This window comes from Mesorhizobium sp. M2A.F.Ca.ET.046.03.2.1 (assembly GCF_003952425.1).
GTDB lineage: Bacteria > Pseudomonadota > Alphaproteobacteria > Rhizobiales > Rhizobiaceae > Mesorhizobium.
In genome coordinates this window covers 7259004-7312585 of the sequence record NZ_CP034449.1, presented here as the reverse complement: position 1 = coordinate 7312585, position 53582 = coordinate 7259004, and the positions used below count along the sequence as shown (strand labels likewise).

Annotated in this window: 60 protein-coding genes and 3 pseudogenes (1 of these 63 only partly in view); 33 read left to right on the top strand and 30 right to left on the bottom strand. The window is 65.2% G+C overall.

Annotated features, from left to right (window positions below):
* The 3 genes and pseudogenes from EJ072_RS35380 to EJ072_RS35375 form a co-directional block, all read left to right on the top strand.
* A pseudogene (locus tag EJ072_RS35380) lies at positions 1-1537 on the top strand (AI-2E family transporter); it begins 505 nt to the left of the window's first position.
* 313 nt (positions 1538-1850) lie between these two features.
* On the top strand, positions 1851-1940 hold the full coding sequence (locus tag EJ072_RS36305; RefSeq protein WP_189343172.1) for a putative RiPP precursor: 90 nt from the start codon (positions 1851-1853) through the stop codon (positions 1938-1940).
* A gap of 205 nt (positions 1941-2145) precedes the next feature.
* On the top strand, positions 2146-2499 hold the full coding sequence (locus EJ072_RS35375; RefSeq protein WP_126083375.1) for a cupin domain-containing protein: 354 nt from the start codon (positions 2146-2148) through the stop codon (positions 2497-2499).
* Positions 2500-3021: 522 nt separating this feature from the next.
* On the opposite strand, the gene EJ072_RS35370 is transcribed toward EJ072_RS35375, so the two are convergent.
* From EJ072_RS35370 to EJ072_RS35355, 4 genes are all read right to left on the bottom strand, one after another.
* A complete protein-coding gene (locus EJ072_RS35370) occupies positions 3022-3813 on the bottom strand; it encodes an acyltransferase (protein ID WP_126083374.1) in 792 nt (263 codons plus the stop codon).
* A gap of 123 nt (positions 3814-3936) precedes the next feature.
* The gene (locus EJ072_RS35365; RefSeq protein WP_126083373.1) at positions 3937-4158 is read right to left on the bottom strand and encodes an alkylphosphonate utilization protein; all 222 of its coding nucleotides are present in this window, start codon (positions 4156-4158) and stop codon (positions 3937-3939) included.
* A 474-nt stretch (positions 4159-4632) separates the two neighbouring features.
* Positions 4633-4875 (bottom strand): hypothetical protein, encoded by a 243-nt coding sequence (locus tag EJ072_RS35360; protein ID WP_108702863.1) that lies wholly within the window; start codon positions 4873-4875, stop codon positions 4633-4635.
* A gap of 87 nt (positions 4876-4962) precedes the next feature.
* Positions 4963-5193 carry a hypothetical protein gene (locus EJ072_RS35355; RefSeq protein ID WP_126083372.1) on the bottom strand — a complete coding sequence of 77 codons (231 nt, stop codon included), beginning with the start codon at positions 5191-5193 and terminating at the stop codon, positions 4963-4965.
* 89 nt (positions 5194-5282) lie between these two features.
* On the opposite strand from EJ072_RS35355, the gene EJ072_RS35350 reads away from it, so the two are divergent.
* From EJ072_RS35350 to EJ072_RS37450, 3 genes are all read left to right on the top strand, one after another.
* Entirely contained in the window at positions 5283-6212 is a 930-nt protein-coding gene (locus EJ072_RS35350) for a hypothetical protein (RefSeq protein ID WP_126083371.1), read from the top strand.
* 315 nt (positions 6213-6527) lie between these two features.
* Complete coding sequence (locus EJ072_RS35345) at positions 6528-6722, top strand: hypothetical protein (RefSeq protein WP_126083370.1); 195 nt, start codon at positions 6528-6530, stop codon at positions 6720-6722.
* A 65-nt stretch (positions 6723-6787) separates the two neighbouring features.
* Positions 6788-6910 (top strand): hypothetical protein, encoded by a 123-nt coding sequence (locus EJ072_RS37450; RefSeq protein WP_281058744.1) that lies wholly within the window; start codon positions 6788-6790, stop codon positions 6908-6910.
* A gap of 467 nt (positions 6911-7377) precedes the next feature.
* On the opposite strand, the gene EJ072_RS35340 is transcribed toward EJ072_RS37450, so the two are convergent.
* On the bottom strand, positions 7378-8286 hold the full coding sequence (locus tag EJ072_RS35340) for a LysR family transcriptional regulator (protein ID WP_126083369.1): 909 nt from the start codon (positions 8284-8286) through the stop codon (positions 7378-7380).
* Positions 8287-8420: 134 nt separating this feature from the next.
* On the opposite strand from EJ072_RS35340, the gene EJ072_RS35335 reads away from it, so the two are divergent.
* Entirely contained in the window at positions 8421-9848 is a 1428-nt protein-coding gene (locus EJ072_RS35335) for an MFS transporter (RefSeq protein ID WP_126083368.1), read from the top strand.
* 447 nt (positions 9849-10295) lie between these two features.
* On the opposite strand, the gene EJ072_RS35330 is transcribed toward EJ072_RS35335, so the two are convergent.
* Positions 10296-10535 (bottom strand): hypothetical protein, encoded by a 240-nt coding sequence (locus EJ072_RS35330; RefSeq protein WP_126083367.1) that lies wholly within the window; start codon positions 10533-10535, stop codon positions 10296-10298.
* Positions 10536-10707: 172 nt separating this feature from the next.
* Positions 10708-11106, bottom strand: a complete 399-nt coding sequence (locus EJ072_RS35325) for a low affinity iron permease family protein (RefSeq protein WP_126083366.1) — start codon at positions 11104-11106, stop codon at positions 10708-10710.
* 323 nt (positions 11107-11429) lie between these two features.
* On the opposite strand from EJ072_RS35325, the gene EJ072_RS35320 reads away from it, so the two are divergent.
* The 5 genes from EJ072_RS35320 to EJ072_RS35300 all read left to right on the top strand — a co-directional run bounded on the left by EJ072_RS35320 (position 11430) and on the right by EJ072_RS35300 (position 16465).
* A complete protein-coding gene (locus tag EJ072_RS35320) occupies positions 11430-11624 on the top strand; it encodes a hypothetical protein (RefSeq protein WP_126083365.1) in 195 nt (64 codons plus the stop codon).
* A 126-nt stretch (positions 11625-11750) separates the two neighbouring features.
* A complete protein-coding gene (locus EJ072_RS35315; protein ID WP_126083364.1) occupies positions 11751-12062 on the top strand; it encodes a hypothetical protein in 312 nt (103 codons plus the stop codon).
* A gap of 223 nt (positions 12063-12285) precedes the next feature.
* Positions 12286-13656, top strand: coding sequence for a nodulation protein NfeD (locus EJ072_RS35310; RefSeq protein ID WP_126083363.1), 1371 nt, complete (start codon positions 12286-12288; stop codon positions 13654-13656).
* Positions 13653-14411: a slipin family protein gene (locus EJ072_RS35305; protein ID WP_126083362.1), complete on the top strand. Its 759-nt coding sequence runs from the start codon at positions 13653-13655 to the stop codon at positions 14409-14411. The genes EJ072_RS35310 and EJ072_RS35305 overlap by 4 nt, the downstream gene beginning before the upstream one ends.
* A 158-nt stretch (positions 14412-14569) precedes the next feature.
* On the top strand, positions 14570-16465 hold the full coding sequence (locus EJ072_RS35300) for a diguanylate cyclase (RefSeq protein WP_126083361.1): 1896 nt from the start codon (positions 14570-14572) through the stop codon (positions 16463-16465).
* Between the two features lie 32 nt (positions 16466-16497).
* Here the strand turns inward: EJ072_RS35300 and EJ072_RS35295 are convergent, their stop codons facing one another.
* The 3 genes from EJ072_RS35295 to EJ072_RS35285 all read right to left on the bottom strand — a co-directional run bounded on the left by EJ072_RS35295 (position 16498) and on the right by EJ072_RS35285 (position 18697).
* Entirely contained in the window at positions 16498-16983 is a 486-nt protein-coding gene (locus EJ072_RS35295) for a hypothetical protein (RefSeq protein ID WP_245467120.1), read from the bottom strand.
* 268 nt (positions 16984-17251) lie between these two features.
* The gene (locus EJ072_RS35290; RefSeq protein WP_126083360.1) at positions 17252-17635 is read right to left on the bottom strand and encodes a VOC family protein; all 384 of its coding nucleotides are present in this window, start codon (positions 17633-17635) and stop codon (positions 17252-17254) included.
* A 132-nt stretch (positions 17636-17767) separates the two neighbouring features.
* Entirely contained in the window at positions 17768-18697 is a 930-nt protein-coding gene (locus EJ072_RS35285) for a LysR family transcriptional regulator (RefSeq protein ID WP_126083359.1), read from the bottom strand.
* A 96-nt stretch (positions 18698-18793) separates the two neighbouring features.
* Between EJ072_RS35285 and EJ072_RS35280 the strand changes: the two genes are divergently transcribed.
* Complete coding sequence (locus EJ072_RS35280; RefSeq protein ID WP_126083358.1) at positions 18794-19804, top strand: NAD(P)-dependent alcohol dehydrogenase; 1011 nt, start codon at positions 18794-18796, stop codon at positions 19802-19804.
* 501 nt (positions 19805-20305) lie between these two features.
* On the opposite strand, the gene EJ072_RS35275 is transcribed toward EJ072_RS35280, so the two are convergent.
* From EJ072_RS35275 to EJ072_RS35265, 3 genes and pseudogenes are all read right to left on the bottom strand, one after another.
* A complete protein-coding gene (locus EJ072_RS35275) occupies positions 20306-22600 on the bottom strand; it encodes a xanthine dehydrogenase family protein molybdopterin-binding subunit (RefSeq protein ID WP_126083357.1) in 2295 nt (764 codons plus the stop codon).
* A pseudogene (locus EJ072_RS35270) lies at positions 22597-23579 on the bottom strand (xanthine dehydrogenase family protein subunit M). Before EJ072_RS35270 ends, EJ072_RS35275 begins: the two are co-directional and overlap by 4 nt.
* A complete protein-coding gene (locus EJ072_RS35265; protein ID WP_189343171.1) occupies positions 23576-24076 on the bottom strand; it encodes a (2Fe-2S)-binding protein in 501 nt (166 codons plus the stop codon). Before EJ072_RS35265 ends, EJ072_RS35270 begins: the two are co-directional and overlap by 4 nt.
* A 478-nt stretch (positions 24077-24554) precedes the next feature.
* Between EJ072_RS35265 and EJ072_RS35255 the strand changes: the two genes are divergently transcribed.
* Positions 24555-25151 (top strand): TetR/AcrR family transcriptional regulator, encoded by a 597-nt coding sequence (locus EJ072_RS35255; protein ID WP_126083853.1) that lies wholly within the window; start codon positions 24555-24557, stop codon positions 25149-25151.
* 107 nt (positions 25152-25258) lie between these two features.
* Here the strand turns inward: EJ072_RS35255 and EJ072_RS35250 are convergent.
* Positions 25259-25573: pseudogene (locus tag EJ072_RS35250) on the bottom strand (endonuclease domain-containing protein).
* Positions 25574-25826: 253 nt separating this feature from the next.
* Between EJ072_RS35250 and EJ072_RS35245 the strand changes: the two are divergent.
* Complete coding sequence (locus EJ072_RS35245; RefSeq protein WP_126083355.1) at positions 25827-26657, top strand: aldo/keto reductase; 831 nt, start codon at positions 25827-25829, stop codon at positions 26655-26657.
* 99 nt (positions 26658-26756) lie between these two features.
* On the opposite strand, the gene EJ072_RS35240 is transcribed toward EJ072_RS35245, so the two are convergent.
* Together EJ072_RS35240 and EJ072_RS35235 are read right to left on the bottom strand one after the other, a co-directional pair.
* Complete coding sequence (locus EJ072_RS35240; RefSeq protein ID WP_126083354.1) at positions 26757-27128, bottom strand: endonuclease domain-containing protein; 372 nt, start codon at positions 27126-27128, stop codon at positions 26757-26759.
* A 147-nt stretch (positions 27129-27275) separates the two neighbouring features.
* The gene (locus EJ072_RS35235; protein ID WP_095820718.1) at positions 27276-27575 is read right to left on the bottom strand and encodes a hypothetical protein; all 300 of its coding nucleotides are present in this window, start codon (positions 27573-27575) and stop codon (positions 27276-27278) included.
* A 153-nt stretch (positions 27576-27728) separates the two neighbouring features.
* Between EJ072_RS35235 and EJ072_RS35230 the strand changes: the two genes are divergently transcribed.
* Positions 27729-28628, top strand: coding sequence for a VOC family protein (locus EJ072_RS35230; protein WP_126083353.1), 900 nt, complete (start codon positions 27729-27731; stop codon positions 28626-28628).
* A gap of 40 nt (positions 28629-28668) precedes the next feature.
* On the top strand, positions 28669-29274 hold the full coding sequence (locus EJ072_RS35225; RefSeq protein ID WP_126083352.1) for a sulfotransferase family protein: 606 nt from the start codon (positions 28669-28671) through the stop codon (positions 29272-29274).
* 134 nt (positions 29275-29408) lie between these two features.
* On the opposite strand, the gene EJ072_RS35220 is transcribed toward EJ072_RS35225, so the two are convergent.
* The 3 genes from EJ072_RS35220 to EJ072_RS35210 form a co-directional block, all read right to left on the bottom strand.
* On the bottom strand, positions 29409-31628 hold the full coding sequence (locus tag EJ072_RS35220; protein WP_126083351.1) for a diguanylate cyclase: 2220 nt from the start codon (positions 31626-31628) through the stop codon (positions 29409-29411).
* 196 nt (positions 31629-31824) lie between these two features.
* Positions 31825-32610, bottom strand: a complete 786-nt coding sequence (locus tag EJ072_RS35215) for a DUF2270 domain-containing protein (protein ID WP_126083350.1) — start codon at positions 32608-32610, stop codon at positions 31825-31827.
* 119 nt (positions 32611-32729) lie between these two features.
* A complete protein-coding gene (locus tag EJ072_RS35210) occupies positions 32730-32936 on the bottom strand; it encodes a hypothetical protein (protein WP_126061490.1) in 207 nt (68 codons plus the stop codon).
* Between the two features lie 350 nt (positions 32937-33286).
* Between EJ072_RS35210 and EJ072_RS35205 the strand changes: the two genes are divergently transcribed.
* The 3 genes from EJ072_RS35205 (at position 33287) to EJ072_RS35195 (ending at position 36567) form a co-directional block, all read left to right on the top strand.
* Positions 33287-35581: a cation:proton antiporter gene (locus EJ072_RS35205; RefSeq protein WP_189343387.1), complete on the top strand. Its 2295-nt coding sequence runs from the start codon at positions 33287-33289 to the stop codon at positions 35579-35581.
* Between the two features lie 62 nt (positions 35582-35643).
* Positions 35644-36207 carry a GNAT family N-acetyltransferase gene (locus EJ072_RS35200; RefSeq protein ID WP_126083348.1) on the top strand — a complete coding sequence of 188 codons (564 nt, stop codon included), beginning with the start codon at positions 35644-35646 and terminating at the stop codon, positions 36205-36207.
* 63 nt (positions 36208-36270) lie between these two features.
* A complete protein-coding gene (locus EJ072_RS35195) occupies positions 36271-36567 on the top strand; it encodes a DUF1330 domain-containing protein (RefSeq protein WP_126083347.1) in 297 nt (98 codons plus the stop codon).
* 24 nt (positions 36568-36591) lie between these two features.
* Here the strand turns inward: EJ072_RS35195 and EJ072_RS35190 are convergent, their stop codons facing one another.
* A complete protein-coding gene (locus tag EJ072_RS35190) occupies positions 36592-37227 on the bottom strand; it encodes an ankyrin repeat domain-containing protein (RefSeq protein ID WP_126083346.1) in 636 nt (211 codons plus the stop codon).
* A 202-nt stretch (positions 37228-37429) separates the two neighbouring features.
* Here EJ072_RS35190 and EJ072_RS35185 point away from each other — a divergent pair, with 202 nt between their 5' ends.
* Positions 37430-37942, top strand: coding sequence for a GNAT family N-acetyltransferase (locus EJ072_RS35185; protein ID WP_245467119.1), 513 nt, complete (start codon positions 37430-37432; stop codon positions 37940-37942).
* 33 nt (positions 37943-37975) lie between these two features.
* Positions 37976-38272: a DUF1330 domain-containing protein gene (locus EJ072_RS35180; protein ID WP_126083345.1), complete on the top strand. Its 297-nt coding sequence runs from the start codon at positions 37976-37978 to the stop codon at positions 38270-38272.
* A 24-nt stretch (positions 38273-38296) separates the two neighbouring features.
* On the opposite strand, the gene EJ072_RS35175 is transcribed toward EJ072_RS35180, so the two are convergent.
* The 3 genes from EJ072_RS35175 to EJ072_RS35170 all read right to left on the bottom strand — a co-directional run bounded on the left by EJ072_RS35175 (position 38297) and on the right by EJ072_RS35170 (position 40429).
* Positions 38297-38788: an ankyrin repeat domain-containing protein gene (locus tag EJ072_RS35175; RefSeq protein ID WP_281059892.1), complete on the bottom strand. Its 492-nt coding sequence runs from the start codon at positions 38786-38788 to the stop codon at positions 38297-38299.
* 45 nt (positions 38789-38833) lie between these two features.
* Positions 38834-38965, bottom strand: coding sequence for a hypothetical protein (locus EJ072_RS37445; RefSeq protein WP_281059893.1), 132 nt, complete (start codon positions 38963-38965; stop codon positions 38834-38836).
* 231 nt (positions 38966-39196) lie between these two features.
* On the bottom strand, positions 39197-40429 hold the full coding sequence (locus EJ072_RS35170) for a hypothetical protein (RefSeq protein WP_126083343.1): 1233 nt from the start codon (positions 40427-40429) through the stop codon (positions 39197-39199).
* Positions 40430-40623: 194 nt separating this feature from the next.
* Between EJ072_RS35170 and EJ072_RS35165 the strand changes: the two genes are divergently transcribed.
* Positions 40624-40968, top strand: coding sequence for a hypothetical protein (locus tag EJ072_RS35165; protein ID WP_126083342.1), 345 nt, complete (start codon positions 40624-40626; stop codon positions 40966-40968).
* Positions 40969-41054: 86 nt separating this feature from the next.
* Here EJ072_RS35165 and EJ072_RS35160 read toward each other — a convergent pair whose 3' ends face one another.
* A complete protein-coding gene (locus EJ072_RS35160; RefSeq protein ID WP_126083341.1) occupies positions 41055-42263 on the bottom strand; it encodes an MFS transporter in 1209 nt (402 codons plus the stop codon).
* A gap of 421 nt (positions 42264-42684) precedes the next feature.
* On the opposite strand from EJ072_RS35160, the gene EJ072_RS35150 reads away from it, so the two are divergent.
* On the top strand, positions 42685-43104 hold the full coding sequence (locus EJ072_RS35150) for a VOC family protein (protein WP_126083339.1): 420 nt from the start codon (positions 42685-42687) through the stop codon (positions 43102-43104).
* A gap of 114 nt (positions 43105-43218) precedes the next feature.
* Here the strand turns inward: EJ072_RS35150 and EJ072_RS35145 are convergent, their stop codons facing one another.
* Entirely contained in the window at positions 43219-44145 is a 927-nt protein-coding gene (locus tag EJ072_RS35145; protein WP_245467117.1) for a hypothetical protein, read from the bottom strand.
* 388 nt (positions 44146-44533) lie between these two features.
* Here EJ072_RS35145 and EJ072_RS37220 point away from each other — a divergent pair, with 388 nt between their 5' ends.
* A complete protein-coding gene (locus EJ072_RS37220) occupies positions 44534-44728 on the top strand; it encodes a hypothetical protein (protein ID WP_245467116.1) in 195 nt (64 codons plus the stop codon).
* 69 nt (positions 44729-44797) lie between these two features.
* On the opposite strand, the gene EJ072_RS35135 is transcribed toward EJ072_RS37220, so the two are convergent.
* Both EJ072_RS35135 and EJ072_RS35130 read right to left on the bottom strand, forming a co-directional pair.
* The gene (locus EJ072_RS35135) at positions 44798-45028 is read right to left on the bottom strand and encodes a hypothetical protein (protein ID WP_126083336.1); all 231 of its coding nucleotides are present in this window, start codon (positions 45026-45028) and stop codon (positions 44798-44800) included.
* 107 nt (positions 45029-45135) lie between these two features.
* Positions 45136-45390, bottom strand: a complete 255-nt coding sequence (locus tag EJ072_RS35130) for a DUF1127 domain-containing protein (protein ID WP_126083335.1) — start codon at positions 45388-45390, stop codon at positions 45136-45138.
* Between the two features lie 168 nt (positions 45391-45558).
* On the opposite strand from EJ072_RS35130, the gene EJ072_RS35125 reads away from it, so the two are divergent.
* Positions 45559-46983, top strand: a complete 1425-nt coding sequence (locus EJ072_RS35125) for a LuxR C-terminal-related transcriptional regulator (RefSeq protein ID WP_126083334.1) — start codon at positions 45559-45561, stop codon at positions 46981-46983.
* On the opposite strand, the gene EJ072_RS35120 is transcribed toward EJ072_RS35125, so the two are convergent.
* Complete coding sequence (locus EJ072_RS35120) at positions 46980-47573, bottom strand: DUF922 domain-containing protein (RefSeq protein WP_126083333.1); 594 nt, start codon at positions 47571-47573, stop codon at positions 46980-46982. The two genes, EJ072_RS35125 and EJ072_RS35120, sit on opposite strands and share 4 nt — an antisense overlap.
* A gap of 174 nt (positions 47574-47747) precedes the next feature.
* On the opposite strand from EJ072_RS35120, the gene EJ072_RS35115 reads away from it, so the two are divergent.
* A complete protein-coding gene (locus EJ072_RS35115) occupies positions 47748-47981 on the top strand; it encodes a hypothetical protein (protein WP_126083332.1) in 234 nt (77 codons plus the stop codon).
* 97 nt (positions 47982-48078) lie between these two features.
* Positions 48079-48282, top strand: a complete 204-nt coding sequence (locus EJ072_RS35110) for a KTSC domain-containing protein (protein WP_126061481.1) — start codon at positions 48079-48081, stop codon at positions 48280-48282.
* A 178-nt stretch (positions 48283-48460) separates the two neighbouring features.
* On the opposite strand, the gene EJ072_RS35105 is transcribed toward EJ072_RS35110, so the two are convergent.
* Positions 48461-48646 carry a DUF3606 domain-containing protein gene (locus tag EJ072_RS35105; RefSeq protein ID WP_042642958.1) on the bottom strand — a complete coding sequence of 62 codons (186 nt, stop codon included), beginning with the start codon at positions 48644-48646 and terminating at the stop codon, positions 48461-48463.
* 122 nt (positions 48647-48768) lie between these two features.
* On the opposite strand from EJ072_RS35105, the gene EJ072_RS35100 reads away from it, so the two are divergent.
* Together EJ072_RS35100 and EJ072_RS35095 are read left to right on the top strand one after the other, a co-directional pair.
* On the top strand, positions 48769-49635 hold the full coding sequence (locus EJ072_RS35100) for an RNA ligase family protein (protein ID WP_126083331.1): 867 nt from the start codon (positions 48769-48771) through the stop codon (positions 49633-49635).
* 14 nt (positions 49636-49649) lie between these two features.
* Positions 49650-49871 (top strand): hypothetical protein, encoded by a 222-nt coding sequence (locus EJ072_RS35095; protein ID WP_126083330.1) that lies wholly within the window; start codon positions 49650-49652, stop codon positions 49869-49871.
* A gap of 167 nt (positions 49872-50038) precedes the next feature.
* On the opposite strand, the gene EJ072_RS35090 is transcribed toward EJ072_RS35095, so the two are convergent.
* A complete protein-coding gene (locus EJ072_RS35090) occupies positions 50039-50398 on the bottom strand; it encodes a helix-turn-helix transcriptional regulator (RefSeq protein ID WP_126083852.1) in 360 nt (119 codons plus the stop codon).
* Positions 50399-51925: 1527 nt separating this feature from the next.
* On the opposite strand from EJ072_RS35090, the gene EJ072_RS36300 reads away from it, so the two are divergent.
* From EJ072_RS36300 to EJ072_RS37600, 3 genes are all read left to right on the top strand, one after another.
* Positions 51926-52090 carry a hypothetical protein gene (locus tag EJ072_RS36300; protein WP_189341959.1) on the top strand — a complete coding sequence of 55 codons (165 nt, stop codon included), beginning with the start codon at positions 51926-51928 and terminating at the stop codon, positions 52088-52090.
* 169 nt (positions 52091-52259) lie between these two features.
* Positions 52260-53192, top strand: coding sequence for an NAD(P)/FAD-dependent oxidoreductase (locus EJ072_RS35085; protein WP_348526262.1), 933 nt, complete (start codon positions 52260-52262; stop codon positions 53190-53192).
* Positions 53134-53355 carry a hypothetical protein gene (locus tag EJ072_RS37600; RefSeq protein WP_348526261.1) on the top strand — a complete coding sequence of 74 codons (222 nt, stop codon included), beginning with the start codon at positions 53134-53136 and terminating at the stop codon, positions 53353-53355. The genes EJ072_RS35085 and EJ072_RS37600 overlap by 59 nt, the downstream gene beginning before the upstream one ends.
* The last annotated feature ends 227 nt before the right edge of the window (positions 53356-53582 follow it).

Here is a 53582-nt window from a genome sequence, read left to right as displayed (position 1 = left end):
GGTCGTCGCGCATGAAAAGCCGCTCGAGGTGCTGCAGAACCTGATCGGCCCCGTGCTCAGCCCGCTCGGCTCCGCCGGCCTCGTCATCATCGTCGTCATTTTCATGCTGATGGAGCGCGAGGACCTGCGCGACCGCTTCATCCGGCTGGTCGGCTATGGCGACCTCCATCGTACCACGCAGGCGCTGCAGGATGCCGGCAAGCGCGTCGGCCAGTATCTGCTGATGCAACTGGTGGTCAACATCATCTACGCCGTGCCCATCACCATCGGGCTCTGGGTGCTCGGCATCCCCAACGCGCTGCTTTGGGGCCTGCTGGCGCTGGCACTGCGCTTCGTGCCCTATATCGGCCCGATCATCGGCGCGCTGCTGCCGCTGTTCCTCGCCTTGGCCGTGGCGCCCGGCTGGTCGCTGCTGTTGTGGACCGCCGCGCTGTTCGTCGTCGTGGAGCTCGTCACCGGCAATGTCATCGAGCCGTGGCTCTATGGCTCGCATACGGGCTTGTCGCCCCTGGCCATCATCGTGGCGGCGATCTTCTGGACCTGGCTGTGGGGGCCGATCGGCCTGGTGCTGTCGACGCCGCTCACCGTCTGCCTGGTGGTGCTCGGCCGGCACGTGCCGCAGTTCGAGTTCCTCGACGTCCTGTTCGGCAACGAGCCGGTGCTGGAGCCGCATGCCAGGCTCTACCAGCGGCTCCTGGCCGGCGACCCGGACGAGGCGACCGACCATGCCGAGGAGATGCTGGAGGACAAGTATCTGTTCGAATTCTACGGCAAGGTGGCGATTCCCGCGCTGCTGCTCGGCGAGCAGGACCGGGAGCGCGGCGTCATGGATGACGCGCAGCGCCGGCAGCTTGCCGACAGCGCCTTGACGCTGGTCGCCAATCTCGACGACAGCGCCCAGCAGGAGGCCGAGGAGGAAGAAAGCGAGCAGGCGGCCGCTGCCGATGAGAAGGCAGCCGACAGCAAGGCTGGCGAGAAAAACAAGGCTAGCGAGAAAAACAAGGCTAGCGAGAAAAACCCTGGCGAAGCCAAGCCTGCCGAGGTGGAGGAAGAGGAGGTCGATTTGCCCGACGGCTCGGGCATCGCAGTGCTCTGCGCCGGCGGGCGCGGCGAGCTCGACGACGCCGCCGCCGCGATGCTGGCCCAGGTGCTGGAAGTGCAGGGCGCTTCGGTGTCGAAGGCGAGCTTTACCGAACTCGAGCCATTGGCGATCCGCCGTCTCGACCTCGAAGCCATCGATGCCGTCGTGATCGGCTTCCTCAACCGCCAATCCACCCGGCACGCGCGCTTCATGGTTCGTCGGCTGAAGCGCATCAAGGCGAAACTTCGGGTCGGCATCGTTTTCTGGTCGGAAGTCGGCAATGGCGACGTCGGGGCCGCGGCAGAACTGGCTGCCACTCTAAACGCCGACTTCGTGGCCTTCGGCATGGTCGACGCGGTCACCGGAGCGCTTTCCAGAAAGACGGCCGTCACGCTGAAGGCCGGCCACCGGCGCAGACAGCCGGCGCGCCGCAAGCAGCTGCAGGCCGCGGAGTGAAGGCGGAGCGCCCGCCAGTCGCGTGGTGTCGGCATAACGGTGGGGAAAAGAAAAACTCGCCGGACCTAACCCTGATGCCCAAACCCACAGGCCCGGCGAGATTTAAACCTGATCCCTCGATCAGGACCGGCGGGAGGACACCGGCAATCTCTTCATAGCAAGACGAGTGCCAGTCCCGAAACGGGACAGTGATGCTTAACGCCGTAATCCCTGCGGAACGTCTGTTAAGTGTTGCTAATGTGCTACAGCTTATAGGCCGCGCCAGCTTTAAAGTTGCACATGCGGACCTACGAAGCCTTGAAAGGGGGGTGCCTTGAAGAAGACCTATGAGAAGCCTGTTCTGGCGAAGCGTGAAAAGCTGAGCGTTGTCACCGCAACGCCGCCATCTTCCATTCCGACCTGATCTGGCCGGAAACCGAAAAGCCCGCCATCCGGCGGGTTTTTGATTCTGGATGCAACTCGGCCGAGCTGAACCCCGCTGATCCTCAGCTGCGGACCGTTAGGCATCCGTCGCCACATCGCCTTCCGCTGTCGTATCGCCGCGTGCAACCCATGCCGCCATCGGCTATGCCGTCGCCAGCCAATTCCGGCGAACCGAGGAGCATTCGATGACCAGACCCACCATTCTCAAATTCGGCGCCGTCGAGCATGCCGATGGCGGCGACCTGCCGGGCTGGATCGCGGTCGAGGGTTCCCCCACGATGCAAACCGCCGTGCAGCACACCACCGAGGACGGCAAGGTGATGTCCGGCACCTGGCGCGCCTCGCCCGGCACCTATCATGCCACCTACACCGACTATGAATTCGTCCACATGATCGCCGGCCGCATCATCATCACGCCCGACGGCGGCGAGCCGGTCGAGGTCGGCCCCGGCGACGCCTTCGTCGTCGAGGCGGATTTCAAGGGCACCTGGAAGATCCTCGAGCCGGTGACCAAGCATTTCGTGGTTGTGGTGGGCTGAGGCGCGGCGCCGAAGCTGCTAATCTCCCCCTCGTGGGGGAGATGGCCGCAGGCCAGAGGGGGCGCATTGAGGCGCCGACGCCCCTCCGGTCGTCATCCTCGGGCTTGACCCGAGGATCCATGCCGTGACCTTCGCCGCGAAGCGCGGCGGTGCAGAATTCTGTACCCGTTGCAAAGCCTTAGCGTCACGGCATGGATCCTAGGGTCTGCGCGCGTCGCTTCGCTCCTTGCTCCGCCCTAGGATGACGAACGGGTGGGCGTCGTCGCCCTATCTTCCCACCTTCGACATCACCCTTTTCTCCACCTCCGGCTCCAGCGATTCCGCGAAGGGCGTGGCCATATGGTGCTGGTCGCGGAAGGCGAGCTTGCCGTCGAGGAAGGCGTCGCAAAGTCGGTGAGGTCGACGTAAGCAGCGTTGGGGATGCTGTCGACGATGTCGCGCTCAACCGTATGGCGTCGTTGGCCGTGTCGCCGCCGCGTCCCGCCATGATGGCTCGGCCGCGCTGGCGGCGATGATGCGCTGCTACGGATCGAGGTCGCGCACGGCAAGCCTGGCATTGCCGTGGGCGGCTGCGACGCCGGTGCCGGTCAGGAGGAGGACCGGCACCGGCGCCCGCGCCGCATTGGCCATCAGCCAGCCGTTGCGACGGATCGGGTTCTCGATGAGGTGGCAGGTAAGGGCGGACAGCGCCAGCGTCAGCGCGAGGCAATGAAGCCGTTCGATGGGCGTCAGCTCCGGCGCCAGCATGCCGGCATAGACGATGACCGGCCAATGCCACAGATGGATCGAATAGGAGAGCCTGCCGCTCCATTGCAAAGGCGGCAGCGCCAGGGCGGCATTCACCCAATTCCGCTCGGAATCGGGTGAGTAGCCGTCCCTGGCGCCGGCCGCTCCCGCCTTGAGCAGAAGGACCGCGCCGGCGACAGGCAGAAGCGCCAGAAAGCCGGGGAAGGGAGCGTCCTCGCTGAAGGTGAGATAAGCGGTCCCGATCATCGTCAGGCCGGCCAGGCTCAACGCCCGCCCCAGCAGCGGACGCGCCTGCAAAAGCCGCGCCGGCGCCATCGATGCGAGGCCGCCGGCGGCAAATTCCCAAGCGCGCAGCGGCGAGAAGTAGAAGGCCCAGGGCTGCGAAACGTTCGTCGGCCAGGCCCAGAGGATGAAGGAGACCAAGCCCGAGATGACGAAGAAGATGTCGACCCCGGCAAAGCCGCCCGGCAGCGCCGCCAGGCCGAAATGGCAGGCCACGACGCCCGCCACGGCCACCGCCCGCAACCCTTCGATATCGGGTCGGAAATCCTGCGCCGATGCTGACACGAATACGAACCTCGTTAATGCTCGTTCGTATCCCGCCTGAGGCAAAGCCTCGGCCCTATGCGCCGCTATCGCAATGCAACAAATCTAACGCAGTGCAACATAAGGGGAGATGGGATCCCGCAATCACGCCTTTTTCAGGAACTCCGTCTTCAGCACCAGGCCCTTGACCTGCTTGGTGTTGCATTCGATCTCGCCGGGATTGCCGTTGAGGCGGATGTTCTTCACCAGCGTGCCGCGCTTGATCGTCTCGGACGTGCCCTTGACCTTGAGGTCCTTGCTCAGCGTCACGGAGTCGCCATCCTTCAGCGGCGTGCCGTTGCTGTCTTTCACGATAGGGTCGGTCATGGCGGTCTTTCATCAATTGGATGGCCTGCGCCCGCCTATCGCGCCGGCAATGGCCTGGTCAAGCCGCGCGCTTTTCCCCGCGGACCGCAGCCCCTGAAGTCCGCGTAGGAGGCAGGCACTGCCGTGCCAGCGGCGCTAAGCCCCCAGCCCTCAGGATGGCTGGGTGGCTGTTGGCCGGGTCGTTCGCCCGCGCATTTCCCGCAATTGGCCTAGAAATGCAGGTCCAGCGGCTGCGGATAGGCCTGGCCCGGATCCCCGGTCTCCGGCGTCTGGCCCGCCAAAGGCACGATGCCGCCGGTTGCCGTCTGATCGAGCGGCGGCCGATGCTTGCCAGTCGTGGCGGCCTTTTTTCGGTCACCACGATTTTCGTCTTGGCCCCGGCCCCTTGCGTCAGCGCGACCGAAAGGAGAAGCGCCGTCAGCGCGGATAGGACGATCTTCATGGCCGGTTTCCGTTCCTGGCTCTGCGGCCTCCTCATGGCTTGAAGCCAGATGCGTCGAGCAGCGCGACCTGCTTGCCGTCGACATAGAAGCGTATCGCATGCGCGTCGTTGTCGATGTCGATGCGGGTGGGCGACGCTCCTTGCGTGGCGGGCGTTGCCTTGACGTATTTCGACTGGAATTCCCCCTGCGGCGCGTTGATGAACAGCAGCGCCAGCGCTATGCATCCTGAAACAAACAAGATGAAGGTGAGTGTCGAAGAAGTGGTCGAAGTCATCTGAACATTCCTTCCGGATGAGGTGGCAATACGGTTTGCTCGTCGCCGGCTTTGGCCGGGATTCGGCGTCGCTCGAAATCGAGCGTGTCACAGCTCTGCGAAGGAAGGGGATGACGTGCTCAAGCCCACATTCAGCGCGTTTTTCATGACGGTCTGCCCCTTGCCCGCAGCGAGCTTAGCGCCGGCTGCCCGGGGGCAAAGGGCGGCCATGTGGAAGGGCGTGGAATTCTGCGGAATTTCCGCGGTATAGGCCTGTGGAAGGTTGGGATGCGGACATCGGGCGCAGGACGAAAGTCCGGCGCGCAGCGTCGCGACCATGCGTATCATCACGAGTCGACGCCGTGCCCGGGGGCGGCCGCGGCCAGGCATGATTCTCGGAAGGGCATGGGGTCCGAGGGGGCGCTTCGATGGCACAACATATCGCGCAGAAGCTGCGGCTGACATCGGCCCTGCTCGGCACCGTCACCCGCAAGGATCTCGCGGCGGCGTTCCGTTCCGTCAACGCCAGGACGGCATTCGATCTCGGCCGCGCCGACAAATGGCTGCAGGGCCGGGCTCAGCCGCGCGAGCAAAGCGTCTACGACGATTGGGCGAAAGTGCTGCGCCTCGAGCAGCCCGGCGCCTGGATCGCCGAGAGCGATCTGCCGAGCTTCGCGGCCGCAATCGCCGCCCGCCACGGTATTGACGCGGCGGAGCTCGAACGCCGCGCTCGCGCTCAGTCCGCTGCCTCGCCCGGACATGACGACAAAGGCATCGGACTGGCGCTCGCCGGGACCTATGCCTGGTACTCTCACGCCTGGTCGCCCTATTATCGCGGCCAGCTCATCAGGGGCCGCCTGGCGATCGAGGCGGGGCCCGGTGCGCATGCCTTCAACGCCATATATCGCGAGACATCGCCGACCGGGCAGTTGCAGTTCTCCGGGCCGGTCACGCCGGCAAAGCGCAGCCTCTATCTGCATCTGAAGGAGGTGGGCGGCGAGGCGCAGTCCTTCCTTTGCCTGTTCCCGCATACGCAGCCGGTGAGCGTGCTCGGCGGCTATATGGTCGGCACCGCCATCTTCGCCCCGGAAGCGCAGCCCTCGCTCACCAGGATCCTGTTGGTGCGCCTGCGCGATGCGCCCGCCGCCGAACAATGGGGCCCCCTGCCGCCCGGCATCTCGATCGCCGCCGACCTGGCAAGTCTCGGCATCGTCATGGAGCACCCGGAAGCGGTCGATCGCCAGCTCGGCCATTTCCTCAGCGCCGACGGCGATGGCGGCGTCAACCAGATCCCGCCGTCCGAGTTCCGCGCCATCGTCAACGTGTTCGACCGCCATTGGCTGCAGCACGCCGGCTAATTGTCCCGTGTCATTCCCGCGCGCGCAAGCGCGATCGGTTACGTTGCAAGCAGCGGCAGAACTGGAATCCGGGACCGGCCAGGAGCGGGCGGTACACTGCATGTGCCCGCCCGTCCGGCGCCGCCGCCAAGCTGCTGAAACCCCGTCCGTCCCCAACAGCAACGGTCATGGCGTGACCAGTGCTTGCGGAGTGCCATTGGCGCGGTGCCCTGTCAACGCCGTCGCCGAGGGCTCAAGAAGCGCCTTTTTAGCCGCCTTTTTCGCGCTCGAAGCACGCTTGGCAGTCATGCTGGGGCCACGGCGAAGAGCCATGAAATGGCGGAATTCCGGGCATTTCCGATGTCCAGCATACCGCGCCGCACATATATGCGTATCCGCTTGAATAAGCTGATTTTTCGCCAGACCGACTGTCCCTTCGATCCCGACTTTTTTTGGGTGCATTTCGCAGCGCGGCATCGGGCGACCGGCAGCGGCCGATTTTCCCTTGAAGCGGCATCGGAGGCTCTGTGAGCCATTTCATGATGTTCTCATGAAATGCATGGTAGAGTATGGCGCAAGCGAAGGGGGAAGTTGCGATGGCCAATCGGTTGTTCGAGATCCTTGCCAGACGGCGCGGGTGGCTGGACCGGGTCGCGTTGGGGCTGCTTGTCTTCCTGGCGACCCTGGTCGCCGCGCTGATGGGCGGCGCCAGCGCCTAAAGCAATTCCGGCAAACGGATCGACTATTCTCTGTCCGATCGCTTTGAATTCGAAGGTCGCGGGCCTGAGCCGCACCGGCCGTGATCCACCTCTCGCCGCTCAGTCCTGCAAAAGAGGAGGTGCGCCGTAGCCGCGCAGGCCGGTTCCGTTGCAGGCCTGGCAGGAAACCCGTTGTCCGGGGCAATTGTCGCGCAACGTGCCCGAGGGACAGCATGAGCTTTTCGACGCCACCTGCTTTTCACACTCGAACACCTTGCCGGCGCCCAGGCACCGGGGGCACGCGAACTTCCTGAATTCGCCCAAGCGAGCCTCCGGCTGTTGCAAAAGCGCCCGGCAACGCGCTGACCATGCCGTGGGTTCCATGAACGGCACGGTTTTTCTTGCGCGCAGTATACGTTAGTTAAGGCTAACGTTAACGAAGTGCCTCCCGCGGCGCATCGTTGGTTCCCTCGCCGCGTCAATCCCTTTCAAGGGCCGGGATTACGCGCCCCGCCGCACACCTCCTTCACCAGCCCCCGCAGCCACCGATGCGCCGGATCGGCATCGAGCCTCGGATGCCACAACAACGAGATCGTCAGCGGGGCAAGTTTGACCGGCAGTGAAAAGGTGAACAGGCCCTCGCGCAGCGTGCCCGTATAGCGCTCCGGCACCGTGGCGATGAGGTCCGAGCCCCGCGCCAGCGCCAGCGCCTCGGCGAAGCCGCCGACCACGGTCGCGATCGTCCGCGTCAGCCCGGCGAGTTCCAGCGCGTCGTCTACCGGGCCGCGATCGAGCCCGCGCCGCGAGATCAATATGTGGCGTCCGGCCGCGAAGCGGGCGGCGGTGACGCGGCCTTCGCTTAACTCATGGCCGGCCCGCGCGACGCCGACGAAGCGGTCGCGGAACAGCGCCCGCGAGCGCACCTCCGGCCCGGTCGTGGTGCCGATCACGCCGGTCTCCAGATCGACCTCGCCCTCGCGCATCGGGCCGCTGTCCTTGTCGGGCTTGGGCACGAAGCGCAATTGCACGCCCGGCGCTTCCCGCGACGCGCGGGCCAGCAGCGCCGGGCCGAAATTCTCGACGAAGCCGTCGCTGTTGCGCAGCGTGAAGCTGCGGTTGAGCCGCGCGAGGTCGAGCCGCTCGGCGGGCCGCAGCATCGCTTCCGCCTCCTTGACCAGCCGGCCGACTTCCGCGCCGAGCTCCGCGGCGCGCGGCGTCGGCACCAGGCCTCGCCCGGCGCGCACCAGAAGCGGATCGCCGGTCGCCTCGCGCAGCCTCGCCAGCGCCCGGCTCATCGCCGAGGGGCTGAGCTTCAGCCGCCGCGCGGCCCTGGCGACGCTGCCTTCGGCAAGCAGCACATCCAGCGTGACGAGCAGGTTGAGATCGGGTCGCGACATAGGCGCAACCATAGCATGGTTGTTGCTCGGTGACATGGCGTTTCGTGCACTGATCAAGTGCAAATGCTGCGCGTTCCGCCATATCCGCTGGACGCCTATCTTCCCGGCGCATTTCACCCGACGGAGAAGACATCATGGCCGATATTGCCGAGACCCGCGCTGCGCCCGTTAGCCGTTCGACGGCGGGTGCGCTGGCCAGCCTGTCTCTGGCCATGCTCGTCTCGTCGCTCGCCACCAGCATCGCCAATGTCGCGCTGCCGACGCTGAGCGTGGTCTTCGCCGCGTCCTTTCCGGCGGTGCAATGGGTGGTGCTTGCCTATCTGCTCGCCATCACCGCGCTGATCGTCAGCGTCGGGCGCCTCGGCGATCTCGTCGGCCGCCGGCTGCTGCTGATCGCCGGCCTGGCGCTGTTCAGCGCCGCCTCGTTTGCCGCCGCGCTTGCCCCGTCGCTGGCGCTGCTGATCGCCGCGCGCGCCGTGCAGGGGCTGGGCGCGGCAGTGATGATGGCGCTGACGATAGCCATCGTCGGCGAGACGGTGCCGAAAGAGCGCACCGGCAGCGCCATGGGCCTGCTCGGCACCATGTCGGCGATCGGCACGGCGCTCGGCCCATCGCTCGGCGGCGTGCTGATCGCCGCTCTCGGCTGGCGCTCGATCTTCCTCGTCAATGCCGCGCTGGGCGGCGCCGCGCTGCTCGCCGCCTGGCGCTTCCTTCGAGCGGCGAGTATCCCGCGCCAGGCGGCGGGCGCGAAGGCCCGCTTCGATGTGCCGGGCACGCTGCTGCTCGCTGCCACGCTCAGCGCCTATGCGCTGGCGATGACCAGCGGGCGCGGCCATTTCGGCGGCCTCAACGCGGCGCTGCTCGGCGCGGCCGCGGCCGGCGCGGCGCTGTTCGCCGTCGCCGAGGCCAAGGTGGCGTCGCCCCTGGTCAAGCTCGCGCTGCTGCGCGACAGGGTGCTGGCGCCGAGCCTCGCCATGAACGCGCTGGTCTCGACAGTGATGATGGCCACCCTGGTCGTCGGCCCGTTCTTCCTGTCGCGCGCGCTGGGCCTGAGCGAAGCGGCGACCGGAGCCGTGCTGTCGATCGGCCCCGTGGTCTCGGCGGTCTGCGGCGTCATTGCCGGGCGTATCGTCGATCGGCTGGGGGCGGCCGCGATGGTCGTCGCCGGCCTGGCGCTGATGGTCGCCGGCTGCGCCGCGCTCACAGCGCTCCCGGGCCTCTTCGGCGTTGCCGGCTACGCGGCGGCGATCGCCGTGCTCACGCCGGGCTACCAGCTGTTCCAGGCCGCCAACAATACCGCCGTCATGGCCGATGTCGACAGAAGCGAGCGCGGCGTGGTGTCGGGCATGCTCAGCCTCTCGCGCAATCTCGGCCTCGTCACCGGCACGGCGGTGATGGGCGCGGTGTTCGCCTTCGCCGTGGGGACGAGCGATATCGCGGCGGCGGCCCCGGCGGCCGTCGCGCGCGGAATGGCGATGACCTTTGCGGTGGCTGCGGGGTTGGTCGTCGTCGCGGTTGCAATTGCGGTTGCCAGCGGTCGGAGGGAGCGCTGCAGCGCCTGATTTCCGGAGCCCAGTCTGCGCTGTGACACAAGGATGCGGACGCGAGGCGATGCCCGGCGGGAAGGAAAGGGAGACTCCGTTAACAAATGCAAATGTCAGAGCTGAGAAGTGTGCGCAGTCTCACTCAGGCCAACGCATGGATGGTCTATAACGTCTACACGGGCAGGGCGGGGCAGCGCTTCCGCGGACTGTCGAGTGGGCGTGGCGGGGAGGTCGAAGCGATGCATGAAACATGGTGGCAGCGGCGGGAAGCTCAGCCTCTGATTCCTGAGCGTGAACTTCGCTTTATGATGAAACTCGGGCGTGTGGAGCGCGACGAGGCGATGAGATTGCTGGGGCGATACCGTGGGGACCGCGAGGCGGTATATGCCGAGTTGAGAAGGCGCGATATGATCAGGGTACGCAACGCGCGGCCTCACTGATCACTTCATGCGGCCCCTCGGGAAGTTACAGCCCGAGCGTCCAGCCGGCCGCAGTTTCAGGTCTCCTGTTTGGCCGGAATGGCGCAACGAAGACGGCCGGCCGATGCGTGATCTCGACGAATGCGGCTGCGGCGGTCTCGACGGCATCGGCTGAATGGTCGACCCTGTCGAAGCGCTTCACCACGCGCTCATGCAGCATCGACAGCCTTGCGGCCCGGTGGAGATCGGCGCGCTTCTCGCCGTGCATGTCGAGCGGGGCGAACATAACCATCCCCAAAAACGGCGATGCCCGGCATTTTGTTCCGATCGGCCCGCGTGACAACGCTGCGCCGGGACGGCTTCCCGGAGGCTTCCGCGATCGCGTAATTTCGCCGCCGCCTGAGAGGCCTATCTTTGCCTGGCGGCGGTGCCCATTCCGCCTTCGGCCGGTGCCTCAGCTACCCCAACGAACCCCCACCCACTGCGGCGCCGGCCTCATCTCTCGCGCCGTTTAACGCCTCTGACGCCGCCAGGCGCCCGGCTTCGATCTCCAGTGCCATCAGCTTGGATTTGATCTCATGCGGCTCGGCATGTTCGAGCCCGACCACGTCGTTGCGCGTCTGCTTCAGCGCAATGACGATCTCGTCGAGCTTGGCGTGGATGGCGGCGGTGTCCCGGTAGCCCTGGATGAGGACCACCCCGGTGATGATGATGGCCGCCACGGACAGGGCATAGGTCACCACGCCTGTAAGCCCGAGCGGCACCAGCAGCGTGCAGGCGGCCATGGCGGCAAGCATCGCGTAGAAGCCGGGCGGGCGCGACAGGAAATCGGCGATGCGGAAGAGCAGGCGGTTCATCGTCCGACTATCCGAGCAGCATGCCGGCTACCAGCACGGTGAGCAGCACCGATGCCGGCACCGCCAGAAGCCAGCGCGCCTCCAGAACACTGTTGCGATCGTCGTCCATGTTCATTGCTCCTCTTGGCGGGCGCCCTGCCGCGAATTCCCCGCCGGCAAACGAGGCTGGGAAGCTTTCGTTCCCCAATCCGGCGACGGTCGCAAAGCGATGTCGGACTGAGGTCGGACGGGCGTGCGAAGAGGACCGAGCGCCGCAACCAAAGCCAGGGCTTCGCATTGGCACGCGCGCCGATTTTTCGCGCGTCGCCGATAGGGGAGCACACATGAGCCTTGATAGACCGACAGATGATTTAGACGACCAACCCTACGAGCCGGCGGCCTTCGCCAGCAAATACGGCCTGCCGCCGCGGCTCGCCAAGACGATGATCGAGGCCAACGGCCCCGAGCGGCGCGCCTGCGACGCCGCCGCCAAGACCTACCTGCGCTACATGGCGCTCCGGCGTCGGCGCGAAAGCTGAGCCTGCCGCCGGCTGTGCTTTTCCGCCTGGCGCGGTCCCATTGCGGATGCAACCCGGGCGGGAACCAAAGCGGAGGGCGGCGGTTTACCCGGCGAAGGGATGAATTCAGGAATTAGGAAAAGAGCAATGAAAACAGTGCTTCTTGCCGCCCTGGCGCTCTGTGTCGCAGCGCCCGCCTTCGCCTCCGCGGCCGAGGCCGATGTCGTCATCAGGACACATAACAGGCATCACTATCACCACCGCCCGGCGGTCGTCATCAATGACGAAGGCCACCGTCTTCACCACCGCCACCACGGCACGGTCGCCTTTTACGACAATGGCAAGCGCGCCTGGCGTCACCGCCACCACCGCCGCGACGACACCGTGATCGTCACGGGTTCGATCGGCCACCGGCACCATCACCGTCCGGTCGTGGTCGAGAGCGACTCCGACTATTGACGCAACGCGGCCGGGTTGTGCGCAGCGAAGCACGGGCCGGCCGCGTTGTTTCCCGATTTTATTCCTAGCGCAGGCCTCCCGCGGCGCCGGATCGTCCGAGTAGGGCTGGCCGCCTTGTGATCTCGCTTGAGCGGCCTTGCGAGGCAAGATGGCGCGTTGCGCCTCAACGCCCCATTGGACTTCGCGGCGACACAACCCATATTTGAGCCATGGAGCGTTGAGCGTGAGCATCGCGCGAGTGGCCTTCTTCGCCGCCGCTCTTTTGGGCGCGGCCGCCGTTTCTGCCTTCTCCTCAGCCGGGAGCGGGAAGGTTGCGTTGAGCATCGCCGTCGACGGCGCCATTGGGCCGGCAAGCACCAGGCAACTCGAGGAGGCGCTCGACACCGCCGCAAGGCGCGATGCCGCGGTCCTCATCCTTCAGCTCGATACGCCGGGCGGCCTCGTCACCTCGATGCGCGAGATGATCGCCGACATCCTAGCCTCGCCTGTGCCCGTCATCGGTTATGTCGCGCCCTCCGGCGGCCACGCGGCCAGCGCCGGCACCTACATCCTCTACGCAACCCACGTCGCGGCGATGGCGCCCGGCACCAATCTCGGCGCCGCGACGCCGGTCGAGCTCGGCGGCCTGCCGTCGCTTCCAGGCGGCGAGAAGGACAAGGACCAGAAGGACGCAACCGGGCAGCCGGCCGGCGACGCGATGATGGCCAAGGTGACCAATGACGCGGTGGCGCTCATCCGCTCGCTCGCCGAGATGCGCGGGCGCAACGGCGACTGGGGCGAGAAGGCGGTGCGCGAGGCGGCGAGCCTGTCGGCCAACGCCGCGCTGCAGGAACATGTCATCGACTTCGTTGCCCGCGACACCACCGAGCTTCTGGAGCTTGCCGACGGGCGCACCGTCGAGGTGGCCGGCAGGAAAGAGGTGCTGGCGACCAAAGGGCTGCCGGTCGAGACGCTGGAGCCTGGCTGGTTCATCCGGCTGCTGGCCGTCATCACCGACCCGAACACGGCAGTCATCCTGATGCTGGTCGGCGTTTACGGCATCGTCTTCGAGTTCACCAGCCCCGGCGCCGTGGCGCCGGGCGTCATCGGCACCATCTGCCTGGTGCTCGGGCTCTACGCGCTGAACCTCCTGCCGATCAACTATACCGGTCTCGCCCTGATGCTGCTCGGCGTCGCCTTCCTGATCGTCGAGGCCTTCAACCCAACCGTCGTGCTGGGGCTGGGCGGCGTCGCCGCCTTCCTGCTGGGCTCCGCCATGCTGCTCAAGGTCGAAGGGCCGGGCTTTGCCATGTCGTGGGCGGTGATCGGCCCGGCCGCCGCGCTGACGCTCGGCCTGGCCTTGCTCACCGGCACCTATGTCTGGGCGGCGCGCAAGAATCCGCCGCGCGTCGGCGGCGAGGCCATGCGCGGCCTTCCCGTCGAGATTCTCGACTGGCAGGGCGGCGAGGGGCATGTGCTGGCTTTGGGCGAGCGCTGGCGGGCGAAGGCAGGCGAGCCCATGCAGCCCGGCGACCGTGTCGAGGTGATCGATGTCAGCGACCTCGTGCTGACGGTGCGGCGTCGCGATGCAGGCAACAACGGAGCAATAAAATGATGGTCGGTTACGTGGCCTATCTCATCATTGCCGTGGCCGCGATCATTTTCCTGGCGGCGGCAATCCGCATCCTCAGGGAATATGAGCGCGGCGTGGTCTTCACGCTCGGCCGCTTCACCGGCGTCAAGGGCCCCGGCCTGATCATCCTCGTCCCCTTCGTCCAGCAGATGGTGCGGGTCGACCTGCGCGTGGTGGTGCAGGATGTGCCGCCGCAGGATGTCATCTCGCGCGACAATGTCTCGGTCAAGGTCAACGCCGTGCTCTATTTCCGCATCGTCGACGCCGAGCGGGCGATCATCCAGGTTGAGGATTTCATGGCCGCCACCAACCAGCTGGCGCAGACCACGCTGCGCTCGGTGCTCGGCAAGCATGAGCTCGACGAGATGCTGGCCGAGCGCGACAAGCTCAACAGCGACATCCAGGAGATACTCGACCAGCGCACCGATGCCTGGGGCATCAAGGTTTCCAATGTCGAGATCAAGCATGTCGACCTCAATGAGAGCATGATCCGCGCCATCGCCAAGCAGGCCGAGGCCGAGCGGCTGCGCCGCGCCAAGGTGATCAACGCCGACGGCGAGCAGCAGGCGGCGGCGAAGCTGGTCGAGGCCGGCCGCATGCTGGCAACCGAGCCGCAGGCCATGCAGTTGCGCTATTTCGAGGCCCTGCACGACATCGCCGGTGAGCGTTCGTCGACGGTGGTGTTCCCCCTGCCGGTGGAACTGCTCGGGCAGTTCATGAAGGCGCATGGCAAGTGAGGCCCTGACCCTGCTCCTTCCCATCGTGTGGGGGAGGGGCTTCGCCAAGGGGAAGCCGCGTTCGCGGCGCAACCGGGGAACCGCCTTGGGTGGCGGCCTTAACCCGGAAACAACTTTTCAGGTGCTTTTAATGACCCGATCGGAGGTCGGTCGGCGTCATGTGGCAACACCTTACGGCAAATCTGGCTGCGGTGGCGCTGTTCGTTTCCGGCTGGAACTACGTGCAGCCCTGGCTTGAGGGGCGCTCGCAAAAGTTCAGGCTGCTTGTCTTCGGCTGCATCATGGGCTGGGGCGCCCTGGCCTCCATGCTGTTGACCGTCGAGATTCGGCCGGGCGTCCTGCTGGATCTCAGGACGTCGCTGGTTGCGACGGCCGGCCTGTTCGCCGGCCTGCCGGGCGCATTGGTGGCCGCCGCCTTTCCGCTGGGATACCGCATCGCCATCGGCGGCCAAGGCCTCACTGCCGGACTGGTCGGCATTGCGGTGGCGTTCGCCGCCGGCGTTCTTGCCAACCGCATCATCGGGCGCCGCCAGACGCGCGTCTGGCAAGTGCTGGTGCTTGCGGTCTGCGTTGGCCTGTCCGGGCTGGTACCGATCTCGATCCTGCCGCAGACGGCCGTCCCCGTTATCGACGCGCGCCTCGTGCTGCCGCTCATCGCGCTCAATATGGCGGCAACCGCCGTGGCCGGCCTCGTCGTGCTGCACACGCAGCTTGTCACCAAGGAGCGCAATCTGCTGCGCGCCGCGGTCGCCCAGGCGCCGGACTTCTACTACGTCAAGAACACGCGCGGCCAGTTCGTCGCCGTGAACCAGTCCGTCGCCGCCTTCCACGGCTACGACCATCCGGTCCAGATGACGGGCAAGACCGACTTCGACATAGCGGACCCTGCGCGCGCCCAGACCCTCTTTGAGCTCGAGCAGCGAATGCTGGAAACGGGCGAGGGGATGGCCGATTTCGAGGAGCAGGTCCCCAATGCGAAGGGCAATCTCCGTTGGTTCTCCACCTCGAAGACGCCCGTGCGCGATGTCGAGGGCAACATCATCGGCCTCGTCGGCGTCACGCGCGACGTCACGGCGCAGAAGCAGCTCGAACAGGCATTGCTCGAAGCCAAGAACCAGCTTTCCTACGCGCTGTCGGAAATGTCGGACGGACTTGCCATGTTCGATGCCGAAGGGATGCTGATCTTCTGCAACGAGCAATACCGGGACTTCTTTCCGCTCACCGGCGACCTGCGCGTTCCCGGCACGAGACTGCGCGACATCCTCGAAGCCGTGACGGTGACCGGTGAGCAGGTGGGCATCCCCAAGGGTCACGAACGGGAGTGGATAGACAATGTAGTCGGCGCGCTGCGCACGCCGGGCGAGCAGCAGATCAAGCTTTTCGACGGCCGCTGGCTGATGTTGCGGACGAGGCCAACAGAGGCAGGCCTGGCGCTTGTGGTCGTCTCCGACATCACCGAGATCAAGAGCACCGAGGGAGAGCTGACCACGCTCAGCAACCAGCTGGCGCAGCTTGCCAACACCGATCCCCTGCTTGGCGTCGGCAACCGCCGCGCCTTCGATCAGAAGCTGGCCGGTGTCGTTGCCGAGGCAAGCCAGTCCGACCGGGAATTCGCGCTGCTGTTGATCGATGTCGACTCCTTCAAGGCCTATAACGACCGTTACGGTCACCTCGCTGGAGACGAGTGCCTGCGCCAGATCGCCGATTGCCTGCGGCAGCGTACCCGCGCCGGTGATTTCGTGGCGCGTTATGGCGGCGAGGAATTCGCCGTCATCCTGTCGGAGGCCTCGGCCGCCGGCGCGATCCGCGTGGCCAACGATTTGCGCGCCGCGGTGCGCGAGCGGGCGCTGAAACATGATCGCAGCGAGCACAAGATCGTCACCATCAGCATCGGCATCGCCATCAGCGGCCCGACCGCCCGCCACAATCCGACGAGCCTGCTTCTCCAGGCGGACAAGGCGCTCTACGCCGCCAAGGCAGGCGGACGCGATGCCACGCGGCTGGCCGAGCCGGACGTCGGTTTCCAGCCGATCCCGCTTCCACGCAAGGCCTGACCAAGCGCGGCGAGAAAGGCCTCGAACAGGCGTCAATCGGCCTCGCCGCCCGAACCCTTGCCGCACTCGGCCAGAACCTTGCCGATCGCGGCGCCTGAGCCTTTCAGCGGAAACGTTGTCGCGCCATACTTGTCGGCGCTGACCGTCACCTCGCCCTTGCCGCGCAGCAGCGAAAGCAACGGGTCGGCGGGGCCGGGGAGCTCGGTGGTGAAGTAGTTGTACATCGCCTCCAGCTCGAGCTTCTCCGTCAGGCTCTTGTCGCCGGCCTTGAAGGTGAAGGAGCCGCTGATGCCGGGCTCCAGCTGTCCGCCCGCGGCGCCGAGATCGTAGCTCAGCACCGGCTTGCCGAAACAAGCGAGCATCAGATGCGCATCGCCCTTCGGCCCGCCGCAGACCGAGGCCATCATCACGCTGCCGCCCTCGTCCTCCTCCATCCTGGCGGACCAGGAGCAGGACGCGGCATGGGCGGGCAGGGTGGTGAGCAGTGCCAGGATGAGTGTTGCCGGCCCGCGTTTCATGATCGCTCCCTCTCGTGATGCGGTGATCATATAGAGATTGGCGAAAACGGGCGAGCGCGCAATCTCCCGCCCTTTCGCTTCGTCATATATGGACGGCCCTCTTGCCCAAGAGGGGCCGTCCATACATGACGAAGGATAGGCTGGCGCTAGATCAACTTCTCCAGCGTAACCCTTCCCCTGTTGCATGGAACACCGCATGGCAATCGCCGGGGCGATGCCCACGATCGCCAGTTCCCCACGCCCTTGCCGCCACGACGTGGGTTTGCAATCACCGGGCCTTGGCCGGCTGGAAGAGTTCCACCAGATTGCCGGAAGGATCGACAAGCAGGATTTGCGAGCCGCCCGGCCCGGTCACAATTTCATTGCGGAAGCTGAGGCCCGCCGCCCGCAGCCGGCCAACCTCGGCCGCAAGATCCTCGACGATCAGGTGGATGCGGTTCCAGCCGCCTGGGCCAGGCCGCTCGCCATCCGGCATCGGCCTGCCCGCCGAACTGGTCGGACCGCTGAGGAGCAGCCGAAGCGCTCCCCTCGAGACATCCGCGAAGGCCGGCGCCTGGTTCGAAAGCTGCGTGAAGCCCAGATGTTTCGTGTACCAGGTGAGGGCCTCTTCGACATCGTTGACCATGTAGCGGACATTTACAGTCGTGGACATTAGCCTTGCCTCTTGCGTGAGCGGGTGAGCAGTTTAGCCGGCATGTCGCCAGGCTCCTAATTTTTGTTCATGGTCCCTGAATGCCTTGATCACCCGCTCAGGACTTCCGCCGACATCTCGGAGGTTGCCTTCTCATCGCCGCCAGGGCGGCTCGGGCGAAAATCGCTTGCCGATCCAGTCGGCGAAGGCGCGGGTCTTGGCGGCCTGGCCTTTGGCTGAGGGCGTGACGACATAAACCGCGCCCTCGTCGGCCAGCGTCCAGTCCTCCAGGATCGGCACCAGCCGGCCGTCGGCAATCTCGCGTCCGACCAGCCAGTCCGTGCTCATCATCAGCCCGACGCCTTGCACGGCGGCCTCGACCAGCACCTCGGCGTCGTCGCTGACCAGTGGCCCGGAAACCTCGACGCGCGCGCGCCGGCCCTCACGGTCGGTCATCTCCCAGACCGGAAAGGTCTGGAAGCCGGTGAAGCCGAGGCAGGAATGTTCGAGCAGCGCCTGCGGCGTCTGAGGCATGCCCCTTCGAGCAAGGTAGGACGGGGCGGCGCAGAGCAGCCGGCGCCGCGTCGCCACCTTGCGCGCCACCAGGCGTGAATCCTCGAGGCTGCCCAGCCGCACGGCGACGTCGAAATTCTCGGCGACGAGATCGGCGAAGCGGTTGGAGAATTCGGCCTCGATGCGCAGATCCGGGAACTCGGCGAGGAACTGCGGCAGGAACGGGGCTATCCACATGCGCCCGAACGTGCCGGGCAGCGCCAGCCTGAGCAGCCCGCGCGGCCGGCCGCCGGCATGGGCGGAGGCCGCGGCTTCGGCCTCGTCGACAGAAGCCAGGATGGCGCGCACGCGCACCAGGAACTGCGCGCCCGCCTCGGTCAGCGACACGCTGCGCGTCGTGCGGTGGAGCAGCCGCACCCCCAGCCGCTCTTCCAGCGACTGCAGCCGGCGCGACAGGATGGTCGCGTCGCGCCCGACCGTCGCCGCCGCCCGGGTGAAGGAGCGCGCCTCGGCGACGGCCGCGAAGGCGGCCATTTCGGCGAGCGCGGCGGTTTCGTGGGATTGCTGCATGATTTGCAATACTCAAATGCAAAAGACGACAATTATCGAGGCATAGCGCAGCAGATAGCTTCACTCAACCGTCAATCGGCCCCACGGAGTGAACCCATGAAAGCCATCGAACTCACCCAGCCCAGGCTCGACGCCTTCCGCGCCGCCAGCGTCGCCACGCCCGAACCGCAGCGCGGCGAGGTGCTGATCCGCCAGCGCGCGGCGAGCCTGAATTTCGTCGACGTCGCCGTGGCGAGCGGCAACTATCCCGGGCCGGTTTTCCCGCTCATACCCGTCGCCGACGGCGCCGGCGAGATCGTCGCGCTCGGCGAGGGCGTGACGGGGTTCGCCGTTGGCGACCGCGTCGTCGCCCATGCCAAGCCGCGCTGGATCGGCGGCCGGCCGCGGCCTTACGAGATGAGGGAGATGCGCGGCATCTCGCTGCCGGGTTCGCTCGCCGAATATGTTGCGCTCCCGGCCAATTCGGTCGTGCCGGTGCCGGCGCATCTCTCCTTCGAGGCGGCCTCGACGCTGCCTATCGCCGGCACTACCGCCTGGAATGCGCTCCGCGCCGCTGATGTCGGACCGGGCTCGGTGGTCGTGCTGCTCGGCACCGGCGGCGTCTCGATCTTCACGCTGCAGCTCGCCAAGGCGGCCGGCGCCACCGTGATCATCACCTCGTCCTCGGACGAGAAGCTGGAGCGGGCCAGGGCGCTGGGCGCCGATCACCTGATCAATTACCGCTCGACGCCGGACTGGGACGGCAAGGTGCTGGAGCTGACCGACGGCCTCGGCGCCGACCTCGTCGTCGAGACCGGCGGCGCCGCCACCTTCGCCCGCGCGGTCAACGCCACCGCGCCCGGCGGAACGCTGTTCACCATCGGCTTCGTCACCGGCGCCGAGGCGACGGTCAATCTGCTGCCGATCATCATCAAGGCGCTGAAAGTGCTGGGCAACAACACCGGATCGGTGTCCGACCTCAAGGACGCGGCGCGGGCCATCGGCGCCGCCGGCATCGAGCCGGTCGTCGACAAGGTGTTCTCACAGAACGAGGCGACCGAGGCCTATACCCACATGGCCGCCGGCGGCCTGCATTTCGGCAAGCTGGTGTTCGGGCTGGATTGGTAGGAAGGGCAGACGTCGGAGATTGGCGAAAGCCGTGGCGACGGCCGATCTCCCCCCTTGTGGGGGAGATGTCCGGCAGGACAGAGGGGGGCGCGAAGGAACGCCGACCTATGCCTCGTCATTCTAGGGCGAGGCAAGGAGCGAAGCGACGCGCGCAGACCCTAGAATCCATGCCGATACCTTGGTCAAGAAATGCAACGGTCCGGAATAGTCGCCGTCAGCAGCATCAACTGAGAGAAATCGCTGAAGCGCCGGTCGCGCCAACGGCACGGGTGATCGAGAAGACCAATCCAGAAGGGTGCGAGTTGCTTCACGGGATTGGCCGATGAACGTTCTGGACCGTGGTGGCTCTCAACCGTCACGGCATGGATTCTAGGGTCTGCGCGCGTCGCTTCGCTCCTTGCTTCGCCCTAGAATGACGAAGTGAAAGAGGGCGCCCCCCTCTGGCCTGCCGGCCATCTCCGCCACAGGGGGGAGATTAAGCGCTCCGTCGACGGTGATCCCCTAAATCAACTTCTCCAGCGTAATCGGCAGATCCCGCACCCGCTTCCCCGTCGCGTGGAACACCGCGTTCGCAATCGCCGGCGCGATGCCCACGATCGCCAGTTCCCCAACCCCCTTGCCGCCGAGGGCGGAGGAGTGCGGGTCGGGGATGCCGACCGAGATCGTCTGGATGTCGGGAATGTCGGCATTGGTCGGCAGCATGTAGTCGGCGAAATTGCCGTTGACGATGCGGCCGTGGCGGCGGTCGACGATGCCTTCCTCGAGCAGCGCCTGGCCGATACCCATGATGATGCCGCCCTTCCACTGGCTTTCCGCCAGCTTGGGATTGTAGAGCCGGCCCGAATCCAGCGCCGACACCACGCGCGACACGCGCACCGTGCCGAAATCCTCATCCACCCGCACCTCGACGAAATGCGCGCACCAGGAATGGCGCGACCAGTCGCCCTCTGTGTGCGGGATCGACTTGGCGATGGTCGTGTAGTTCGCGTAGCGCTCCTCAGCTGTCGTGCTGGCTGGCAGCGTATCGCCCTTGGCCTCGATCTGCTCACGGCCGACAGCAGTCATGAACTCGGCGATCGACAGCTCCGGTCCTTCGCCGCGCGGCGAGGCGATGCGGCCGTCCCGCACTTGCAGCGTGTTCGCCTGCAGCTTCTGGAACGGCGAGCGCGGATCGGAGAGCGCCAGGCCGATGAGCTCGTCCAGCGCCTGGCCGGCCGCCTTGTAGACGGCGCCGGTCATGACGCCCGCCAGGCGCGAGCCGCCGGTGACGCCCGCGCGGGCGAAGTGGGAATCCCCGAGCTTCACCGACACGCGTTCCACCGGAACGCCGAGCGTCTCGGCCGCCGTTTGCGCCAGGATCGTGTAGGTGCCCTGACCCATGTCAATGGAGGAGCTTTCGACCACGACCGAACCGTCGGCGAGGATCTTCACCACCGCCTCGCCATGCGCGCGCCGCACCGGATACGTGCCGGCGGCCATGCCCCAGCCGACGAGCTGACGGCCGTCGCGCATCGAGCGTGGCGCCGCCGAGCGCTTCGCCCAGCCGAAGGCTTCGGCGCCGGCGGCAAAGGCCTCGCGCAACTGGCGCGTCGACCACGCCTTCTTCGCGTGTGGATCCTGTTCGGCATAATTGATCAGCCGCATCTCCAGCGGATCGATGCCGAGCTCATGAGCCAGCTCGTCGATGGCGCATTCGATGCCGAAGGCGCTCGGGTTCTCGCCCGGCGCGCGCTTTGCTCCCGGCACCACCGTGTTCACCCGCACCACATTCTGCTTCGACGAGAAATTCGGCGTGGCATACATGATCGAGGTGACGGAGCCGAGCGGCTCGACCCACATGCCGTCGACCGCGGTTTCGTTGACGCCGCGATGCACGATCGACTGGATCCTGCCATCCCTATCGGCGCCGATCGCCACCGTCTGCCGTGTCGCGGCGCGGCCACCATAGGAGGTGAAATTCTGCGGGCGGTTGAGCACCAGCTTGACCGGCCGCCCCAGCATCTTGGCTGCGGCCGCCGCCACCGCGCTGTGTGCCAGCGCCAGCGCCTTCGACCCGAAACCGCCGCCGATATAGGGCGAGACCAGCCGCACATTCTCGAACGGCACGCCGAACCACTCGGCATAAGTGCGCGCCATCCCGTCAAGCCATTGGCTCGGCTCCCAGATGGTCAGCTCGTCGCCTTCCCAGCGCGCGATCAGCCCATGCGGCTCCATCGCCGCCTGGAACTCGCGCGGCGTGTTGTAGGCCGCGCAGATGCGCACCGGCGCGGCGGCGAAGGCGGCTTCAGCATCGCCCCATTCCTTGGTCATGGCGTCGATCGGGATGCCGTCGCCGGCCTTGCCGTCGCTCAAATCGACGATGGCCGGCGTCTCGTCATACCAGACCTTGACCAGCGCCGCGGCTGCGACCGCCTGCTCGAAGCTCTCGGCTACCACCGCCGCGATATGCTGGCCCGAATAGGTGACCTCGCGGGCGAGGGGGTTGTAGGTCGGCTGCGACGGCGGGTTGCCCAGCCAGTCCGATGCGCCGTTCAGTTCCATGATCGTGTCGGGCGTGAGCACCGCGAGAACGCCAGGCGCGGTCTCGGCCGCGCGGCTGTCGATGGCCGAGACCGTGCCGGCGGCGATTGTAGCGCCGACCAGCACGGCATGCGTCAGCCCTTCGAGCTGCTGCTCGAAGGCGTACTTTGCCGCGCCCGTGATCTTGGCCGGGCCGTCGACGCGCGACAGCCTTCCGCCCACCGCTTCGAGGCGCGCGCTGTCCGACGCGGCGTGCTTCATGTCATGAACGGTCATGCCGTCTCTCCCAATTTGAGGATGGCGCGCGCGATGACGCGCGGCGCCAATGCGATCTTGTAGTGGTTGGCGCCATGGTCGACGGCGCCTTCCATGGCGAGCTCGCTCGCCTCGCGGACGGTCGCTTCGTCGAGCGCCTTGCCCCTTAGCGCGTCCTCGACAGGCGGACCCGCCACGGCTTCGTCGCGACGCCGCCAAGTGCCACGCGTATGTCACGCACGGTACGGCCATCGCTTTCGAGCTCCAGCCCGACGGCGGCGCTGGCCGCGGCGAATTCATAGGACTGGCGGTCGCGCACCTTGATGTAGGTCGAGCGCCTGGCGGCGGCCGAGCCGGGGATTTCGATGGCCCTGATCACCTCGCCGGGGCGGATGTCGTGCTCCTGCTCGGCGGTGGCGCCCGGCGCAAGGAAGAAATCCTCGACCTTGAGCTTGCGTTCCCCGAGATCGACCTCGGCGTCGAAGGCGACGAGCGCCACCGCGAGATCCCCCGGATAGGTGGCGATGCAGGCTTCGCTCACGCCAAGTACCGCATGGCCGCGCGTCACGCCGCCGATCGCCGAGCAGCCGCTGCCCGGCGCGCGCTTGTTGCAGGCCGGGAAGTTGGCTGGATCACGGAAATAGGGGCAGCGCGTGCGCTGCATCAGATTGCCGCCGATGGTCGCCATGTTGCGCAACTGCGCCGACGCGGCCTGCCACAGCGCTTCCGAGACGGCCGGGAAGTGGCTCTTCACTTGCGGGTTGTCGGCGACATGGCTCATCCTGGCCAGCGCGCCGATGACGGCGCGGTCGGCGGTCACGTCGATGGCGTTGAGCCCTTCGATATGGCTGATGTCGATCACAGTCGAAGGTTCGGCGACGCCGCATTTGGCAAGGTCGATCAGCGTCGTGCCGCCGGCAAGCAGCATCGCGCCGGGCAGGGCGGCCGCATTACGGGCGGCCTCGATACTGTCGGCGCGGAAGTAGGAAAAATCTCTCATGAGCGCAGCTCCTGTGCGGCCTGGCGGACGGCGGCGACGATGTTCGGATAGGCGCCGCAGCGGCAGAGATTGCCGGCCATGTATTCGCGGATTTCCTCGTCGGAACCGGCATGGCCCTCGCGGATGCAGGCCACCGCCGACATGATCTGCCCCGGCGTGCAATAGCCGCACTGGAAGGCGTCCTGTTCGAGGAAGGCGGCCTGCACGGCGTTGAGCGTGCCGTCCTGGTCGGCCAGGCCTTCGATGGTGGTGATCTCGCGGCCTTCGACCTGGGCGGCCAACGTCAGGCAGGCGAGCACGCGCTCGCCGTCGACATGGACGGTACAGGCGCCGCACTGGCCCTGGTCGCAGCCTTTCTTGGTGCCGGTGAGGTGGAGGCGGTCGCGCAGCGCGTCGAGCAGCGTCACGCGCGGCTCGGTCTCCAGCGTATGGTCGCGGCCGTTGATGGTGAGATGGACGGAAAGCGTGGTGGGACTGATGGTGACTTGGTCATTCATGGGGCGTCGGGCTCCGATTGCTGGACGCTTGAGCGGATGGAAATGGGGCTTGGGGGGTTAGGGGCAAGGGTCGCTTGGAGGCGACCTTCGCGTTCGTCATCCTGGGGCTTGACCCGAGGATCCATGCCGTGACGTTTGCCGAAGGACGCGACGGGCCAGAATTCTGCACCGTAGCCGCGCTCGCAGGGTATGGCATGGATCCCAGGGTCTGCGCCGCGTCGCTCCGCTCCTTGCTTCGCCCTGGGATGACGAACGCACGAGCGGATTTGCCAACCACGGGCGTCGAAGAATGCCCCTGTCTCCAGCGGCCAGGCGAAGCTTTCCGTCCTTCTCTAGGTGACATAACGCTTCCCCTGGTTATATGATAAAAGCACTCCACTAAAACGGAGGAGCCTCCGTTTATTTAGCTGGGGTCTGGCCAGTCATGGTTCAACCCCCCAATATTGCGTTGGTGGAGAAAAAAGTGCCCGAGCCCGAAATGATCGCTGAAGCGACGCGCGATGCGCCGGCGCCAAAGCCGCTGCGCGCCGATGCGCAGCGCAACCGCGACAGGCTGGTCGAGGTGGCGGCGCAGATGTTTGCCAGCGACGGCGTCGACGCCTCGCTGGAGGAGATCGCCAAGCGGGCAGGGGTCGGCATCGGCACGCTCTACCGCCATTTCCCGACGCGCGAGCATCTGGTCGAGGTGGTCTACCGCCGCGAGGTGGAAGGCCTCTGCCACGCCGCTGACGAACTTGCCCACGAGCATCCGGCCGACGTCGCGCTGGAGCTCTGGATGCAGCGCTTCGTCGACTACATCGCCACCAAGCGCGGCCTCGCCACCAGCCTGCGCCTGTTGCTCACCGCCAATTCGACGCTGTTCTCCGACACGTCGGGCCGCGTCTCCGGCGCCATGCGAAGCCTGGTCCAGGCCGCCGCCGCCGCGGGAAAAATCCGCGCCGACGTTGACGCCTCCGATGTCATGCATGCGCTCGGCGGCATCTACTCCGCGCCCAATACGCCCGACTGGCGCGAGCGGTCCGGACGGCTGGTGAAGCTCTTGATGGATGGGCTGCGGTTCGGGGCGAGAGGGTAGCGCTCCTCCTTCTCGGCTGTGGGTGAAGCCGGCGGCGAAGCTGCCAATCTCCCCCTCGTGGGGGAGATGTCCGGCAGGACAGAGGGGGGCGCTGTCCCGCCAGCATCTCAAGTCGGACAAGCCAACCCAGCGGCAATAACAGTATGCTGGCAGACATTCGATGTCTCGGATGACGTCGTCGTTCCAGAACCGGAGGACCATCCAGCCATCCTGCTCCAGGCGCCTGGTTCTGGTCTCGTCAGGAATGGCGTTGTCGGCATGCTGCGATCCATCCACTTCCACGATCAGCTTCTTCTGAGGACACGCGAAGTCGACGATGTAGCCTGCGATCGGAAACTGCCTGCGAAAGCCGAGGCCCATCAGCCGGTGGCCACGGAGCTCGTTCAGAGCTTCAGTTCAGCATCGGTCATGACTTTGCGCATCGATTTCGCGTTGGCGCGATGTCGAGGTGGGACTGGTGTATGGGCATGGGTGCATCAGACCGAGGCAGGTTCACCTGCGTTTCTACTCTACGGCGCCCCCTCTGTCCTGCCGGACATCTCCCCCACGAGGGGGAGATTGGCAGCTTCGGCGTCGCGCCATCTTCTCTATGCGACTGGTATTCCTCAACCCGCGGCCTAAATAGTCGGCACCACCCGTCCCGTACACCACGCTCCCTCCCAAAAGGAATCTCCCATGCCCGAACAGCTGACATTGAACGACGGCTCGACCATCCCGCAGATCGGGCTCGGCGTGTGGCAGGTCGATCCGGACATCACCGCCAAGGTCGTGCGCTGGGGGATCGAGGCCGGCTACCGGCTGATCGACACCGCCGAGGGCTACCGCAACGAGGAAGGCGTCGGCGAGGCGATCCGCGCGGCGGGCGTGCCGAGGAACGAGCTCTTCATCACCTCCAAGCTGCGCAACGGCGCGCATCAGCGCGACGCGGCATTGCGCGCCTTCGACGACACGATGCAAAAACTCGGCATCGACCGGATCGATCTTTTCCTGATCCATTGGCCGGTGCCTACCCAAAACAAATATGTCGAGGCCTGGAAGACGCTGGTCGAGCTGCAGCAGGCCGGTCGCATCAAGTCGGTCGGCGTCTCCAACTTCAACCAGGATCATCTGGAGCGCATCATCGGCGAGACCGGCGTGACGCCCGTCGTCAACCAGATCGAGCTGCATCCGCGCTTCCAGCAGCGCGACAAGCGCGATTTCCACAAGAAGCACAACATCCATATCGAGAGCTGGAGCCCGCTGGGTAGCGGCCGGCTGCTTTCCGACCCGACACTGGAGAACCTGGCGAAGAAGCACGGCAAGTCGGTGGCGCAGGTGATCATCCGCTGGCATTTGCAGGAAGGGCTGATCGTCATCCCGAAGTCGATCCATGAGGAGCGCATCGCCGGCAATTTCGACGTCTTCGGTTTCGAGCTCGACGAGGACGATATGCAGACCATCCGTGGCCTGGATTCCGCCGACGGTCGCACCGGACCTGATCCGGCGACGGCGGCGTTTTTGTTTTAGCGCTCTGATAGAAGGGAGCCGACGCCGAAACTGCTAATCTCCCCCCCTAGTGGGGGAGATGTCCGGCAGGACAGAGGGGGGCGCTGTCCCGCCAGCCTCTCAGGTCGGATCAGCCAAATCCGCGACGATAACAATGTGCTGGCAGACATTGTCGATGTCGCGGATCACATCGTCGTTCCAGAACCGCAAGACGGTCCAGCCATCCTCTTCGAGACGTCTCGTTCTCAGCGCATCAGCCTCGGCAACGCCGCCATCGCCATGCTGCGAGCCGTCGACCTCGACAAGAAGCCTTTTCTCCGGGCAAGCGAAGTCGACGATATAGCCTGCTATCGGAAACTGCCTACGGAAACCAAGTCCCATCAACCGGTGTGCGCGAAGCTCGTTCCAGAGCTTCAGTTCGGCATCGGTCATGACGCGACGCATCGATTTTGCATTGGCCCGGTGTCGTGGCGGCAGAGGAGTATGGGTCATCGCTGGAGCCGTTTGAACCTGAGGTCTTCGCCAAGGTCTTTACTCTACGGCGCCCCCTCTGTCCTGCCGGACATCTCCCCCACTAGGGGGGAGATTGGCTGTCGCCGCTGCTTTCGCCAATCGCCAAGGGGAGAAGGGAAAGGCGCCCTAAATCCCTTCCCCATCCACCAGCGGCACGTCCTCGCCCTCCCAAGGGCTCGGCATCGAGCCTCGCCCGGCGCTTGGCAGCGGCATCCAGCATCTGAGCTCCGGCTCGGCATATTCGACCACGCGGCCGGGCGAGGAGTCCGAGGCCCGCCAGCCTTCCTCGCCGAACTGGTCGGCGCGCGACCAATAGGCCATGTCGACCTCGGCCGGTCCCTGCTCGGAGGAGCGCACCGTCACCAGGATGCGGCTGCCGTCCCGCGGCGCGCTCGCCATGTTGCGCCAGTGATCGGTGTCGTCCATGGGAGGTTCCTCCTGCTTCGTTCGGAGCTGCCGAAAAACAGCCTGCTTTGCGATAGTCGCCGCCCGCCGGGGAGGGGTCAATCCGAACTTGGCGCGAGACATAAATATCATTCGGAGCTAATATATCCATCGACCGCAATCGAGCAGACGACGATGGACGAAGGATTGCTGTCTCAGGCCACGTGTCTCGGGCCGGTCCATCTCAAGGTGACCGACATTCCGGCCGCCTTGACCGTCTGGCGCGACACTGTCGGACTGGCGCCGGCCGGCGAGGACGCCGTTCTAGCGCAGCTCGGGGCCGGCGGCCGGACGCTGATCGTGCTCCATGCGGGCGCGGAAGTCGCCCTGCCGCAGAAGTCGCGCGATCTCTTCCATGTCGCCATCCACGTCACCACCCGCCGCGACCTCGCGCATGCGGCCGCCCGCCTCAAGGCGTCGGGGTTGCGATACAGCGCCCAGGACCACCTCGTTTCGGAATCGCTCTACGTCTCTGACCCGTCCGGCAACGGCATCGAGATATGCTTCGACACGCCTGAACGCCTGCTGCGCCGCGAGGTCTCGCCCGACGGCCGCGTGTCGCTGATTGCCGTCGACGGCAGCGCGCATTCCGGGCTGGAGCCGCTGGACGTCTCTAGCCTATTGCGCGACCTCGGCAATTCCGGCCATGTCGAGCCCAGGATGGCGCAAGACGCCTTTATCGGCCACATCCATTTGCGCGCCCGCGCGCCCGAGGCGCTGATGGAATTCTATCTCGGCGTGCTCGGCTTCCGGCCGCATATCCAGTCCCGGACCTTCGGCATGTTCGACTGCGGCACCGAGCGCCGCGCGCATATGATCGCCTTCAACATCTGGGCGCGCGGCGAGCTGCGCGAACCGCCGCCCGATGCCGCCGGCCTGGACTATTTCACCGTCGAGCTCGGTTCCGCCCACGAGCTTGCCGCCGTGGCGCGCAGGCTCGAAACGGCCAATGCGCCGGCGAGAAGGGAAGGTGGCGCGATTTCGACCGCCGATCCGGAAGGCAACCGCCTGCGGCTCGTGGTCCAGGGAGGTTGACCGCAACCGCTTAAAGACGGGAGTAGTGGAGGAGGGGGAAATGTCGCTGATGGTGATTGGAACCGGCTTCGGCCGGACCGGCACGGACTCGATGCGCGAGGCGCTGACCATGCTCGGCTTCGGTCCTTGCCACCATATGTCGGAGGTCATGGGGCATGCGAAGCAGAAGCGGCTCTGGCGGGCGCTGGCCAGGGGCGAGGCGCCCGACTGGGCCCAGCTCTTCGCGGGATATAAATCCTGCGTCGACTGGCCCTCGGCCTTCTATTGGCGTGAGCTGATCGAAGCCTATCCGCAGGCGCGCGTCATCCTCACCTGGCGCTCGCCCGAAAGCTGGTGGGAGAGTTTTGAAAAAACCCTGCTGCCGGCGATCGCCGGCAGCACGGATCAGGAGTCGCTCGGCATCGCGCTCGTCGCCAACCAGGTCTTCGGCGGCCGCCCGCAGGACCGAGCACATGCCATCGCCGTCTACCGGGACAATGTCGAGGCGGTGCTGAACACCGTGCCGGCGGAACGGCTGCTGGTGCACAAGCTCGGCGACGGCTGGGCACCGCTCTGCAGCCATCTCGGCGTTCCCGTGCCGGAGGAATCCTATCCCGCCCGCAACACAACGCAGGAGTTCCGATCCGCGCTTGGCATAGTCCAGTAGACTGGAGCGACTCCAGGACAAAGTGTGTAACGTTAGGCTCGGCGACTTCGCCGTAGCCCTCCGAAATTTAGTAAAAACAAATAGATAGAGCGTTTCGGCGTTTCGTTGAAATGCTGAGAGGCGCTAGCGCGGAATCATCCCTTGACCTCGGTGCCGGCTTTCGCGGAGGGCACCAGCTGGATGGCGGGGCGCTCGCCCGGCGGGGTGCTCCTGGCGACAACCACCCTGTCGCGACCCTCGGCCTTCGCGTCATATTGCGCGTGGTCCGCGGCGTTGGTGATCTCGGCCCAGCCGGTGCCATGCTCGGGATAGGCCGCGACGCCGAACGAGGCCGTCACTGTTCCAAGCGTGCGGCCGCGATGCGCCAGATGCAGATGCTTGATCGCCTGGCGGAGCGTTTCGGCGCGCTGAGCTCCCTCCTCAAGCGAGCATCCCGGCATGACCAGGGCAAATTCCTCGCCGCCATAACGGGATACGACATCGCTGTCGCGCGCATGCTCGATTAGCGTCGCGGCAACCTGCTTCAGCACGAGGTCACCGGCCTCGTGCCCGAACGTATCGTTGAACTGTTTGAAGTGGTCGACATCGAGCATGATGACTGCCAACGGCTGGCTCGAGCGCTCCATGCGCCTCAGTTCCCGGCTGCTGGTTTCTTCGAGATAACGCCGGTTGAACAGGCCGGTGTTCGGATCGCGGATCGATTGCTGCCTAAGCGTTTCGCGAAGGCGCAGATTGGCTAGCGCCAGCGCCAGCGTGTCGACGACGCCGCGCAGGATCTGCTGCCGTTCGGTCAGCCATTGCGGCTTCTCGGCGGCATTCGGTTCGCACAGATGCATTATGCCTAGCGTCTCGCCCTGCGCCGCCAGCGGCATGCAGACGTAGCCCTTGTTGCCGTTCTCCGTGATGTGAGCGCAACGCGGCGTGAGCAAGCCCGGACCGACGACATGCTCCTGGCCGCGGCGCAGCGCCCAGCAGTCTTCCGGCGCGAATTGATTGACGCTCGAACGCACGTCGCCCCAATGCGCCATCTCCTCGACCAGGTTGCGCGAAGCGCTGGTCAGGTGGACGCTCCCGCTCAGGCCGCCGAGAAACTCGGTCATCGCCGTGCCGACAACCGAGAAGGCCTCTGGGAAGGTCACGCAGGCCTGCAGCAGTTCACCAAGCTTGACCAGGCGGGCCGTGGTTTCCGACTTCTCGTGCAGCTCGCGATTGAGGATCGCGAGTTGGTCGGCGCGTTCGTTGACGACCCCTTCGGCGCGGCGCAATTCACTGATGTCGTTGAGGGTCAGCACCAGCCCGCCGTCAGATCGGCTGAGCGGACTGCAACTGGCGATAATTGGGATCTGCGAGCCGTCCAGCCTGACCAGGCGTATCTCGCGCTGCTGCTGCCGACCGGTAGCCAGAGCCATCTCGACGGGGGACGCCCCACTGGCGAATTCGGCGCCTTTCGGATCGTGCAGTGTCAGCGCCGCGTCCCATTGCAGGCCGACGATCTTGTCGGCGCGCCGGCCGATCATCGTCGCTGCGGCGGGGTTGACGCTGGCGATGCGGCCCTCTGCATCGAGCACCGCGATGCCTTCGGCAGCTGTCTCGACGATGTCTTCGATATGCGCCCGTGCCGACGCGAGCTGGTCGGCCATCGTGTTGAAGCCATCTGCCAACTGCCCGAACTCGTCGTTGCGCCCATCGCCTATGCGCGTCATGGCGTCGCCCTGCGCCAGCGCCTGCATACCGCGCATCATGTCCTTAAGCCCTGAACCGAAACGGCTGAGCAGAACCCAGGCAAAACCCGCGGCGATCAGCATGGCGGCGGCGGTGCTGAGGCCGACGAGCCAGAGCAGACCATTGGTCCGCTGCTCGGCGGCGGTCAGCACCGGGTCATATTCCAGAAGCGCGGCGCCGACGATCGTGTCCTCGTTCTGCTCGATCGGAACGGCAAGAATGGCGTTCACTTCGTTCGGATCGACGAACCGGCGCGGAACACCGTCTTGCAGCGTGAGGCCCACCTCATTGCCCGGATCGTGATCGAATGTCTCGCCGGCGATGTGCTCCTCGTCAGCGGCATGGGCGACAATCCGCTTGCTGCTGTCGACAACGATAAAATCGCGCCGCGCGCGGCGGTGCTGCTGGTCGAGATACCGCTTTAATGCATCAGGTCGATCAAGCAGCGATGGCGCACCGTCGTAGGGTTTGAAAACGATGGTGTCGGCGAGCTCACGGGCGACATTGGTCGCTTCGTTCAGTCCCAGATATCTGGCCGCCTTCAGCTGCGTGAAGACGGCGACAGCGCCAACCAGTCCGATCAGCGCCGCCGCGCTCACCATGCTGACGATAATCAGGCTCTTAATGCGCATGGCAAGGTCCCACCGGCGACAACGCTGTCTTGTCCGTGAATCGCGGCCAGCCTCTCATCTGTCGCGTTTTATTACCAAATGCTTATCAAGCGGCTAATGATGGCGCGCCTGATGGTTGTCCCCGCACGCGATTTCACGGTGGTTTACTGGCAGGCAGGCATAGCTGAATCCGGGTAAACGTTCGGCGTTCAGCCGCTCACACATGCACGTCGCCGACCGACAGCTCGCCGTCATCGGCACGCACCAGCAAGGCGGCGGCAAGCAGCGCGAGATAGCAGACGGCCACCCCGCTTACCACGATGACGCCAGGGATGGGTCCCAGCGTCGCCACCCGGAACGTGTCGACCAGCGAGGCGCCGAAGCCGATCGGCGAGCCTTCGCGCGACAGGCTCGGCGTGGTGATCTTGAGGATCCAGGCAAGCAGCAGGATCGTGTACATGAAGATGTAGTTGCGGCGCAGCCGGCGTATCAGCGCCGCGCGCTGCGTGATCAGGAAACGCGGCGAGCGCAGGCCTTCGCCCAGGATGGCCAGCCAGTTGGAAGCGTAATCCGGCTGCGGCGAAAAGATCTGCGCGAAGTAGTAGCGCTCGAACTGCCGCACGCGGGCGCGGTAGACGTCGAAGAAACGGTAGCGCCGCGCCTCGATCCACAAAAGCAGCGTGATCAGGAGCATCGCGAACAAGAGCACGCCGTGATGCGCGCTGGGCGTCGACAGCGACACCGACAGCATCGCCGCCACCACGGTGATCGCCCAGTTGCTGGTGCGGTCGAGCCTGTCGCGCCAGCCCGCCATGCGCGCGATCTCGGCGCGGTGGAAATGCGACAGCGTGGTGGTGAATTCGGGAGAGCTGAGCTTCAGCGCCAGCGTGTCGGAAGCGCGGGGCGGTGCTGCCTTCTCGGTTGATCTTGCCGGCGCGTTCGCCTCGATGGATTTCGCGGCCCTGGCCGCGTCGGTGGATTTTGCGGCCTTCGTCTGGGACATCGTGCCATGCGCCTCCCGCCGCCATGGCCGGCCGTATCCGACTTAAACAGGCCGGCCACACCCCGTATAGCACAACGTGTGGCCGGCCCAAAATGTTCCCGCCTTTTCAGGCGGATAAGTCAGGATGCAAGCGGCGGAACGCCGCCATTCGCGCGCCGCGGAAAGGGCAGCACGTCGGCCACCGGCCTGGCATGCTGGGCCGCCGCCACCGCGTCGATCACAAGGTCGAGTGCCTGTAGCGCCGCGCGGCTCGTTTCATCATCGCCACGCAGGTAATGGCACGCCCGGTCGAGGTGCAGGTGGGCGGCGGCAAAGTCGCTTTTCATTAGCTTCTCCTTATTGCCCCGCCTTGGCCGCCAACATCGTCGAGTCGCTTTACCGCGAAGCAAAAATCGGCGCTGGCATTTGAATAGAATTGTAGGGAGCGTTTCCTCGCCCCGCAAAGCGGGGGAGAGGTGTCCGCGAAGCGGACGGAGAGGGGGTTCGTAGGGCGGAAGCCCTCCTCTTCGAACTGCTTTTGCCGGTCGAACCCGCGCTCCCCTCTCCGTCTCGGCTTCGCCGAGCCACCTCTCCCCCGCTTTGCGGGGGCGAGGAAACGCTCCCATCAGCCGTGCAACCGATCCGCGCGCCAGACCGTTAAGCCCAGGCGAGGAAATGAGGGGGCATCTTGTCCAACATGCTCAATCGGCGCCGGTCGCCGTCGGTCTGGATCGCGCTTGCAGCGGCGGCGCTCGCTTTGATGCCTGCCGTCGCCTTCGCCGCCGAGAAGACCGGCATGTCCTCGGAAGGCATCTTCGTCGCCGAGCTGATCCTGCTCCTGGTTGTCGGCCGCGGCATAGGCGAGGTGCTGGAAGCGCTGGGACAGCCGGCGGTGATGGGGCAATTGATCGGCGGCATCCTGCTCGGACCCTCGCTGCTCGGCTGGGTCTGGCCGGCGGCCGAGCGGCTGGTCTTCGCCGGCGATCCGACGCACAAATCGATGATCAACGCCGTCGCTCAGCTCGGCGTTCTGATGCTGCTTCTGCTCACCGGCATGGAGACGGATCTGAGGCTCGTGCGCCGGGTCGGCCGCGCCTGCTTTTCCATCTCGGCCGCCGGCGTTGCCGTGCCCTTCGCGCTCGGTTTCATCGCTGCCCAGTTCATGCCCGAGACACTGCTCGCCGCCGGCGGCGAGCGCATCGTCGCCGGGCTGTTCCTCGGCACTGCGCTCTCCATCTCCTCGGTCAAGATCGTCGCCATGGTGGTGCGCGACATGAACTTCATGCGCCGCGACCTCGGCCAGATCATCGTCTCCTCGGCGATCATCGAGGACACGATCGGCTGGGTGGTCGTCGCCATCACCATCGGCATCGCCACCAAGGGGCGGATCGAGATCGCCAGCCTGGCCTTCACCGTCGCCGGCGTCGCCCTCTTCATGGCGTTTTCCTTCACGCTGGGCCGCCGCATCGTCTTCGACGCCATCCGCTGGACCAACGACACCTTCCGCTCGGAATATGCGGTGGTCACCGTCATCCTCGCCATTATGGGGGTGATGGCCCTGATCACCGACCTGATCGGCGTGCACACCGTGCTCGGCGCTTTCGTTGCCGGCATATTGGTGGGTGAATCGCCGATCCTGTCTCGCCACATCGAAGGGCAGCTGCGAGGAATTATCACGGCGCTTTTCATGCCGGTGTTCTTCGGCGTCGCCGGCCTGTCGGCCGATCTCACCGTGCTGGTCGATCCGCAACTGGCGCTGCTCACCGTGGCTCTGGTGGTGATCGCCTCGATCGGCAAGTTCGGCGGCGCTTTCATCGGCGCCGAGGTGGCCGGCATGAGCCGCGCCGAAGGCATCGCGGTCGGCTGCGGCATGAACGCGCGGGGTTCCACGGAGGTCATCGTCGCCTCGATCGGCCTGTCGATGGGCGTGCTCTCGCACAACCTCTTTACCATGATCCTCACCATGGCCGTCATCACCACGCTGGCGATGCCGCCGACCTTGCGCTGGGCGCTGCGGCGCCTGCCGATCGGCGAGAAGGAGAAGAAGCGCCTGGAGCGCGAGGAGATCGATCAGCGCGGCTTCGTCGCCAATCTGGAGCGGCTTCTGGTCGTGGTCGACGAGGGCGTCGTCGGCCGCTTCGCCGCCTACCTTGCCGGCGTCATCGGCGCCGGCAAGCCGACGACGGTGCTGCATTCGAGCGGCGAGACCGATGCCGAGCCGACCGAGGGCCTGCATCTGGAGGAAATCGAGAAGGGCGCCGAGGACAGCCGCGAGGCGACAAGGGAGGGCGACGAGGAGCCGATGCGCGAAGCGCCGGTCACCCGCCGCCAGCATGAGGTGCTTTCCGCCGAGGCGGTCGCCAGCGAGGCGCGCAAGGGCTACGGCATGCTGCTTGTCGGCCTCGGCCGCGCCGTCACTGCCAAGGGCGGCTTCTCGCACCGGCTGAACGAAGTCGCCGGCGCCTTCGACGGGCCGCTCTGCCTGGTGCTGAAGCCGGCGAGCGCCGGTCGCCAGATGCCGAAACTCGATCCCGGATCGGGCAAGATACTGGTGCCGGTCAACGGCACGGCGGTTGCCCGCCGGGGCGCCGAGCTGGCGCTCGCGATAGCGGCGGTTACCGGCGCGCCGGTCAAGATGCTCTATGTCGCGCGCGGCGGCCGCGACGAGCCGCGCGACACCGTCTCGCATCGCCGCCGCGAGGCGGTTTTGAAGGACATCGTCGCGCTCGCAGACCGCTACGGCGTCGAGATCGAGACCGCCATCAGAAGCCGGGCCGCGGCCGCCGACGCCATCGCCCGCCAGGCCGGCCGCAACGTGTCGCTGATCGTCATGGGCGTATCGCGGCGGCAGGGCGAGGAACTCATCTTCGGCGAGACGACGACGGCCGTCCTGCGGCGCGGCCCGTGTCCGGTGGTGCTGATCTCCGACGAGCGGGTGCAACGCGACGAGAGTGAGCGCGAGGCCGTGCGCACGGGGGCGGGGACCGGGTGAAGGGAGAGCCCTCGCTTCAAAGTCGGCCTGGATCGGTTATCTTGCTGCGCAAGGAGGCGTTGATGAGCTTCAGCACAAAACCTCTCGACATGGCCACCTGGCCGGATTTTGCCGCGCTGGTCGAGCGGCACAATGGCGTTTGGTGCGGCTGCTGGTGCATGGCGTTCCACGCCAAGGGTTCGGGCGCGGTGGGCAATCGCGAGGCAAAGGAGGCGCGGGTGCGCGAAGGCAGCACGCATGCCGCGCTCGTCTTCGATGGTTCGGCTTGTGTCGGCTGGTGCCAGTTCGGGCCGACCGGCGAACTGCCGCGCATCAAGCACCGGCGCGCATACGAGGATGGGCAGGCGGTGTTGCCCGACTGGCGCATCACCTGCTTCTTCTCCGACAAGGCCTTTCGCGGCAAGGGCGTGGCCGCGGCAGCCCTTGCCGGCGCACTGGCCGAGATCGGTCGTCTCGGCGGTGGCACGGTGGAAAGCTATCCTGAGGACGCACAAGGGCGCACCGTCGCCGGCGCCTTCCTGCACAACGGCACGCTGGCGATGTTCGAGCGCCAAGGTTTCAGCCGCAATCGCCAGATCGGTAAGCACCGCTGGGTGGTTGAGAAGAGAGTGGCGGCGCGGGGTTGAAGCATATATATGATTATTTGCTAATATATACTGGGAAGGAACGATCAGAACGGGAGAACGACGATGGCCGCCTATCTGATTGCCGATGTCGATATCACCGACATGGCCATGTTCGACGAGTACAGACGCGAAGTCCCGGCGACCGAGGCCCGCTATGGCGGGCACTATCTGGCGCGGGGCGGTGCGACGCGGGTGCTTGAAGGCGACTGGGAGCCGCACCGTCTGGTCATTATCGAGTTTCCCGACATGGCCGCGATCACCGCGTGGTACGACTCGCCGGAGTATGAGAGGCTGAAGCAAATCCGTTTCCGCTGCGCCCACACACGCATCATCGCCCTCGAAGGAGTGGCTCCTGCCTGACGGTCCAAGGCTGACGGCTGCGGTTCACTTGCCTTCGAAGAACCTGTGGATCGCTTCGTCCAGCTGCTCGATGAGTTCGGCGTTGCGGGTGCTGCCGGCCCAGATCAGCGCGTTGAGCCGCATGTCCTTGTTGAGGAAGTTCACCTTCCTGGTCTCGAGCAGATACTGCGCAACCGCGAAGTGCCGCCCCTTGATGGCTTCGATGAGGGCGCTGTTTCGCCCTGTCTTGTCGGCCGCATTGACGTCCGCGCCATGCTCGACCAGCAGCGTGACGGCATCGAGATGCCCGTTCCGTGCCGCTTCGATCAACGCCGTGCGGCCATAATAGTCGGCGCGCGCGTCGATATCGATCTGAGGGTGTCGCACCAGCGCCTGGATGCAGTCGTAGTGACCCTTGGCCGCGGCCAGGCTCAAAGGCGTGCTCTTCCATTTGTTCCTGGAATTGACGTCGATCGCCGGCCGCGCGATCAAGGCTTCGAGCACTGCCATGCGGGCATTGTGGGCGGCAAGATGCAGCGCAGACCAGCCGCCTTCGTCGGTCTGGTTGATGTCCGCCCCCGCCGCGAGTTCGGCACGTACGGTCTCGGCGTCGCCTTTCTCGGCTGCGACCAGCAGGTCGGACCAATTTCTGGCGTCTTCGGCTTCCAAGCTTGCCGTCACTGCAATGTTCCCCGGAACATGGTTCGTACCGGCAGCAGGCCGGCAGTTATCAGTTTGCGGCTTCCCCGGCTGAAGGTTCCACAGTAACCGGCATCGGGCAAATGGATTTTCGCGCTAGCCAACGCGTGGCTCCGCTCGGCATTGATTTGAGTGGATGCTAATATAACATAGCCCCTTTCCAAAGGAGCTTGGCATTCCGCGAATGGCCGGCCAGGAGTTGCAGTACCGGACAGCGACCCGCGACGACATCGAACGGATTTCGGCGCTGATGGGGCTGGCGATCGCCGAGCTGCAAAAACCCTTCCTCGATGACGCCCAGATCGAATCCAGCCGCGCCATCATGGGCCTCGACACCCAGCTCATCGATGACGGAACCTACTTTGTCGTGACCTGCGCGGGAGCGCTCGCCGGCTGCGGTGGCTGGAGCAGGCGCTCGACCATGTACGGCGGCGACAAGACGCCCGGGCGCAGCGCGGCATTGCTCGATCCCGCCAGGGACGCCGCGCGCGTCAGGGCGATGTACACGCATCCCGATTTCGTGCGGCGCGGCGTTGGCCGCCTCATCCTGTCCCTTTGCGAGGAACGCGGAAGGAAGGCTTCCGGCGTGTCGAGCTCGGCGCGACTATGGCCGGAGAGCCGCTCTACCGGGCATGCGGCTACCAGCCGGGCAAGAGGATCTTCGACGACACCGGCGGCGCGCCGGTGCCGATCGTGATGATGTGGAAGACGATCTGAGAGGGAGAGCTCGATGGCCGCTTATCTGATTGCAGACGTCGATGTCACTGACATGGCCATGTTCGACGAGTACCGGCGGGAGGTGCCGGCAACCGAGGCTCGCTATGGCGGGCATTATCTCGCGCGCGGCGGCACGACGCGAGTGCTCGAGGGCGACTGGGAGCCGCACCGCCTGGTCATAATCGAGTTTCCCGACATGGCCGCGATCACCGCGTGGTACGACTCACCGGAGTATGAGAGGCTGAAGCAAATCCGTTTCCGCTGCGCCCACACACGCATCATCGCCCTCGAAGGGGTGGCTCCTGCCTGACGGTCCAAGGCCGACGGCTGCGGTTCACTTGCCTTCGAAGAAGCTGTGGATCGCTGCGTCCAGCTGCTCGATGAGTTCGGCGTTGCGGGCGCTGCCGGCCCAGATCAGCGCGTTGAGCCGCATGTCCTTGTTGAGGAAGTTCACCTTCCCGGTATCGAGCAGATACTGCGCAACCGCGAAGTGCCGCCCCTTGATGGCTTCGATGAGGGCGCTGTTTCGCCCTGTCTTGTCGGCCGCATTGACGTCCGCGCCATGCTCGACCAGGAGCGTGACGGCATCGAGATGCCAGTTCCCTGCCGCTTCGATCAACGCCGTGCGGCCATTGTAGTCGGCGCGCGCGTCGATATCGATCTGAGGGTGTCGCACCAGCGCCTGGATGCAGTCGTAGTGACCGCCGTCGGCTTCCAGCCTGCGGCCACTGTGATGCCCTCCGGACCACGGATCGCGCCGGCATGGAGCCGGCCATTCAGATGCGGCGTCTTGGCTCAGAGTTCCACATTCGCCATCGTCCCGCAAATGGATTTCGCGCGATGGGCCGGCCCCGCAGCTTGGGACCGCCGGTCATGCGCTCACGCCATCTGCAGCTTCAGCCGGCTGCGGCGGGAAGGCGATCGCGATGCCCGCGGCGCCGAGCCCGAGCAGAGCCGAGCCGATGGACGGCCAGTGGTAGCTGGCATAGGCGTCGTAGGTCATGCCGTCCTGCGACACGGCTCGAGCCCGATGGTGCTGATCTCCGACAAGCGGGTGAAACGCGACGAGAGCGAGCGCGAGGCCGTGCCAGCGGGCAGGCGGACGTATGGCCGTCGGAGCGGTGTCTTCAGCTTGCCGATCGCCGACGTTTGGTACGGGGCTGCGGGGCCTTTGGGGGAGGACCTTCCTGCGCCAGGGGAGGCGCCTTGACGGCAAGCTCCTGGTTCTCCAGGATCACCACGGCCGGCTCGTCTTCAGCCTCCTCGGCCCGTCGGGTTTCGCGGCGGCGGTGTTCAGGCGTCCCTGCCATGCGCGCGCCCCCGTCCAGTTCTCGATGGCCAGCCATGTCGACAGGACGAAGCTGATCGTGAGCGCGGCGATGAACCATTTCTGCGAATTGATCAGCGCCGGATCGTACCAGTGCTTGTCGAGAAGTTCCTGCGGCTCGACATAGGTGACATCGGTCGCCATGCCGGCGGCCACGATAGGCAGCGCCCAAAGCGCGGCGACGAAGCCGAATGAGGACCAGCCCAGGAACTGGCTGAACCAGAAGGCGCTTTCGGCGGGATCCTTGTCGGAAAGCGTGCGGGCCCAACGCGCCTGGCCGAGCATCATCGCGAGCATGACGATGATGACGATCGGGCCGATGTTGAGCACGCCGGCGATGCCGAGCTTAGCGCCAAGCACATCGCCGGTCTCTTCGGCGGTTTCGCCTGTCGCCAGCGTGGCGAGCTTGTCGCGCGCTATCGAGCGCGGCAGGAGCGCGATATCCTGCGGTATCTGCACGCCGTCGGACAACAGCCCGAGCTGCTTCTGCGCCCTGACGTAGAAATTGAGCCACAAGGGCGTCACATCCTGCGCCGTCGCCGCCGAACAGCCGATGCTGGCGACGAGGCTGGAGCGCCGCTGTTGCTCCCAGCTTTCCGAGCGGAAGACAAGATCGCAGAGCCCTGTCTTCGGGTCCGGCTCGCCAATCTCGACCGTCAGGTCCTTCGCGGCGATCAGGCCGTTCCAGGCCGGCATGTTTTGCGCGTCGTCCACGAACTTGGCGAATTGCGCGGGATTGAGTGTAAGCACCGTGTAGGACACTGCCGGCCAGTTGGAATTGGCGAGCCCGTTGAGCTCCAGCATCGTCAGGTCCGGGCTGGTCAGACGAATCGAGGTGGTTTGCCCATTTGCGCTGGCGGCAAGCATTTCCGGCACGAATCCCATGGCCTTCAAGGCCTCCGCCTCCGCGGCGGGCGCCTTGGCGAAGGCGGGCGCAAGCTGCGCGCGATAAACCTGCGTTGCGTTGGCCCCGATGTCGCCAATCAACTCGTCATAGAGCCGATTGAGCCGGTTCAGCCCCTCGAGCACGCGCGAATAGCGGAAAGGCGGGTGATAGGACACCGCGGTCGCGATCACCGTCGCGGCGAGCAGCAGCAGCACCCGCGAAAGCGTTTGAAGGCTGTCCAGCGTCTTTGCCATGTGGATGTCTCCGGATGGCGTGACCGGCACGACGTTAGGCCTGGCGGGATGCGGGAGCCAGACCTTCCGGCCGGATCATGCCGGTAACCTTTCGAAAGTCTAAGCGCACTTTTAAGTTGCGCATGTGAACAGCCTCACATGCCGATTGCGCTTTCCCTTCTATGCCGCATTCGGGCTGGCTTGGAGACGCACGAATGACGCTTGGCGATCTGTCCTTCTGTCTGTTCACCCTGTTCAACGGCCTGCGCGTCGTCTCTTACCTGCCGCAGATCCTGCGCGTGGCGCGCGACGAGAACGGCGCTTCGGCGATTTCCTACACGACCTGGCTGCTGTGGACGGGCGCCAACGCCACCACCGGCCTCTATGCCGGCGTCAATCTCGACGACCCGATGCTGGCCGCGATCAACTGGCTGAATGCCGTCTGCTGCGCGCTGGTTATCGTGCTGACGGCCTGGAAGCGGCGGGCGAGGGCGGTCGACACCGTGTCCGCGGATGGTTCCGCTCACACGCCGGTGATGATGGACAATCTGTCGGCCTGAACGCGCCGCCTGGTGAGTGCTCGAGCTTCAGCGGGTATCGGTTGCAGCGGCCGCCCGCTCTTCGGGCGGCCGCGTTCTTACCGGCGTCACGCCATCTGCAGCTTCTGCCGGCTCGGCTGCGGCGGGAAGGCGATGGCGATGCCGGCGGCGCCCAGCCCGATCAGCGCGGAACCGATGAACAGCCAGTGGTAGCTGGCAGTGGCGTCGTAGATCATGCCGCCGGCGAGCGGTCCGAGCGACATGCCGAGGCTGGACAGCAGCGTCGCCGCGCCAAGCACCGTGCCGATGATGCGCAGGCCGAAATATTCGCGCGCCAGCACCGCGTAGAGCGGCATCACGCCACCATAGGTGGCGCCGAAGATGACGGCCAGGAGGTAGAACTGCTCGATCCGGCCGACGGCGAGGTAGGCGGCGATCACCAGCCCCTGGATCGCGAGCCCGGCGACCAGCACCGGTTTCACGCCCAGCCGGTCGCCGAGCACGCCGTAGAGCACGCGTCCGCCAAGGCCGGCCAGGCCCTCGACGCTGTAGATCGACACGGCCGCCATCGGCGCGATACCGCAGGACATGGCATAGCTCACCATGTGGAAGATCGGGCCCGAATGAGCCGCGCAGCAGGCGAAGAAAGTGAGCCCCAGCACGATGAATTGCGGCGAGCGCAGCGCCTGGCCGACGCTCATGCCGGGACCGTCGGCGGCGGGCGCCGACGTGCCGTCGCTTGCCGCGACCGCCGCCGGCGGCTGGCGCACCAGCAAGACGGCGGGCAAAAGCAGCACCCAGGCCATGACGCCGATATCGAACATGGCGGTGCGCCAGTCATAGGCGGTGATCAGCCAACGCGCGAAGGGCGAGATGGTCATCGGCGCCACGCCCATGCCGGCCGAGACCAGCGACACGGCAAGGCTTCGGTTGGTGTCGAACCAGGCTGTGGTGAGCGCGATCATCGGCGCGAAGAAGGCGCTGGCGGCCAGGCCTACGATGATGCCGTAGCTGAGCTGGAAGACGATGAGCGAATTGGCGCGGCTCGCCACCACCAGCGACAGGCCGAGCAGCACGGCGCCCGCAAGCACCACGGGCCGCGCGCCGACCCGGTCATAGATCGCGCCCCAGGCGAAGCCACCGAGGCCCATCACAAGGAAGTTCAAGGTCATGGCGCTGGAAATGCCGGTGCGCGACCAGTTCGTGTCGAGCGACATCGGCTCCAGGAAGATCGCCAGCGAGAACATGGCGCCGAGCGCCACACAGGTCATCAGCGCGCCGGCCGCGACGATGACCCAACGATAGGAATGGTTCATGGTTCTTCTCCATGCCGTAAGGCATCCTGTTTGATGCGGCACGGTTTTTCCAGTCCACCGGGCCGCTTGCGTCCGAAGGACGCCGAAGCGGGAGCCAATCCTACAAATCCGGTTGCATTTTTTATCTGGTTTTTTGCTATCGATTATTGGACTGCTGGAAAGGCCGCGTTCCTTCGCCCCCCTCTGTCCTGCCGGACATCTCCCCCACGACGGGGGAGATTGGCAGTTCCCGTGCTGGCGCTTTTCCCCCGGCGTTGGCGATTGGCGAAAGGCCGCGTGAAGGCTGATCTCCCCCCAAGTGGGGGAGATGCCCGGTAGGGCATAGGGGGGCGCTGTCCCGCCGGCCTCTCGAACTGTCAGCAGTCTTGACCACGCACCGGGCCCTTCTAGATTGAGCCGCAGCAACCAGCAGGAGCCCCCCATGGAACTCTATCGCGGCCGGCTCATCGACCACATCCAGCTCGTGGTGCGCGACCTTGCGGCCAGCCGGCGTTTCTATGGCGCCCTGTTCGAGGTGCTGGGCATCCCGATCGGCGGCGAGGCGCAGGATTATTTCTGGGCCGACGAATTGTTCGTCTCCAGCGCCGACAGCCGCGCCGCGCTCGGCGTGCTCACCGGCCGCCATCATCTGGCTTTCCAGGCGAAGGACCGCGCCATGGTCGATGCCTTCTACCAGGCCGGGCTCGCCGCCGGCGGCAAGGACAATGGCGCGCCGGGCGAGCGCCATTACCATCCCGGCTACTATGCCTGCTTCCTGCTCGACCCCGACGGCAACAACATCGAGGCGGTCTTCCATGGCGAGGCCAGCCGAAGCGCCGCGGCGGTCGAGATCAGTTTCTAGCCGGACATGCTTAAAGCATGTCTCCCGAAAGTGGGAACCGGTTTCGGGATAAAGACATGCGTAAAATCAAAGACCTAAAGCGCATGGAGCGAATCCCAAGGATCGCGACGCGCTTTAGATGGCCGTGTCCCAGCCGGCGAGTTCGAGCCCGCGACGCAGTCGTTCGCGGTCCTCTTCGCGTTCCATGCGCATGTCCTGGACGATCTGGGCGATGGTGAGGTCTGGCTCCAGGGCGCGACCTTCGATGACGCAGGCCAGCGCCTTCCCGTGGTCGCTGGCAAATGCGTGGCATGCGGCCAGCCGCGCCCATTGCCAGGCGCTCTTGCGGGGCAGACAAGAGAAGGACGCGGCCGCTTCCTGATACCGCCCGAGCGCCAGCAGAGCTTCGCCTCGATCGTAATAGTACCAGGTCGGATGCATGGGATTGAGCTGGACGGCCTTGTCGAGCAGCGCGAGCCCAACCTCGCCGTCGCCGCGCAGCGCCCGGAAGAAGCCGGTTTGGGCGAGCGTGTCTGCATCGTAGGGATTGAGATCCAGCGCGCGGGCGAAGTGCTTCTCGACCGCGTCGTATTCGTCGCGGCCGCGATAGAGAAGCGTCAGCGCCAGCATGCGGTGGCAGCGCGCCTCGTCCGGGCTGAGCGCGATCGCATGCAGCGCCCGGTCGCGCGCCTGGTCGAGCACGGCGCGCGGCGCGTCGTTATAGCCGCCGATAATCACTTCGGCGAGGGCCAAATAGGCATGCGCCAGCCCTGATTGGGGATCGAGCTCGATCGCCTTGAGGAAATGCGCGCGAGCCGCCTGGTTGATCCCTTCGCCATAGCTGCGCAGCAATTCCTTGCCGCGCAGGAAATGCAGATAGGCTTCGACATTGGCGGCGGGCGCGGGCAGGCCGCGCCGCATCACCGCGCTTTCGATGTTGGCGACCAGCGCCGTCACGATCCGCTGCGCCACCATCGTCTGGAAAGCGAAGATATCGGCCGTGGCAAAAGTGAAGCTCTGCGACCAGACGCGCCGGCCCGATGCCGTCTCGGTCAGAACCACGCGCGCCGTATTCCGTCCCGGCGGTTTCGACGCGGCCTTCGGTGATATAGTCCGCGCCGAGCCGCTCCGCCGTCGCCCGGATGTCCTCGCGCGAATGCTCTGCCAGGGCGAAGGCGGAATGGCGCGCCAGCACGGCGACGGTCTTGAAGTATGAAAGCGCGTTGGTGATTTCCTCGACCGCGCCGTCGAACAATGCCTTGGCGGTGGCGTCGGCGGGGTCCACATCAAACGGCAGCACCGCCACCGTAGGCTCCGCCCGCGCCGCGGCCGCCGCCGGCGGCTGCGCGGCCTCGGTCTCGGGAAGCTGGAAGAGGTAGCCCCGGCGCGGCACCGTGCGGATCAGCGCCTGCGCCTCGTCGCCAATCGATTTGCGCGCGTCGCGGATCGATTGCGTGAGCGAGTCCTCGGTGACGATGATGCCCGGCCAGACGGCCTGCAACAGCTCGTCCTTGCTCAGCACCCGTCCGGGATTGCGCGTCAGGAAGGCGAGCAGTTCCAGGGTTTTTGGCCGGACGGGCACAATCTCGCCGTCGCGCCGGAGCGTACCCCGGTCAAGATCGAGAACAGCGCCGCCAATCCGTAGCGCCAAGCCCTTGCCCCATCGACACGCCTGATTGCGCGGGGTTCATTGGGAGGGCAAATCCCGGCAAGGTCAAGCCCGAAACATGCCGAGCAGGCCAAGCCACGAACGGCGGCGCGCGGCGTTCGGCTCGACGCGAGCCTCGCCAGGCGCGGTCTCGTTGGGCGGCAGCAGGTATAGCCAGGCCAGCATCTCGTTGGCCTCGCCGCAGCAGGGTCCCGCGATGCCCGCGGAAAGCATGCTCAGCGCTTCACCCCGCGACAGCGACGTCGGTGCAAATGATATGTCAGTCCTCGCATGCATGATTGACCTCCGTGGCTGGCGTCATGTGCTGCCATGAACGCCATCATCGTCCCGAGGGCGTCCGTTTGTCCTGAAACAATCCTGATTTTTCGCTGAATCCGTCCGGCCTAGCGGCGCCACAAGGGCTTGGCGAGTTCGTCGCGCACCTGGTCCATCGTCAGGCCGATATCGCCGATGAGATGCGGCGTCTCGCGCGCCCTGATCGCAAGCTCGTGACGAAACCGCGCCCGCTCGCCCCATGCCGACAGCAGGTCGAACAGGCCGGGCCGCTGCTCGGCCGCGTGGGCGTCCGTCAGCGGTTCGCTGAGATGGAGCCGCACGGCGTCACGGAATTCGGATATGGTGTCGAGCATCGTTTTCATGGTCGGCTCCCTCGTTTGAACGCTGCCCCATGGATAAGGGCATGCGGGGAGCCTGAACCTTCGCCATGCGCCGAACCATCGGCCGCATGCAGTGTTTTGGGTCCTGCATTTGTAGTATTTTGATGGTTCTACGGTTGATCGCATCTATGCCCGCTGGCAGGACAAGCCATGAACCGCATCGTGACGACCTCGGAGGCGTTGTCGGACCGCGAGCGCGCGGTGGCGGAGAGGTTCGCCGCCGGCATGACCTATCGCGAGATCGGCGAGGCGCTGTTCATCGCGCCGTCCACCGTGCGCACCCATCTCGCGGCGATCTATGAAAAGCTAGGCGTGCGCAGCAAGGTCGCGCTCGCCATGCATATCAACGCCATCGCAGCAGCGCCGGCCATGTCGCCGAACGGGCCCGAAGCTTCGCCGATGCTGGCGATATTCCCTATCGAATGCCTGAGTGCCGACGAGCAATGGCGCCGTTTTGCCGACGGCTTGTCGTCGGACATTACCGTCGATCTTGCGCGCTACGCGGACCTGCCGGTCGTTGCCTTCCACACCATGAAGGCCCTTGGCAGCAGGCCGGCCGATTTCGCCGCCGACGGCAAGGCGTTGGGTGCTGCCTATATCCTGTCTGGTCAATTGCGAGCGGACGGCCGACGGGTAAGGCTTACGATGGAACTCGCCGACGCACAGACCGGCGTCAGCCTCTGGAGCGAGCGCTTCGACCGGCCCGTGGAGGACATCTTTGCGCTGCAGGACAGCTTGACCGAAAGCGTCATCAACGTGCTCGCCGGCTGTTTCGGAACGATCGCCACGGTCGGCCGCAATGCGATCCGCCGCAAGCCGCCGGCTAGCCTGCGCGCCTACGACTGCTATCTGTTGGGCGTCGAGCAGCACAACACCTTCAGCCGCAGCGGCAACGGCGAAGCCATCAGGCTGTTTTCACGCGCGCTCGATCTTGACCCGACACTGGTCAGGGCCTGGACCGAACTTGCCTACGCCTATTCGATTGAGGCCTGCAACGGCTTCGGCGACGATCTGAACGCCTCGATCGCCAAATGGCGCTGGGCGGCCGAGAATGCCCTGCGGCTCGACGCGAGCGACAGCACTGCGCACAACTGCTTCGGCGATCTCATGGGCTGCCTCGGCGATCTGGAGGCAGCTGAAAGAGCCCACCGGCGCGCCTTCGAATGTGGTTCCAATCATGCCGACACACTGGCGCTGCTTGCCGGCAGCAAAGCGCTGGTCGCCGGCGATCCGGCCGAAGCGATCCCGCTCATCGAGCGCGCAATGCGCCTCAACCCGCTTGCCCCGCCATGGTATTTCGGCATGCAGGGGCGCGTCCTGTTCACGGCCGGCAGGTACCGGGACGCCATAGCAGCGCTGCGACGGAGCACGCCGGATTCTCCGCACATGCTGATATTTCTGATGCTCGCCCATGCGAGGGAGGGCGAGGGGGCCGAGGCGGCCGCCATCGCGAGCAGGTTGCGCACGGAATTTCCAGGCTTCTCGGTCGACGGTTTCATTGCGGGGTATCCCGTCACCAATCCCGACGCCGTGCGCGCTATCCGCGACGCGGCGAAGCTGGTGGCGATCCGTTAGCCCCCGCCCAGAAACGCCGCGATCAGCTTCAACATATTGCCGTCCCGCCCGAACTCCTTGGTGTCGAAGTCGCGGCTGCCCTGGCGCTGCGCCCTGGAGAGCTGGTCGAGATAGGCCGTCAGTTCGGCCCTGACCTTCTTGCAGCCGGGATCGTTCTCGGCGGTGAGGCCGGTGCTGAAGGCGACGATCTTGTCGACCATGTCGATGATGCCGGCGCCATGCACCTTCTCGTGCGCGATCAGCCCGGCCGCGAACCTGTCCCAGCGCGCCTGCAGGGCGGGGTCCAGCTTTCTGGCCGGCTTCGGCAACGTGTAGGTGATGATCAGCTTCGGTCGCGCCGACTTCAGCACGCAGGCGCTGCCTTGCGGCTGGTAGTCGCGCTGCCAGGTCAGCTTGAAGAACGTGTGCGCGATGACGCGACGCCCGCCGCCGGCCGCGCCGACCAGCGGGCCCTTCTCGCCGATCGACAGATAGAGCTGCTCCGCGCTTTGCCCGGAGACGGCATAGGTCTCGATACTCTCGATGGGCTTCCACTCCGCCCGCGCAGGGGAGGCAAGGAGCAAGGCGCAAAGCAGGATGGCGAATTTCATGAGGGACTCGATGGGATTCCGTGCGTTAGGTGCATAGCGGTTGTCTCGTGCGAGATCAAAGCGCGCGGGCAATCCGTCCTTTGAGGAAGGAGACTACGAGACGCCGCGCCGGAACCCGCTCCGCCCGTCATCCGTTTCCTTGGCCAATCATCCCAACCGATGGGGGAGGACAAGATGACCCGCAACGAGATCATTTCCGTGCTTGGACCGGTGGACGAGGCCGTGATCGCCGACATCGCGCTCACCGGCGCAAGCCTCGAGGAGCTGCGCGAGGCCTTCGCCTGGATCGGCGCCGACGAGGCGCTGGTGAATGAGGGCCATGCCATGCCTGGCGCCCGCGTGGCGAGACTGATCGAGATCCTCGAACCGCCGGAGGACGAGCCCGAGGCGCCGCACGCGGCGGACTAGGGCGCCGGCGCTTCATGGGGAGGCGTTATAGATCCCCATCCCTGAAACAAAAGCCGCGTTCCCGACGTTTGCGAATGCAAACTCGCAAGGTGCGCCATTGCCATCCACCTCAATCAAGAAAACAGAGTACGATCCAACCAGCAGGATCCTCTCTGTGTGGTTCGTGGCCAGCGGTAAGCGCTACGACTTTGAGGGCGTGCCGCCGGAGACTTACGCCGCGTTCCGGTCGGCCTTTGTCAAAGGCCGCTTTTTCAACGACCATATCCGCGGTCATTTCCGGTATCGCCGCGTTACCGATTAGCTGTCCAGTTCAAGCGGCTCATGCTCATCCTGGAACTGGTGCCACATAACCTGTCTGATGTCTTTGCAGTCGACGACCTGGCCGCACGTCTCGCAGCGATAGAAGTCCGAATTCCGAATGGAGCCTGGCGGGCGGTGCACCGTCACCCCTTTCGGCGGACCCAGCTCGGAAAGCCTCGTCATCCTCGAAGCTTCCTCGCCTCGCGCTCCAACGTCTTTCGGTCGTTGCCGTGCTCGCCGATCAGTTCACGCACCTGCTCGGGCGTGATGCGATGCTGTTTGGCGAAGTAGCGAACCTCGTAATCCTCATTCGCCGAAACTCGGTCGCGGTCCCTGAAATCGCGCTTGGTCTTGTCGTCTGCCATAGCCGTTCCTCCTGGTGAGAGAGAACAGAGTTCCGCACCGAATGTTCCCATTAGCTGCAGCTAACGGAACTGAAACGACCCTGCGCTATTGAATCAAACTTGAGTGATGCGTTGGGGCTCTCATGCGTAAGCCGGTTCGGCTGTCCTTCATTCGCCCGATGGAGCCTGAGCTTGTCGAGCAACCGCCAAAGGCAGACGGTTGGAGCCATGAGGTGAAATTCGACGGCTACAGATCGCAGATCATCAGGGACGATGAAGGCGTCCGTGTGTTCACAAAGTCGGGCATTGATTGGACCGCGAAGTACAAGTCGATCGCCAAGGAAGCCGAGACCCTGGAGGCAGAGAGCTTCATTATCGAAGGCGAGATGATTGTGCTCAACGAAAAAGGCCTGTCCGACTTCCATGCGCTGCGGTCGGCCATCACACAGCGGCCTCAGGCTCTCTATTTCGTCACATTCGACCTCCTGCATCTGAATGGCCATGACTTGCGCGACATGGCCCTGAAAGATCGCAGGGAGGTGCTGCAAGCGCTTATCCCGGCAGGTGGGCATATCCAGTTCTCGGAGGCTCTGCCGGGCACTGGCGACGCCGTTTACCACCTCGCGTGCGAGGCCAACCTGGAAGGCATCGTTTCGAAGCGCCTCGACAGTGTCTATCGCTCCGGCGCGACCATGAACTGGCGGAAAATCAAGTGCTACGTCGAAGCCGAAATGGACATCATTGGCGTGCAGCGTGAGGCGGGGAAGCCTGCCATGGTGCTGATGGCCGACAAGGGCCGGTACATGGGCGGTGCGTTTGTGACCTTCAAAGCCGACAAACGACAGGCTCTCTGGGATCGCGTGCAGGGCAAAGTTGGTGCTCCGCCTCCAAAGGGATTGGCAAAGCAGAAGGCGGAGTGGCTGAAGCCGGGCCTGGTCGGACGGGTGAAGTTCCTCAAGGGCGAGGAGACGTTGCGTCATGCCTCACTGAAGGATTTTCGCGAAAAGTAGGTGGAGTTACTGCGATGCCAGTTCGCCAGAAGGCGCAGGACGCCGGAATTTTCGAGCCTGCTGAATTGGAGTTCCTGGCAAGGGTGTTCGACCGGCTGAAAACTGAGGAGCAGACTGCCGATGAACGTGAGGCCCTGGCGTCCCGAATCCTCGCCAACTTCATGGCCGGCATCGAGGATGAGGAAGAGCTTGTTTCGCTGTCACGGCTGGCTCTGGGTCGCTCACACATGTCCTAAGCGGCATCACGGTCGTTGCCTCATTAGTCGCGCCAGCTGTTGCTGCCAAGCTACAGCCCTTTACATGAGATTCCATTAGAAAAGCCTTGTGCGGGGTTTCCTGGGTTTCGGGCGGACCATCCGGGGAAAGGGGCGCACAGCAGTTTGAGGGAAGATGACCCGTCGGCTTAGGTCGGCGGGTTTTTCTTTCGAGCGTCGGCTCTCATTTGAGATCGCACCTCAGATCGGTCGCGAGTCAAGGAGCGGTCTGCCATCCGTCGGCGCCACGTTCTATTGTCGGCGGTGAACTGGCCTTGCGGATCCGCTATTGAAGCGCGCCCGTCCGGCGCAAAGACAATTCCTCCAGCCTCTAAAGCTCTCCGCACAGCAAGCACACTGCTAGGTCGAGTGTTCTTTAGGCCGTTTTCGATTCCGCTGATCGTCGCTTCGCTGACGTTGGCCTTGGAAGCCAGGCGTACCCGCGACCAGTTCAAGAGGGCCCGGGCAAATCTGACCTGTTCTGCGGAGAGTTCATGTCGGCTGTCCATAACTCTGGAACATTCAATCTCGCTAAAATGTTCCAGGCCGATTTTTTGCAACGAAGCAGGTGGGCAACGAAGCTGCCAGGATTTAACATCGCGGCCGTGGTGGCGATGCGTCAGTATCGGGCCGTCCCATTTCTACCCAGGAGTGGACACCGGTCTGCGATCGAGTGTCACGGCGAAGTCGCAGACCGGCCCCCTCATCAACCTATTTGAGACAAAGCTCGCATGCGCGCTTCTGGGCGTCTCCACGCCAAGCAGAAGCAAAGAACACCACCTTCCGAGCGGGCGAGGACCGGTCGATCCAGATCCAGGAGCGCAAAATGCGCCGCCGGCCGCGATGACCGAAATCTCCAATTCACCAATCACGCGGTGACGCCGGAGCAGCGGAAGGGCTGCCCATGGGGTTCTGCCATCCAACGAACGATGCCCGCCGGGGGTACAGCGGGCATCATCTGCAAAAAAACTGACGATCAGGGGACTTCGCTCGTCAGTCAGGACCCGAAATGATCTCGCGGACTAAATGTTTCGCCGCATGGACCAATGCGAGCAAGCGAGGGACTTCAGTCTGAATGAGTTGGCGGCCGACGCCCTTCCTCCGTTGGGGGGGAAGGCGGCCTCCCTTTCCGTTTCGCCGTCCTAGAGTGTTTCACCGTTTCATGGAAACGGCGAACCCTCTATCTCTTTGTGTTGTCGCAATTCCAGGCGGAAAACCGCTCACACTTTTCCTGAAATTGCTCTAGAGCGGCCCGACAGTTCCGCGTTGGGGTAGCGTGGATGAACCGCCGGGCCTAGCCGACTCGGGTGGGGAGCCGGCTGTGGCAGATGGTATATTAGCGCATCTGCATGAAGATCACGGTTGATGACTTTCCACCGTTTTTCGCCCATGGCACAGGGGATGGACGGGAGCGGCCCGGCAGGCTGACGGGGTAGGCCAGCGAACGCCGGGCCTAGCCGGCGGGGACTCGGAAACGAAACATGGCACCGGCTCGCTTTAATATACGCCTCTGCCGAGGGATCGGCACTCTGCCGTTGGTAGTAAGCCGGAATCGCTAAAGCATGTCTCCCGAAAGTGGGAATCGGTTTCGGGATAAAGACATGCGTAAAATCAAAAACCTAAAGCGCATGGAGCGTATCTGAAAGATCGCGACGCGCTTTAGGCCGGCGCTGGCGAGCATCGTGGCACGGCTATCGCCGCCATTCCACCGGCGAGGCGCACTTGCCGATAAGAGCGGCCCGGCGGTTCCGTTGGGTAGCGTTGATGGATGACCGCCGGGCCTAGCCGGCGCTGGGTTTCGGGTGGCGAACGCGGCGCCGGCTGGCGAAACACTACGCTCTTGCCGAAATAGTTGGCACGTATCCATAAGGACGAACGAGGGAGTAGACCAACGTCGTCCCATCTCGGGACCGAATTGCTGGCATCAATTTTGCGTCGGTCGAATTGCTGGCACAGCAAGGGATCTTTTCACATTGCGATTGTCTGCTCAGCCTGCGCGAAAGCCAGGATCACCGAAATGCATATACTCGGCGCCGTTGCAGATCGAGGATGTACAGATCGACGAGAACGGCGATGTGACCGTCTCGATTGTTACTGACGACATCTACTCGAAGAATTCCAAACAGCGCTATCAGATTACGCTGACCGAAGCCGAAATCTGCGTGCTCTCCCGCGGCGCCGAACGGCGCTTTCGAGTATGACGCTCGCGAATAAATCGCGATTTATGCATCTCTGCGGCGTTCATGCACGAAGATGAGGCGCCGGGCGCCCCGCTCCATCCCACGCGGTGGAGCATGGGTGCTTCTCCCTACTTGCCCCTCCAACCCCTCCCGTCATAGGTTTTGCCGCTTTGGCGGGAGGAAAAGCGTTTTGGAGACCAATGTCGTCATTGTCGGCGCCGGCCCTGCCGGGCTCGCCGTCGCGGCCTGCCTCAAACAGGCGGGCGTCGATTTCCTTATTCTCGAAAAGGCTGATGAGGTTGCGCCGTCCTGGCGGCGGCATTACCGGCGGCTGCATCTGCACACGGTGAAATCCTTCTCCTCGCTGCCTTTCGTGCCGTTCCCGAAAAGCCATCCCCGCTACGTTCCGCGCGAAAAGGTGGTGGCCTATCTCGATGCCTATGCCGAGCGCTTCGGCCTTGAGCCGCGCTTCGGCGTCACGGTCAAATCCATCCGCCGCGAGGGCGAAAAATTCCTGGTCCAGACGGACGCCGGCGGGATCAGCGCCAGGAAGGTCGTCGTCGCCACCGGCAACAACGCCCAGCCGATCATGCCGGATTTCCCGGGCATCGAGGATTTCAAGGGCAAGGTGCTGCACAGCGCCGCCTACACCGAAGCGGCGCCCTATGCCGGCAAGGACGTGCTGATCGTCGGCATGGGCAATACTGGCGCGGAGATCGCGCTCGATCTGGCCGAAAGCGGCGCTCACCCCACCATCTCGGTGCGCAAGGGCGTCCACATCGTGCCGCGCCAGCTGTTCGGCGTGCCGATCCAGATGGTGGGCATCGCCAGCCGGACCATGCCGCAGGCGCTGAACGATTGGATGTTCCCCAAGATCCTCGACCGGGCGCTGGGCCGGCTGGAGCGATACGGCATCGTGCGGCCCAAGCAAGGCATCCTGCAAGGCATCGAGGCCGGCCGCATTCCGGTTATCGATATCGGCACCGTGGCGGCGATCAAGCAGGGTCGGATCGGCATCGCGCCGGACATCGCAAGCTTCACCGGAGACGGCGTGACATTCGTCGATGGCGTGGAGAAGATTCGACGCGGCCATTTTCGCCACCGGCTACCGTCCGGCCTATGACGCCTTCCTGCCGGCGGAGCTCAGACCGGACAAGAGCGGCGTCAACGCGCGGGCGAGCGAATTGGGCGTCTATCTCGTCGGCTTCTACAACCCCGTCACGGGTCTGCTGCGCGAGATCGGCATCGAGGCGCAGGCAGTGGCGAGGGATATTGCGGGGAGGTGAGGAGGTCGCGGCCAACATGATAGGCCGGGTTCCTTCGCCCCCCTCTCTGTCCTGCCGGACATCTTCCCCTCAAGGGGGAGATTGGCAGCTTCCGACGGCCGTCTCCCTGCAGCGCTGGTGATTGGCGAAAGCATACATGACATATAATCTCCCCCCTTGAGGGGGAGATGCCCAGTAGGGCAGAGAGGGGGGCCTCGCCAAGACCTTTCTGTGTTTTGAGCCCCGCC

Bases quoted from the DNA above. Each gene is read 5' to 3' on its own strand.
- EJ072_RS35375 (WP_126083375.1), top strand. From the start codon at position 2,146: ATGACCAGACCCACCATTCTCAAATTCGGCGCCGTCGAGCATGCCGAT.
- EJ072_RS35365 (WP_126083373.1), bottom strand. From the start codon at position 4,158: ATGACCGACCCTATCGTGAAAGACAGCAACGGCACGCCGCTGAAGGAT.
- EJ072_RS35360 (WP_108702863.1), bottom strand. From the start codon at position 4,875: ATGACTTCGACCACTTCTTCGACACTCACCTTCATCTTGTTTGTTTCA.
- EJ072_RS35355 (WP_126083372.1), bottom strand. From the start codon at position 5,193: ATGGTCGCGACGCTGCGCGCCGGACTTTCGTCCTGCGCCCGATGTCCG.
- EJ072_RS35350 (WP_126083371.1), top strand. From the start codon at position 5,283: ATGGCACAACATATCGCGCAGAAGCTGCGGCTGACATCGGCCCTGCTC.
- EJ072_RS35345 (WP_126083370.1), top strand. From the start codon at position 6,528: ATGGCGGAATTCCGGGCATTTCCGATGTCCAGCATACCGCGCCGCACA.
- EJ072_RS37450 (WP_281058744.1), top strand. From the start codon at position 6,788: ATGGCCAATCGGTTGTTCGAGATCCTTGCCAGACGGCGCGGGTGGCTG.
- EJ072_RS35340 (WP_126083369.1), bottom strand. From the start codon at position 8,286: ATGTCGCGACCCGATCTCAACCTGCTCGTCACGCTGGATGTGCTGCTT.
- EJ072_RS35335 (WP_126083368.1), top strand. From the start codon at position 8,421: ATGGCCGATATTGCCGAGACCCGCGCTGCGCCCGTTAGCCGTTCGACG.
- EJ072_RS35330 (WP_126083367.1), bottom strand. From the start codon at position 10,535: ATGTTCGCCCCGCTCGACATGCACGGCGAGAAGCGCGCCGATCTCCAC.
- EJ072_RS35325 (WP_126083366.1), bottom strand. From the start codon at position 11,106: ATGAACCGCCTGCTCTTCCGCATCGCCGATTTCCTGTCGCGCCCGCCC.
- EJ072_RS35320 (WP_126083365.1), top strand. From the start codon at position 11,430: ATGAGCCTTGATAGACCGACAGATGATTTAGACGACCAACCCTACGAG.
- EJ072_RS35315 (WP_126083364.1), top strand. From the start codon at position 11,751: ATGAAAACAGTGCTTCTTGCCGCCCTGGCGCTCTGTGTCGCAGCGCCC.
- EJ072_RS35305 (WP_126083362.1), top strand. From the start codon at position 13,653: ATGATGGTCGGTTACGTGGCCTATCTCATCATTGCCGTGGCCGCGATC.
- EJ072_RS35300 (WP_126083361.1), top strand. From the start codon at position 14,570: ATGTGGCAACACCTTACGGCAAATCTGGCTGCGGTGGCGCTGTTCGTT.
- EJ072_RS35295 (WP_245467120.1), bottom strand. From the start codon at position 16,983: ATGAAACGCGGGCCGGCAACACTCATCCTGGCACTGCTCACCACCCTG.
- EJ072_RS35290 (WP_126083360.1), bottom strand. From the start codon at position 17,635: ATGTCCACGACTGTAAATGTCCGCTACATGGTCAACGATGTCGAAGAG.
- EJ072_RS35285 (WP_126083359.1), bottom strand. From the start codon at position 18,697: ATGCAGCAATCCCACGAAACCGCCGCGCTCGCCGAAATGGCCGCCTTC.
- EJ072_RS35280 (WP_126083358.1), top strand. From the start codon at position 18,794: ATGAAAGCCATCGAACTCACCCAGCCCAGGCTCGACGCCTTCCGCGCC.
- EJ072_RS35275 (WP_126083357.1), bottom strand. From the start codon at position 22,600: ATGACCGTTCATGACATGAAGCACGCCGCGTCGGACAGCGCGCGCCTC.
- EJ072_RS35265 (WP_189343171.1), bottom strand. From the start codon at position 24,076: ATGAATGACCAAGTCACCATCAGTCCCACCACGCTTTCCGTCCATCTC.
- EJ072_RS35255 (WP_126083853.1), top strand. From the start codon at position 24,555: ATGATCGCTGAAGCGACGCGCGATGCGCCGGCGCCAAAGCCGCTGCGC.
- EJ072_RS35245 (WP_126083355.1), top strand. From the start codon at position 25,827: ATGCCCGAACAGCTGACATTGAACGACGGCTCGACCATCCCGCAGATC.
- EJ072_RS35240 (WP_126083354.1), bottom strand. From the start codon at position 27,128: ATGACCCATACTCCTCTGCCGCCACGACACCGGGCCAATGCAAAATCG.
- EJ072_RS35235 (WP_095820718.1), bottom strand. From the start codon at position 27,575: ATGGACGACACCGATCACTGGCGCAACATGGCGAGCGCGCCGCGGGAC.
- EJ072_RS35230 (WP_126083353.1), top strand. From the start codon at position 27,729: ATGGACGAAGGATTGCTGTCTCAGGCCACGTGTCTCGGGCCGGTCCAT.
- EJ072_RS35225 (WP_126083352.1), top strand. From the start codon at position 28,669: ATGTCGCTGATGGTGATTGGAACCGGCTTCGGCCGGACCGGCACGGAC.
- EJ072_RS35220 (WP_126083351.1), bottom strand. From the start codon at position 31,628: ATGCGCATTAAGAGCCTGATTATCGTCAGCATGGTGAGCGCGGCGGCG.
- EJ072_RS35215 (WP_126083350.1), bottom strand. From the start codon at position 32,610: ATGTCCCAGACGAAGGCCGCAAAATCCACCGACGCGGCCAGGGCCGCG.
- EJ072_RS35210 (WP_126061490.1), bottom strand. From the start codon at position 32,936: ATGAAAAGCGACTTTGCCGCCGCCCACCTGCACCTCGACCGGGCGTGC.
- EJ072_RS35205 (WP_189343387.1), top strand. From the start codon at position 33,287: ATGCTCAATCGGCGCCGGTCGCCGTCGGTCTGGATCGCGCTTGCAGCG.
- EJ072_RS35200 (WP_126083348.1), top strand. From the start codon at position 35,644: ATGAGCTTCAGCACAAAACCTCTCGACATGGCCACCTGGCCGGATTTT.
- EJ072_RS35195 (WP_126083347.1), top strand. From the start codon at position 36,271: ATGGCCGCCTATCTGATTGCCGATGTCGATATCACCGACATGGCCATG.
- EJ072_RS35185 (WP_245467119.1), top strand. From the start codon at position 37,430: ATGGCCGGCCAGGAGTTGCAGTACCGGACAGCGACCCGCGACGACATC.
- EJ072_RS35180 (WP_126083345.1), top strand. From the start codon at position 37,976: ATGGCCGCTTATCTGATTGCAGACGTCGATGTCACTGACATGGCCATG.
- EJ072_RS37445 (WP_281059893.1), bottom strand. From the start codon at position 38,965: ATGACCTACGACGCCTATGCCAGCTACCACTGGCCGTCCATCGGCTCG.
- EJ072_RS35170 (WP_126083343.1), bottom strand. From the start codon at position 40,429: ATGGCAAAGACGCTGGACAGCCTTCAAACGCTTTCGCGGGTGCTGCTG.
- EJ072_RS35165 (WP_126083342.1), top strand. From the start codon at position 40,624: ATGACGCTTGGCGATCTGTCCTTCTGTCTGTTCACCCTGTTCAACGGC.
- EJ072_RS35160 (WP_126083341.1), bottom strand. From the start codon at position 42,263: ATGAACCATTCCTATCGTTGGGTCATCGTCGCGGCCGGCGCGCTGATG.
- EJ072_RS35150 (WP_126083339.1), top strand. From the start codon at position 42,685: ATGGAACTCTATCGCGGCCGGCTCATCGACCACATCCAGCTCGTGGTG.
- EJ072_RS35135 (WP_126083336.1), bottom strand. From the start codon at position 45,028: ATGCATGCGAGGACTGACATATCATTTGCACCGACGTCGCTGTCGCGG.
- EJ072_RS35130 (WP_126083335.1), bottom strand. From the start codon at position 45,390: ATGAAAACGATGCTCGACACCATATCCGAATTCCGTGACGCCGTGCGG.
- EJ072_RS35125 (WP_126083334.1), top strand. From the start codon at position 45,559: ATGAACCGCATCGTGACGACCTCGGAGGCGTTGTCGGACCGCGAGCGC.
- EJ072_RS35120 (WP_126083333.1), bottom strand. From the start codon at position 47,573: ATGAAATTCGCCATCCTGCTTTGCGCCTTGCTCCTTGCCTCCCCTGCG.
- EJ072_RS35115 (WP_126083332.1), top strand. From the start codon at position 47,748: ATGACCCGCAACGAGATCATTTCCGTGCTTGGACCGGTGGACGAGGCC.
- EJ072_RS35105 (WP_042642958.1), bottom strand. From the start codon at position 48,646: ATGGCAGACGACAAGACCAAGCGCGATTTCAGGGACCGCGACCGAGTT.
- EJ072_RS35100 (WP_126083331.1), top strand. From the start codon at position 48,769: ATGCGTAAGCCGGTTCGGCTGTCCTTCATTCGCCCGATGGAGCCTGAG.
- EJ072_RS35095 (WP_126083330.1), top strand. From the start codon at position 49,650: ATGCCAGTTCGCCAGAAGGCGCAGGACGCCGGAATTTTCGAGCCTGCT.
- EJ072_RS35090 (WP_126083852.1), bottom strand. From the start codon at position 50,398: ATGGACAGCCGACATGAACTCTCCGCAGAACAGGTCAGATTTGCCCGG.
- EJ072_RS37600 (WP_348526261.1), top strand. From the start codon at position 53,134: ATGGCGTGGAGAAGATTCGACGCGGCCATTTTCGCCACCGGCTACCGT.